Consider the following 56,940-nt stretch of genomic DNA (forward strand, 5'->3'; position numbering starts at 1 on the left):
TGGACTAAAGCTCAAGGGAATAGCTAAAGTCCCAGACGATAAAAGCAAGTTTCAAGAACTGCAAACAGTTCTTGCCCAGATTGATGAATTAGAAAAAACATACATTGCAGCCAAGGTTACAACCCTAGATGAATCTGTAAAAAATACCCTACAAGGTAGGATTCTAGGACTACAAAAACAAAGGGTAGCTGCAACTTATCAACTCAAGCCATTAATTAATCAAAACGTAGCAACTAGGCGACAAAAAACATCTGTAAATCAAGATGTAATTGATGCTGAAATCTCCACTCAAAGAAAAAATTTAGAATTACCACCACCACCGCCCCCGCCTTGGGAATTAATCAAATCCTTGGTTCCTATCACTCCAAAAGCTAAGGGGCGATCGCAATTTCCACTACCTCCATCACCCGCCCAAGTTGATCCAAAATTTGGATTGCCTATTAAACTGCGAGAACTTTTTGACAAAGTTGTTGATGCAGGTGAACTGCAAAAAATTGTTGCAGACATCCAAAAAGACCAAACAAAATCTATTGAACAGAAGCTTAAAGAATACGACCAAATCATTCAAATTTATGATGATTTAAGGGCAGAGCAAGAAAAGCAGCAAGCTCAACTAGAAGAAAAATTCTCGCCTGAAAAAGTTGATTCTCAGCGCGAGACTGTGAGGGGAAGGGCTAAACTCTCGGCTAACTTAGAGCGCAAGTATGGGCTAGAGGGACTTGCACCAGAATTGATGCCCGATCGCATTAAAAAGCTAGAAGAAGTTGCAGACTCTCCTTCCCTGTTCAATGGCATCAAATCTATCTTCAAATCCATTGATGACAGCATCGCCAAACGCGTGAAAAAACGCGCGGCTCGATTAGCACTGGAAACTGAAACGGCGATCGCACCTTCACTGGAAACTGCGGCGATCAATGCCAAAGCCACAGGTAATACAGCCGATGCCAAGCAATTTAACAAGTTAGCTCGACAGTCACGCGCTGCAACTAGGGGGATAGCAAGGATTCTGGAGTCTCCAGATGATTTGACTTCTAAGCAAGTCAAGCAACTCGACAGATTAACTTCTCAACTTGAAAAAGTCTACGACGCGATTGGTAGGCCCTTACCTAGCCAAGGATTTTTAGAATCATTTGGGCTTGGCTTGTCTAGGCTTATGAAAAATTTTTCAGGATTCATCAAAGGGGCATTAGCCTTTACTGCTACTTCCTTCCTGCAAAATTTCTTCCAGAGCATAGCCAAAGAATCCTTTGCGGCTTATGTCGAGCTTGATAAACTTAAAACCGCGCTCAATTTCGCTTCTGGCGGCGCATCGGCAGGGACTCAAAATCTAGCGTTTGTTAGAAAAACCGTTGAGGATCTTAAAATCCCCCTCAAAGCCTCAACCGAGGGCTTTACACAGTTGGCATCAGCTTCTCGTGGTTCAGCGTTGGCAGGTAAAGAAACCCGTGAATTATTCTTGGGGATGTCGCAGGCCAGTACTGTGCTGAGTTTGAGTGCCGACGATACCAAGGGCGCAATTTTGGCACTATCCCAGATGATCAGCAAGGGTAAAGTTTCAGCCGAAGAACTCCGGCAACAGCTTGGTGAGCGCATTCCAGGCGCACTCGGTATTGCAGCGCGGGCGATGGGAGTGACCGAGGCAGAATTCACTCGCTTGCTTGACTCTGGACAAATCCTTTCTGAAGATTTCCTTCCTAAATTCGCCAAGCAACTGCAAACTGAATTCGGGGATGCAGCTAAAGATGCGGCGGATAATGCACAGTCAGCAATCTTTGACTTGCAAAACTCTTTCACCAGTTTGCAACAGGGCATAGGTGAAGGGATTGCACCAGCAGCAACGGCTGGGCTAGGGGCTTTCGCTGCTATTCTTAAAGGTGTGGCTGCTGTATCTAAAGAATTGGGCTTTATCTTGCTGGGTGTGACTGTAGCCTTAAGCGTGAAGATGGTTTCAGCTTTGCAAGCTGTTATCGCTCAATTAATTGCTACCAAGTTGGCAACCGGCACATTAAGCGGTGGGATGGCGGCTCTTGGTCAAACTATCAATAATTCTTTCTCGGTTAAGCTAACTGCTGGCATCTTTGCAGTTTTAGAAATCATCAACCTGCTTAATCAAGCTGTTAACACCGAGTTGGTAGGGAGTTTTGACAAAGCAGCCAACGCCGCCAAACGAGCCGCCGAAGAATCAGCCAAGGCTTTTGAGAAGGCAGGTGGCAAAGGGCAGAACTCAGAAGGGACACCCGAATCATCTAGCGGTGTAGGCAAAGCAATCGATAATTCGCTTATTCGCTATGCCAATTTTTACGCAAATACCAGCACTTTCGGATTAGTTAAAAACCCATTAAAAACTTACGGGGAAGCAGAACGCGATCGCATTACGCAAAATACAGGCGATATCACAAACGCCAATACCAGCTTTTTAAGCAGTGGATATTTGCGATTGGCGCAACTAAGATCACGTACTGGCGATACTGGACAACTGCCTGCGATTGATGCAACCTTGCGCGATGCCGAACAGCAACGGCAGATTCTTCAAGCCCAAGCTAAACGCAACTTTACCGATAAAGGACTAGCAATTCCGGCTGAGGACAAGCGTAGATTGGAGGCACAAAACCTCAGAATCACTGACCTCAACAATCAACGCGCAGATATCGCCAAACCTTTCACACTTGACTTGTCCCGCGCCGATCAGCAAATCAACGCTATCAAAGCCCAAATTGAATCCCTCAAATCGCCTGAAGGGATGGCGGCGGTAGGTGGTGGTGAAGCTGCATTAAAGTTGACTGAGCAACTCAAAGGCTCGATGGGGCGATTGAAGCAATTCAAGGCTGAAGCTGAAAATGCTTTGGCATCACTGCGAGTTGATCCGGTGCTGGCATTTACTCAATCATTGCGCCAACTGAATCTCACACTGGCTGAGAACCAGGAGAAGAATGAACAGGCTTTCAATAACAGAAAAAGCGTGATCGCTTCCTCTCAGCTAGCAGGATTTTCAACCAACAAACTCGCCACCCGTAACGCTGCCTTGCAAAGTGCAGTTGCTGAACGCGATAAGAATCAAATCAACGTTTCTGATTTGGAATCAGCAATTAGTAAAACCGATAAAGCGATCGCCTCTCCTGAATTTCAAACTACTTTGCAAAGGCTTGGGGTATCACCAAATTCATCAGTAGCTAGAATTGACGACTTACTCAAGAACACCACAGATGAAGGCGATAAGGGGATATTAGAACGGCTCAAATCCGCCAGAGAACAGAAAAACAAACTCTCTGAAGCGCGAACAACTCTTAGTGAATCGCAGCTTAAAGTCAAGCAAACGACTCAAGATAATTCGTTATTTAGCTTAGAAGAATCGGCGGCCAGTTCCCGTGCTGCTACCCAAAAAGCAGAAAATCAGAAAATTGCCCTCATCAAGCAAGCTCAAGCAGATAGAAACATTGTTGAGGAAGTCGCTGCTGAAAAACTTTCCAGAATTCAACTTGCTAGCACTCAGTCACAGCGCAAAAATCTTGATAATCAACTGCTTGCACTCCGCCATTACTACACCGAAGGGCAAATTTCCGCAGAAGAATTCGCTAAACGCGAACGTGACCTAACTACAGAACAAACCAACCTTGAACGAACTGAAGCAGAGAATAGACTTGCTGTGCAGCAAACAACACTGCAACGCAAGCTCAAAGAAATTGAGTTTGCCAACAAGAAGGCGGAAAGTGCGATCGCTCTCAACCAAACCACTGGAACTACTCAAGCCAAACAACGACTCTTGGCTTCTGGCTTAACCCAAACCGGACAAGACCAGTTCGCACTCTTACAAAACACCATCGATCAAAAAGCAACCACAGATAAAATCACCCTTCTCAAATCCGAAATCGCCCAAACCAAGAAAATGCGGCAAGATGGGCTGCTGACTGGTAGAGAAGCGGCTGAAAAGGAAATGGCACTCAATCAGGAGTTGGCCCAGAACAATTTACAGTTGGTTGACCAGAAGATTGCGGGTGAGGAGAAATATCGAGAGACGGTTGAGCGCAACATCCAGCGCATCATGCAAGCTGAGGAGAATCGTTACAAGTCGCTCACATCTCAACTGGAAGCTCAAAAAGCTGGGCTTGAACTGTACAGTGCAAGTTTAGAGCGAGTCAAAACCCTTGAGGAAAGTCGCTACAACTTATCTAAGGCACTCAGCGACGCAGCGATTTCCCCCCTTGAAACCAAACGAGATAACGCTAACCGAGCTTTAGAACTCAGTCGCCGCCTCAAAGATGACAATCTTGACCCCACCGTTAAGAGTGCAATTACTTCTCAGTTGGGGGCTTTGGGGTTTGGGACAAACGAATTAGAGATACTTGCCAAACGCTCCCAAATCGAAGATGAGATTGCAGCTAAGAAGCTTGAAGCCCTGAAACTTGAGCAAGACTTTCAGAAAAAATCCCTTCAACTTGACTTGCAACGCCAAAGGATATCGGCGCAAACTGCTGTATACGATGCCCAATCAGCACAGCTATCAGCTGCTAAATCAAAACTAGAAGCGGATGCTGCTTTACGCATTGCCCAAGTCAAAAAAGACCCCGCCGCTATTGAATCAGCCAAGATTGGGATTGAGATTGCCAACCGTGAGGCTGATTTAAGTAATCAGAAATTGGATAATGCTATAGCCAACTTAGGCATTCAAGACGAATTATCCCGCAATGCAATCCTGGCTCAGGAAGTGACGCAACGTTCTGCAATTAGTCAACAGCTTGCAGCAGATGGCGCGAGGAAACAAGCATCAGCACTGGAGAGAGTTGAGGCGAGTGTCAAGAAAACCTCCGAAACTCAGCACTCAGCACTCAGCACTCAGCACTCCAATGTCGAAGGCTGGGAGAATCCCTATATTCAGAAAAAAGGCGAGGGATTATTCGCCTATGAAAGCCGCCTTAATTGGGCGCGGATGACTGGGCAATTGATAGAAACCAATAACCGCACCTGGACTAAGAGCGATGAGGTTATCGGCGGCGGACTACCACCCATCGACAAAACCGCAACTATGGTTGACGCGGCTAAAGTTGTGCCGGCTGCCAGCAATATTGTAGACTCGCTAAAAATGGCGAACCAAGGGATTGAGCAGAGGCTGGATACTTTGAGCGATCGCATCTTGCAACTCGCCAACACACCTAGAAGCTTGAGTGTGACGACTCCAAACCCTGTAGATGATGCGGCTAAGATTATGAACGATGTTTCAAGGGCTGCGGTGAAGGGGGCGGGGTTATGAGCCTTGATTTAGAAAAAATGTTTGACCAGTGCAAAAAACTGGCTGCACAGCCTCAAATATGCGGACTAGTTTTCCGAATAGAACTGAAAAACGCTTTTCTTGGTAAACCGCCACAGGGATTTATTCAAAGTGAAGCCGCAGTTTCTTGGCACTCAGTACCTGTATTTTTTGACGAGCAACAGACAGAAGACTTACTGGTATTTGAAAACCAGGAATTAATGTACGCCTACCTAAACAGGAAAGAAAATCCATATGGATGGATTTATGCAAGAGCTAAAGCCATGTCAAAGGATGATGGTGATCTTAGATTGTTCAAGCCTCTAGAGCCTCGTGTTCCAAAGCATCCAAGATATACAAATCCCTGGTTGGGGCTATTTTAGAAGGCGATCGCCGTTACAGGAATAATCACTATATCCCGCTCCTGACATCCTGAAAAATTTTTCATGAGGCAACTAACCCTCTCAATTGACTCCCTAACCGTCACCCTGAAAAAATTCACCCAGTACGATCGCACCATCCCCGACACTGGGCAAACAGAATACTCAATTGTGGGAACTCCCTTAGATTCTGGCCCTGTGTATGAGCCGAAATTCATCTGGTCTATTGGAGCGATGGTGAGTTGGGAAGAGTGGTTTGCTATTAACGCCATATTCAATCGCAGCGACAAACTACGCCGCAGCCAAGGCAACTACCGCATCTTGATTGAAGATTCAATTGAAAACTTTACAGAAAGTGGGACGCGGACAAGGGGGTTGGCATCTGGGGGGAGTGAGACAGTTTTTGATGGTGGGGTGAGTTATCCGGCTTGCTTTTACGCCAGGATGTTCGAGCCGAAATCACAATGGCAACGCAACGGGCAATATCCTTACATCGCCTCATTCACCCTGCGAGAACTCGACAAAATCGCAGTTGGGGAAGAACCGGGTGGTGGTGGCGAAATTATTACTACTGGATACACAGCTGCAACTTCTTTGGCTGCTTACAGAATGATGACACTCAACACCAGTGGCGAGGCTATCTACGCCGACAATACCAACTCTGACCACATAGCGAGTGTGTGGGCGATTAATAAAAAAGCCGTCTCAACAGGGCAAACGGTTACTGGACAAACGTTTGGGGAGATTGAAAACCTAGCTTGGGCTTGGACACCTCAAGATCCGATTTTCTTGGGGGCGAATGGAACCCTAACCCAAGTTCCACCGACAACGGGCTTTGTCTTAACTGTGGGTTGGGCAATGACACCAAGCAAGATGTTTATTGATATCAAGCAGGCGATCGCTTTATGAAAGTTTTAGTTTTGAATGCCGGAATAATATCTGAATCTGAATTATCAGCTAATTCCAATTATCAATTACTAGAATTTTCTGGAAGTAATAATTTTTCACTTCTTCAAACGCCGACAGAACCCCAAAAAGTTCAGCTTTTTATTAATGGGAATAAAGCAGCCTTTGGAACTGATTTTGTTATTGATGGCTCAACGCTTATTTGGCTTGGAACTTTTAATTTAGAAAATTCCGATATTATTGAGGCTTATTATTAATGCTTAAAAGCAAACAAATTACTAAACTCATTGATGCTGCGATCGGCATTAATGGGCTAACAGCATCAGGAAATAGCACCACTGTGACTTCACAAATTACCAGTGCTTTAAGTAGTGCTGGTGATGGGGGCGTTTCTGTCCCCTTGCAGGTTGCCACCTCGACCACCATTGGCGTTGTTATTAGCAGTAGCTTGATTCTGCAAATATTAGATGCAACTACAAAGCAAGTTTTGGTTGATGGTAGTGGTAATGAAATATATGGAAAGTTAACTCAATCAGGCGGGGTTTATACACTAAGCTATTACAGCTTGGTAAGCGGAACTGAAACCGCTTACAGCTTTAGTTCAACTTCTATTTATTTCGAGTTCGCCTACAGGTTTGATTTTTACAGATTGCCCGTATCCTTTGCATTAAATAAGAATGTCTACGACGACTATCTATCTCCCACTGCGGCAAAAGTTTACACAGAAGTTTTGACAGTTACCGGGACAAATACGCTGTCCAATTTAACCAAAACTCCTAGCACTACCAGCAATGTTTTGTTGTTTGTCAATAATGCGGTTTATAGTGCGATCGCTTCTGATTTCAGTGTTAGTAGTAAAACCATAACTTGGTCAGCCGCAGCAGCAGGTTTTAGTCTTGATACTGGCGATTCAGTAGTTGCTCATTACACTACAAATGAGTAATTATCATGCTGAAAATCAAGCAAATATATCAGTTTGTAGCTAGTCAACTGGGCTTTACTCCTACAGGAAATATAGCGGCAACTAATGTACAAGCAGCCATAGAAGAATTGGACACAGAAGCCGTTCATCTGGCTGGGACTGAAACTATATCAGGCAGCAAAAGTTTCAGCAATCCAGTCAACATTTCCAATACAACGCCTTCAACTTCTACAACGACGGGGGCTTTGCAGGTAGCTGGTGGTGTCGGTATAGGCGGTACTAGTTACACATCAACGGTTATTTTGACTGGTTCGCTTTCTGTTGGCTCTAGCAGTGCCAAGGCTCAGTTTGGTTCTTCTGATGCTTCTAACTTAACTTCACTAAGTATTAATAGAAATAGCGGCAACGGAAATTTGAGGCTATCTATAAGCCCAGTATCACCTATAGGAACTAACGAGAACGAGCTAAGATTACATCAAAATCTATCTAATTATTTATCTTTAATAGGTGCAAGAGGCGGTAGCATATCTCAAGCTCTAAACAATGAATTTCTAATACAATCTTCTGTTTCAGGTGCTAAATATCCGATTAGATTTAGATTGTTGAATTTAACAGATTCAACAAAAATAGATTCATTGATATTGAACAGCACTGGAAATATTTTAATAGGAGAGCCGACAGAAGATAACACAAACAAATTACAAGTAAATGGAACTGTTAAAGCATCTCAATTTCGCCTTGCGGCTTTAAATAGCACACCAGCATCTTCTACTGATACTGGAACACTGGGCGAGATTAGGATTGATTCAAATTACATTTATGTGTGCGTTGCCCCCAATAGTTGGAAAAGAACACAATTAAGTAATATGCTTTGGTAAAAAAGATGTCTGAAAAGATTAATGTCCAATTAACAAAATCAATTCGGTTCTGGCGTTACCAGGGGGATATTTTAAATGGTGATATTAGTCAAACAACCTTAACAGTTTTTCTTCAAAATGTTTGGACTGATGATAACGGAGAAGTGTATAAAGTTGAAGACCTGCCATCAATCACGGGAACGCCAGAAGAACTGGGACTTCTCCCAGAATTCCAAGCTATTCAAGCTAAGTTAAATAGTTTTATATCTTAGATGACTGTAAATCAATCAGCCAGAAATATCAGATTAACCATTGGCGGCAAGGATTACACACCTTGCCTAATTTCGTTTCAAGGCAGTGATAACCATCTTGATTCTTCTGGGCTGATTTCGTTTAGCGGACAAATTCTTCTGGGCAAAGCATTAGACTTTGATGAATCTTTAGACGATCGCAAAAACCCCACTCGTTTTTGTAGGGGTGTCAGCGTAATTCTAGAAATCGCAGATTCCACAGGTACACGGCAACGCCACCCCAGAGGCGCACTCAGGATACTAACTCCTAAATATGATGTCGAGAAGCAGCAGTTAACTTTGGAAGTTGGCGACCTCATATCACTGCTTTCTTTCAAAGAACCGACAGACCCAGACAAAGCCGACAATAAAAGCTATGAAGGGAAAACCGCAGCACAAATTATCACTACACTGCTAAGACTGGCTGGAATTGGGGCAATTGGCGGATCGCTTCCTAGCGCAATTTACAATTATCCTCTTAACCTTTCTGGTTCATACCTGCAATCAGTTGGTAAGTTGCTTTACGCCAACAACTGTTTTGCCTGGATTGATAATCAGGAAATTTTTCAGGTGCGAGTAGCTAGTATTAGCCCCGACGTTGGCATCAATATGATTGTGGGGATTGATGATATTTGGTACAAACGCCTTGATGGGGCGGAAGCACCATGTGAAATTCTCAAAGCATCAGGCACTGAGATGATTGTAAGGCCAACGCCTGAAAAACTGGAAGATACTACAGAGCAGTATGGTGCGGCTTCCACTGTTAGCAAGGATTACGGCAACTTCACCATAGTTATCAAAAAAGTTGAGCGCGCTCAGGAATGGAGCGAAGATTTACACAGACTCAGGGTGAAAACTGCAACTTATCAACCCTACGGTTTGTGCATTCCTGAAACTTTTTGGAACAAAGCTTCTAGTGGTTTTGTGCTATCCCCACTACTGCAATTAATTCAGTCAGAAATTGTAGTGGAAGATAGTTATTTTGAAAGCGATAAAGAATGTAAGCTTAAATATAAAGAAACTAAAACTTATCGTCCTAGAGCGACATATCTCAGCGAATTCAAAGACGCAAAACCTAATTACTATTTGGGCAATATTCTAGAGCTTAATATTAATAAATGGACTAAAGAAACCTACGAATACGACAAAAAAGACCGACTCAAAAAAATCGTTACCGATACCGCAGAACTAGAAATAATTATTCTCAACGGCACGAATGAAGATTGGAGTGCTTGGTTTTTCCCGCCTGAAGATGCGCTTTCTAATCTGCCAAGGTCTGAATTAAACAATCAGACTTGGCGAGAAATTAATAAGGACACTTGGGAGTATTACTCTTATAGCCTTAAATCTTTGGTGCGAGTAAATCAAGATTTAGTTAAATATCAAGCCGACTCAAAAATTATTTCAAATAAACTCGATTTAATAGATGCAGGGGATGGAGAACGCCGCATTTCTAATTCTGGACAAGAAGTACCACAAGCAGCAGAAAGATGCCCCAGCAAGTGTACTTTTGAAGAAAATAACATTGAAGAAAAAGTAATTTTTGGGGATATCTGCAACAGTAATTTAAAGCAAAGAGAGCGCACGTTTACGATTGATATGTTGGCTGGAAGACTTGAGCCAAGTTTGCAGCCTGGGGAAGTCGCTACTTATTCAACTACTGGGAGCAATAGTGCGGCGGCGAGTCAGTTAATTGCGATCGCATCCCGTGAAGGGCGATTACTGCGAGGACGGTACAAGGGACAAGAACTAGCGATGCGGTTAGTGGATGAAATCTTCAACTACCATCCCCTCTACCCAGTTCGGGCCACTGAGCTAGACGGCACAATTCAGAATTACTTGGCCGATGGCTGCTCTTGGGTAGTATCGCAGCAAAAAGCCCTGTGGAGTTGCGATGGCATTTGGGTTAGCACGAGCATCGGCGGGGTAGATGTGCCACCATATACGGAAACTCACATAAAGTATTTGGGTTTAGGGTTAGGGATAGAGGTTTACTCTTATCCCTATTTACTTGGGACAACCACTGCTCAGATGCAGCTTGGCGAGGGGTTGGGGATTAATGTTTCTCGCCTCACATGGGAGACGATTGAGTGGGATGAGGTGAGTGATGATGTATGGAACAACGTTGATAGTTTGTTTTAGTTGTTGAAAAATTTTTCAGGATGCCAGGAACTTTTACCAACGATTGGATAACCAGAACCGCAGAAGTTTTGTTCCGTGGTGCTACTCCCCCAAATAGCACCAAGTTTCGATTAGCATTGGCGAACACTGCGACATTGACCCGCAGTAGTTCCGCAGCTGATTTCCTAAGCAGTGAATTGCTGCCTAATAACGGCTATGCTAGGCAATCAGCCAATTTCTCCGGCGATGGCAGCTACGACACGACCGACCAACGCCACGAGATGCCGACGCTTGCCGCAAGTTTCACGGCTTCAGGTGGTTCGCTGCAATTCCAAACAGCATTTATCATTGCTGACAGCGTTGCAACGGCCTCAAAATCTTTCACCAATAGCAATGTGAATGCTGTCACTAATAAAATTGCGATCGCATCCCACGGATTTAGCAACGGCGACAAACTCCTTTTTACTGCCGATGCGCTTGCTACTCTTCCCGGCGGCATCGTTGCTGGCACAGTTTACACAGTTGCCAACGCCACGACCAATGATTTCGAGATTGGCATTGATATCACAGATACAGGCTCAGGCACGTTTCGCGCTCGATGTGCGAATGGGTCGATTGTCGCTTTATTTGTAGAAGATAACCCCATCACTGTGGCTGACGGACAGAGTTACAGCTATCAAATCCCAGTTGTCGCGCTCAATTCAGGCTACGTGAATGGAAGCTGAGAAATTATTGCAACAGACATCCACCGCCAACCGCCATCTCTACCACAAGCGGCTTGTAGATGCGGTTGAGGCACAACAGGAAATGCAGCAATCGACCAGCTATCAGGAATATGACGCTGAAACAGGACTGGCGAGGCTGCGCGAGTCCGATGGCTCGATTAGCTATGGTAAAGCGCAAACCAATGGGGCAACAGGAAAAGGCGAATCGGTGAGATTAAGAGGCAACAAATATGACAATATGCCACACCGAAAACCTGAACCCATCGTGCCAACCATCCCGCCCAAATTCACTGGAGGAATGATTTGCTTTCTTGATACCAACTGGTTAAACATCAATCCTCTTAGCAATGCGCCAGTATTTGCGGCAATTGTAGATTATTGCGTCAAAAATCAAAAAATTTACACCATGAATCCAGACAGTAGAATATCCACGGCCTCCTTTGGATATGCGGGATTGCTGCCCACACCTGGAGAAACAGGCGTATTAATTCCTAATCTAGTTTTGGATCAAAAAAATATTGAAATAATTGGAATAGATTTATCTCAATTTAGTGAAGTAAATCAAGTTAATAGTGCTTTTTTTGTCCCACTGATTTGGACAGATCAGCGCATAACCAATCAAGAATTTAAAGGCTTAAAAAAAATAGCTAAAAACAATTTTCTAATTGTTTGCGGGGAATTAAGAAGCGTGAATACCCGAATTGAAACTGAAGAATTTTTAATTGAAGCTTTATTAAAAAGTAGCAGAATAAAAATTGAAGAAGAAGTCGAAATTGATTTTAATAATGAGAGCTATTACACCGCTACACAAAATAATAAGCTTGCTAAATCAATGCCTTCCACCCCCGCCTACGCTCCAGGAACTGCTAATTTCTCAGGACTTTATCAAAGGGAAATAGTAATGACAAACACTAGTGGATTACCAGGAATGGCCTTGATAGAAGGCAGTTTTTTACAAACATGAACGAACTATCAATACTCCAGTCTTTATCTTTAATGAATCGCGCCTCTTACCAACAAAAGCAGGTGCAGATTCAAAAGCGTATCGATCGCACCCAAGAAGCCACTGTAAAAATCATAGGATACGATAGCGAAACTGGACATTACAGAGTCAGCAACGCCGCAGGACAAATATTTTCAGCAAGGGCAATTTCTAATGGAGTTTTAGCCAAAGGCGATCAAGTAAGCTTAGTTACCCCTATTGGGGGGATACCTATTATTGATGCAATGCCGAGGTAAAAATGGTTCTGGTAAAGTACGCTATTGCTGATATCGATGCCCTCAAAGCCCTGACATCATCGCAACGCACTGACGGCTATGCAAGGCTAGTCAAAAGCAATCCCGCTTGGTATGTTTTTATAGCCGCCTCTACTGCCGTAGCAGATGATGACCTTGTACTTGAACCTGACGATGGCATCGGCAGATGGCTCAAAGCCAGTGGTGCTGGCGGCGGCGGTGAATCCTTTGGGGGGATTATTGCTTGTACCAGTGGCTGTGCAGTCGGCGGCAAAGCTTTCACTTTCTACGCGCCACACTCCTCAATTGAATTAAAAATTGAAGTTGGCTTTGATATTTCAATTACTTCTGGCGCAAACTCTATTCAGTTGCACAGATGGAGTGAAGAGCCAAATACTGCCTTAACAGGAAGGGAATTTGTAGCTGAACTTCCCCACACCGGGGGCAATACTTCTGTAACCATTGATGGTACTCATCGCTGGATTTCAGTATTCGCCAAAAATCCTAGTAACAGCAATTATTTCGATGGCGCGTGCTTTACCATCTCAGGAAACACAATTACTTTGCTTGGCTTTAGCTAGTAGGTCAATTGCTGCGCCAAAAGCACCAAGTATCACTCTAATTTGCCATTTAAAGGTTAAAAATCTTGGCTGGGGATGCAGTGAAGATAATGATTTTTTCAAGCAATCAACTTGCTTGATTTCATCGTGGAGAATTTTGAGGGCGATCGCATTCACAGCGATGTCATTAGTTGTGGATAGTGCTTTGTAAAAGACAACAACAATTTCCTCAATTACCGTCATAAAGCCAAGAATATCTGCCCAAGCAAATTCATCAGCCGTTTTAAAGCCAAAAAATAATCTTGCTGACCAATATCTTTGGCTAATCCCATCAAAAGGCGTGTATATCCGTGCTTTGGCATCCCAGTTACCATTGTTGCCATTGCGTTTGAGGCGTTCTTTACCGTCAATTAAAGCCCCTAGCATCTTAGCGTGAGAGTTTTCTTCCTCGTATTGCTCTTTGAGATATTTCGCTAAATTCAACAACCCTTCATTTTCTGCCCTAATTGATAATTTAAAGCAAAATATAGCCGCCCCATATTCTAATTTTGAGGCAGTTCTGAGTGTTCCTGAAAAATTTAACAGGAGCGCGATTTTAAATAATAACTTCAGCATGGATTTAGTTTACTCATATCGCTGATTTCCCGATCGCTAAATTATGCTTGAAATCTGTATTTTTTATAAAAAATTAGCATTGGGAAACCTGAGCGTGATGTTAGCGTGATGCTGATTTATGACAACTGAATTTGACAATCCACAACCTAAACAATATTCAGACGAAGAAATTACAAAAATTCTTAATACTGCCAAAGCCACTCGTGACGAGAGAGACAAAGCAGCTTCTAGAGCCAAAGAACTAGAAACTCAAATTGGCGATTTATCAAAGCAATTAGAACAAATTAAAGGCATTGACCCTAAAAAATACCAAGAATTAGAAACACTTGCTCAAACCTACGAAGAACAGAAGCTTGAAGATCAGCGCAAGTTTGGCGAACTCAAAGAGCGCTGGCAAGGGGAAAGAACTACGCTTCAGCAGCAAATTCAGCAACTGCAAGGCGACCTCAAATCAACTCGCGTTACCAATGCCCTAGAAAAAGCCTTCTACGCGGTTGGGGGTAAAGCGGGCAAGGATGATGACGGTTTGACCTATTTTGATTTGCTACGCGATCGGGCTATGCAATATATCGAAGTCGATGAATCTGGGAAGTTGGTTGTCATTGACCCACGCGATCGCACCAAGATGGTCACAGATAAAGGAACTCCCTACGCCATTGAAGACTTGATGACTAGATTCAGAAGTGCTGGCCCTACCACATCACTTTTTGAACCTGTGGGTAATGGTGCAGGCGGCGGAATGCAACGCAGCAATGGCAATGGCGGGACTGCGATGCAGCGAGAGCAGCTGATGAAACTCCCCAGAGCCGAACGATTAACTGAGTCCAGGAAACGGGGAATTTAATAGACAGCAGCAGCATGAACGATGAAGGCTGAAGTGATTTTGGCTTTATCCAAATGCAAGGCGTGAGGCCCTACGATTCACACTTCATACTTCACACTTCATACTTTCTTTTATGGCAATGACGCTACTAGAGGCGGCGAAACTCGCCCCCTCTATTGAAACTGGAACGATTATTGAAGAATTTGCAGCCCAATCTGAAATCTTACGAGTTCTGCCCTTTGAAGATGTGCCAGGCACAGGCAAGCACTACAACAGGGAAGATACACTTCCTGGTGTTGGCTTTCGTGGGATTAACGAGGCTTACGATGAATCTGTTGGCGTTCTCAACCCCCAATCAGAAGCCCACAAAATCGCAGGCGGCGACCTCGATGTTGACAAATTTATCATTGACACGCAAGGGGAATCCGTTCGCTCTGTCCATGAACTGATGAAGGTCAAAGCATTGTCCCTGATGTGGACACGCAACTTTATCAAGGGCGATTCGCGTACTAACTCTAGAGTTTTTGATGGTTTGCAGGTTCGCCTCACAGGTTCGCAATTAGTGAGCAACGCATCTGCTGGTGGGGCTTTAAGCTTATCAAAATTAGACGAAACGATTGACTTGGTAGATCAACCAACTCACGTCCTTATGTCTAAGGCAATGCGGAGAAAATTATCTAAAGCTGCTCGCGCTGGCATTGCTGGGGATATCAGATACACCTTGGATGAGTTTGGCCGCCAAGTGCAGATGTACAACGACTTGCCCATCCTCATTCTTGATTACGATAACAACGGCGATCAGATATTGTCATTCACCGAAACTTCGCCAGACGGCTCAAGCTCTACAGCTTGCAGCAGCATCTATGTGGTGAGTCTCCAACCCATGATGTTGGTTGGTATCCAGGGTGCTATCGATGGCGTATTCGGCATTTCAACCCGTGATTTGGGCGAATTGGAAACCAAGCCTGTGTATCGCACGCGGGTTGACTGGTACTCTGCGGTTGCTTGTTACCACGGCAGAGCAGCTGCTCGTCTTGCAGGTATCACCGATGTTGATGCGGTTGCGTGATGAATCAGGGTGTAGGGGGCAGGGTGTAGGGTGTAGTGAAAAATAATCCCCACACCCCACACCCTACACCCCACACCCATTTCTTTATGAAAAATTTTTCAACAAGTAACTAACTATGCCAAGATCAACCATTGCCAACCGTCGCGCCATCCCTTTTGACAAGGCCCTAGAATTGCGCGATTATTCCGCCTCTGCTATCTCTGCAACTACTGCGGGAACTGCAATCTCTCTTGCTGCCACTAAACTAGAAAGCTTCAAGTGCGTGGTCAATGTAGCGGCCCACACTGGTTTTTCTGCTGGCACTGCTCAGTGGGACATCACGGTTGAGGCTTCTACCGATAACTCCACTTTCAAAACCGTGGGAATAGTGACCCCACAAGGCACAGCCAACCAATTTGATTTACCACTTTCTGGTGAGTGGATTGAGGATATCGTCTCAGGTGCAATTTATATTCGCTCCAAAGCCTCGAAAACTGGTTCGCCTGGAAACCTCACATACGGAGCTTTCCTCACGCCATCATGTTAAAACCTCAAGACCCTTTAACTTTGTATGGCCCACTAGGGCAAATCAAGCGCATCCCTGCTGTTGATGCGGCAGGATGGTTGGCGAATGGGTGGTCAACCCAGTCAATCCCAGAAAGCTCAGAAACCATAGGAGTAGAAGGCGAACCAGAAAGCTCTGAGCTTCCTAGTTCGCCAACCAAACGCCGTAAAGCTGCTGTTGAAACCGTAGAAGAGGTGACTTCCTGAAAAATTTTTCAGGAACCAAGCATACCAAGTGCCTGAGAATGACTCATGCCTTTCTGCCGTAGCTGGCGATAGGCGAAGCGGAGTTTTTCAGGCACTTCGCTTTCTAATTTGCGTTCTAAAATAGGCTTAATCGCAAACAAAATATCAGTTACCTCTGCTGGGATGATTCCGTTACCCAGCATTTTTATTCTCTGGGTTTGAGAGATCGCAATTTCATCCCCTTCCCTATTAATGCCAGTTGCGGTTGAGTGAACTTCCCAGCCCATCAACTGTTCGGCTTCAGTGGCATTGATCGGTCTTTCAAGATACTGCTCACCGTTGTACTCGCGGATTTTGTAGGCTCCGGTTCCCGCATCCTTTTGACTTCTCAGGCATGGGGCAAGCTCTGTGTAAAGGCGATCGCCGTCAGCAGCCCTGTACAACACAGCAAAAGATGAGCCAGACTTGGTTCTATTTTGTGGTGGTCTGCCCTGCCATCCAGCAGGGCAGATAGTAGGAGCTTCATCAGTTGGCTCAACGCCATCTTGATAAACCCTGACCGGGACTTTGACAAAAGTATTGGAATGTGACTCATTGCCCACACCAGCTATAAAGCTGTTGGCGCGAATTGTGTAAGCTTCATCAATCTCATCGCCGATGAACTCGTTCACCGGCGAAGCGTCAAATATTTCGGCTAACGACTTCTTCCCTAGTTTGGGCTGTATTGCTCTCACATCTGCCGTGATAGCCCACGATGAAAATCCTTTCTCGGTTTTGGGGGACGTGGCGGTTTCCATTCCTAAGTTGCCAGGTGCAGCAATACCCCAAACTTGTAAACGCTTGGATGACTTGCGGGAAGGCAGATCCTTTATCTGCGCTAAGGAGTCCGTCAACATTTTCAAACAAGAATGCGGGTGGACGTTGGAGGCGAATACATCTGAGTCCTTCAAAAAACAGTTGTCCGCGAATTCCAGCAAGTCCATCTCGCTTACCAGCCACGGAAAAATCTGGACAAGGTGAGCCGAAAATTGTGATATCTGGTACTGGGAGGCTGAGAATAAATTCGTCTGTGATGGTTCTGATATCTTGCTCGATGAGTCTTGTTGTAGGGAATCGCTTTCTGTACACAGCTGCGGCGTAGGGGTCTTCTTCAATTCCCCAGATTGGTCGATATCCTGCGGCAATGCTTCCTTCTGTATCGCCACCTCCACCACAGAAGATGTGTCCTGATGTGAGCATAATTTTATATTTTCCTTATTAACAAGCTTAAACTTCCTAAAAAACTCAATATCAACTTGCTGTTCTTCATCGGGGCCAAGCGTCCACTTAATGTGGTATGGGGTTTTCCCTTTGCCAATTTTCACCACCTCGAAGTGCTGGGTTACGCCTGGCGTGATGGCGAATCTATCGCCAACTTCAATCACGGGAATCAACTGATCATCTTGACAGGCATGGTCTATACCTTCATCCCAAATCACCCACCATCCACCAGTATGGGGATGCCAGCGATCAATTACGCCTTGTTTGTCTTTGGTTAAATGCCTGACTTTCAAGCCTTCCCATCTATTAGCTGACCATAGGCTATTAGGGTTTGCTGTGAAATGTTTGTGTTCGTCGTCTATGAGTTCAGCAAAACTGTCTGGTGCTTTATTGACGAATTTGCCAAAGCGATTAGATTTAGAGTCCCAATACCTGCAACCACTCTTGAGTCTTTTGAGAGAATCCAGGCGTTGCTCTAGTGCCTTATCAACCTTTGATTGCTGTGTACATTCGATTGGAGTGTACCAACTATGCTTGAGAGTGAGGTATTTTTTCTGTTCTCCCTCGCCAGTCAACACGCCAATGGTTTTGTCATCAATGCTTGTTACTTCGGCTTCGTATCCTATCCAGTGGCTGAGATTTTGGTTTCTAACTTGAGTGATGCGAACACGTTCTCCAATCCCGATAGGCTTGGAGTTGCCGGAGGCATCGCCCAAGCTCAATCCCGATCCTGACGATTCTGATTCTGAATATTTGGAATAGCCAGCTTCTTTTAGCTCTTTGTAGCTAAAAGAGTCCATACAGCCATTGTGTTCGCGGCGAAAGGTAATTTCGCCTTTTGCTACTGCAATTACAGTAGCTAAGTGAATATGGATTCCTTTGTTATTGGTGGAGTGGTGAATGAGGCGATCGCCTACTTTTAGCTTTCCGAAATCTGTGGATATCTCGGTTTGCTTTAAATTGCGCTGTTCTAACTTCCTGAAAAATTTTTCATAAGCTTGATTTTCCAAAACTTCAACAACCATCAACAACTGACGCGGAATTAAAAATTCTTTCCCCTGCCACACACCAACTGCCATATCACCATCCCACTTTTTGAAGTGATAGCACCAGGGATTTTCTCTCTCTCTTATCCAGTCCCCAGGGGCGAGAATGGCGATGTCTTCATCTGTAGCAGTCCTGGCTGTGCCGTTGAATACTCTGCCGAGGTTGGGTGCTGTTGTGGTCATACGATCACCTCCACAACTGCATCAAAAATAGACTGCGCGGTTTGCTTCCACTTAACCACATTGGGGTCATCGGGCGACAATTCTAATTCTTGTCCTAACGTGTAACCGTCATAGTGCGCCAAGATTGTCACAATGTCTTTGATGATTTCTTCGCGTTGCGTAGTGGTGAGTTTATCAGGGTGAATCATTGCCTTCCTCCTGTGCCTTCCACTGCTCAATACTTATCCCATAAAGCTCTTTAAATCGCTTCTCCACTACAAGCTGCCACTTCCTGAAAAGTTTTTCATCAGGTGGGTTAAGCTTGCGGCTAGGTTCATCCTCGAAGGGCTGATTTTCGAGTCTCATCAGCAGTTCGCCAGCTTGGGCGGTGAAAATGAAGGCTTGGTTGATGTTGCGATTTTGATATTCTGGTTTCTCTAGAAGAACCCACAGCCGCCCGAAGGCCCATTGCTTTTCCATATCGCTGTTACGCAGGCGAGGAACGTATAGCTCCAAAACCTCAATCAGCTCTTCATTGCTCCCATCGTCGCCGGGTGGTCGATGTTTGAGTTCGCAATAAAAACTGCGAAGTGGTATTTTGACTTTCTTGGTGAACATTTAGATATTCACTCCTTCAGGCATAGACAACCTTTCAAAAACATCTGGATAACTGCGTCCTTCTCTCCGTAACAGGGAATCCAACTCCAGCCACCGGATAATATCTTCTGACCTAACTCGCTCCCAGAATAATTGAGCAGCAATGCCAGCACGTTCTTGTTCTAATGCTGCGGCTTTTTCCCAATCGCCGCCGCTCAAGGCTTCGTTGATTTGCTTTTGAATGGGTTCACAAGATTCCATCATCTTGCGGCTAAATTCAAAAAAGGCGCACATCCGCAAATATTGATATTCACCGATATCTAACTCCATTTTTTTATTCCTATGGCTTTCATATTTTGCTTGTAAAAAATCCGTACTCGGCAATGCAGGCGTACAAGTAGTAGTAGCCAAAACTATCTCCGTTTTGCAGTCTGAATCTTGAGCCAATCATTGATTGTGTTTGTCGGTTTATCTTGATGAGTCTGCCACTTACAACTCGCAGGTAATTGTCAGTATTGAGATGGAGAACAATGGCTGTCTCTGAACTCCAAGGGATGGGTTTAAGTTGATGAAGGATTAAATTTTTCATATTTATTCAGACTCCGTCCTTACAACTTGGTTATCAACGATTATGTAGCCAGCGTTCGTTGCTTGGCGTTCCGCTTCTGCCATAACAGATGGCATTCCAGTTGCTAGCAAATTGTTCCAATACTCAACCCTGGTTTGCGCCCTTTTTTGCTCTTTCTCCTTTTGCCTGTCCCAAGTAGGCATTGATTTAGCGGCTACCAATTCCGTTATTGATGTGGATGTAATTACGGGCTGAACACTGTCGGATTTAGGTTTGTGCAGATTAGCCCAGAAATCTCTGTCTTCTGTCCTCACGTTATTCTTGTAGGCTTCACCATTCTCTGTGAAACCTGATTCATCAACAGGAATATCAATCTGTGTTTTTTCCCATTCTTCTGTCTGTTGCTCAAGAGCATCCCAATCAATTTCTTTCTCAGCAGCAATCATTGGGATAGTTGATTGGGAGTTTATGAAAAGTTTTTCAGGATCTACAGAGGGGACATATTGTTTGACTTCTTCATATTGCGATCGCACTACAGATTTATCTGATGGGTGTAACGCTGCTTGATGTTTGAGAATTGCTGTTTTTTCTTGCTCTGGGACATTTATCCCATTGGATTGGCGAAGGGCGATATTTGTGGCCTTATGCAATGTAGCTTCATGATATTCCTGCCAATCATCAGCTAATCGACGCGGATCATTACGATAGTAGGCCCTGACGTTCTTCCTAGCTTCGTGAATATCAATCGCGCCGTATTTCTGCATCCAGCGTCTAGCGTGCCAATCTACAAAATTTGCATCTAGTTTGCCATCAACCTTCCATTCACCTTCAGGAACCCAATCCCATTCAATTTCTTGGGGCTTGGGGCGACGGGCGTAAAACGGGTCATTACGAGTAGGTTTGTTTGTTTGCAAGGAATCCTTTTGATTTAACAACGTAGTCCGTTGACTTTCAGTGGCATCCACATCATCTTGTTTTTGACTTTCGCCATCTGAGAAAGTCTGAATTAAATCTGGAGTAGTCTTATAAGTCTGTGTTTCGTCCTTTTTGAAAGCCTTGTCAGTTAAAGTTTCTGGCGGTTGGTCATTCCCAACTTTGGGATTATTTTCCCAACTTTGGGAATCTTGTCCCAATTCTGGGACTTCATTCCCAAAGTTGGGATTTTCGTCCCAGAATTGGGAATCTGTCCCAGAATTGGGATCTGACCACAGCAAAAAAAACTTACCCTTGCTTGTGATGATAATGTTGTCAGTTTCAAGCCTGGAAATTGCTCCATAAAATCGGCTACGCGATACATCCCACTCTTTACAAAAGCGATCTGCATCAATTTCTATTTCGCCATCACACCAAGGGTTTTCGTAGCGTAATGCCAGATGCACGTATGCAGTGCTGGAAATATATCGGCTTTTTCTTAGTGCTAGTAATTCAGCCTTCTGTAGCGGGTAAAATTCGCCAACAATTTTACCTTTTTCGTTTCTAGTGGGGCGCGGTATGTTTATTTGTGTCATAATTATTAGAAGTATTCAATCAGATATTTATCAAAGGCATCTTGTCGGGAGATGCCTTTTGCATTTCAAGAAATCTTCTGATTCGCAGCATCAATGCAAAGCTTGGTATATTCGAGCCGCTCTTTTATCCAGTTGTCCGCCATTGGGCTGGCTGATTCTCTGGTTGTGATGAAGCTGGCAACTGCACCTACTGTTACCTTCATCTCCAATACCAATGCTAGTAAGTCGTAATATTCAGGCGGTGCGTCAGTCGCTTGTATGGTTGTTAATTGTGTTTTCATGTTGCTTATTTGTGAAAACTACTGTGTCGGGTGTAAATGTGTCGGACTGGATAACTTTGCGGACGCGGCAAATTGCGTCAGTATCACTCAATTTCCTCCATACCCCGTAACCAGTGGTTACGAATTCACCGTTAATCGGTATTTCTCCAAAAGTGGTTTTGAAGGTATTTAGTGATGATTCAATTTCACCAGCAGCAGACAACAAGCCTGCTGAGATTGGCTCAAAAACCTCTCGTTCTTGGTCTTCTAGGGATTCGTCAATATCTTCTGCTGCTAAATAAATTTCGCTTCCCAAGCCCGAGATTCTGCGAATTATTGCGGCTAATGTTTGGTTGCTCATGTCTAAAACATCCCCCCATATTCCTCATCCTCGGCTGACAATGGCTCGCCTTTGAGTTTTTTATTCTCAACTTCCAGTTCTCGAATCCGCTCTATGTAACGCCTGAGTGGGTAATCAGATTTGAATAAATCGGGTTTGTCCCAGTGGTTGAAAATGAACTTTTCTTGCTCATTTCTAATGGTTTGGATTGATGATTCAATCAACTCAATCAACCCGCGCAGTCTTGCTGCTTTTTCTGCATGAGTCGCAGCATTGCCAACTATCGTCGCCATCAATGCGATCGCTCTCAAGTAAGTCAAAACATCCTCTTTGAAGGATTTGAGCTTGGATAAAGCCCTAGTTTCTGAATTTCTGTAACCGTCGATGGCTGTTTGTACAGACCAAGATAAGTTGAGGATATGGGGGCGTTCAAAACTGTAATCAGGTTGGTGTTTGTCAATTAGTTTGAGTAGTGATGGGATTTGGTTAGAATCGCCCAAAACCCTAACGCCGTCTTCTTCAAAGCTGACCAGTTGACCTTTGAATTGTTCAAGAACCGCTTTTTGCACTGATTCTCCGATTTGGCGATCTACTTCCTTGTAATGCTCCTCAAGTTCGTCCCAACTAATAAGCCAGCTTGCTTTGGGATTTTCCTGCTTCTTCGCCCAGCGCACCCAAACGCGGCGAACAATTATTCCTAATTCTTCTCTGTTCATTGCTCTATAAATCAAATAGCTGTAATTGTCCTGGTACTGTGCTGTCACAACCGATCGCTGGCTTTCTATTCGGTGCTGGCATCTGGGCCAATCCGTATCTGTAGAAAGCCTTGCGCCGCTCATCTAGCCACATTTGGTAGGGATGATTTTTTCGCAAGCCGAATGGGTATGAAGCATCTATGCTTGCTCTTAAATCGCGTTTTTGGGCTTCGGATAAATTTTCGAGATTTATTCCTTCAGCCACCGCGTTGGCAATAACTTGAGAAATCGCTTCACTTGCCTTGTCTCTCCAATAGCTCATATCAAGCTGCCTTGTGTGCGAAGTGATTGTGTAGGGCTTGCCAAATTGCCTCTAACTGCTGCGTTGATAAATCATCCTCAATCTTGGCGAATACTTCACCCATCTGCTTTGGCGTGAGGCGGGTGAGGGCGATCGCAACTTCCGCCACCAAGCCATCACCCGCTACCGTGAGATTAACAGCACTCGATTGCATCTGTTCAGTTGGTGCATTGCCAATGTTACGCTTCACCTCTGGCAAAACTTGATTACGATTGCCAAGCCCCAAATCTTTTTGCTGCTGCTTGTTTTCTTGCTTAACGGAAGTGACTGGCTTGACTTCCTCAACTGGCTCAACTAGCTCCATCTCGGTGAAGGAAATTTGATCGCGCTTGGCTTCTGGATTGCCCTCAACATGGCAAAGAGCGCACATCGATAACACGACTGTCACTGTCGCCAGTTTGTCTTGATATTGTCCTTTGAGGATGCGAACCTTGTCACCTTCTTTGGGTATCCATCGCTGTTGTGGCTTCTGAGTAGGTTGGGTTGGCTTGACGAGTTTATAAGCCGCATCCACACCTCGCGGTTTGGAAAGAGCCATTTTTAATTGCGATCGCTTCACAGGGTCTTTGGCTTCATCCATTGCTTTGAGTGCAGTTACCGCGTGTTCTGCATTCACCCCACTTCCTAACCCTACGCGCTTGGCGATGATGTCGCGGGTTGTTCCTTGGCCCTCACCTGGGCGGCCTTGGCGAGATTTGGCTTTTTGCTTTTCAAGTTCTTCCCAAGCTAGGTATTCTCTGGCCTTCTGCTCGATGCTTTTTTCGCGGTATTCGTTGCCTGAGAGTAACGCAGCGATCGCATCTTCACTTGTTGAAAAATTTTTCACTTTCGCTGGCACTTTTGTTAATCCAGCTTTGAGGCAAGCCAGCCGCCTTCTGTGTCCGTGAATGATGGTGAATCTACCATCATTTTTGGGAGTTACTGTAAAAGTTTCTTGTAGTCCGTGGGTGGCAATGGATTCGGCTAAGTCTTGTACGTCCTCATTTTCGCCGTATATTTGAACGTTGATTGGGTGCGGGTCAAGTAGTTCGATTGGTATCCACTGAATATCAATTTTCTCTTCAGTGGTGGCTTTGGACACAGTTGCAACAATTAAGTCTTGTCCTAGCCTTTTGGCTGCTTCTAGGGCATTTATCCCATCAATTAGCAGCCCTTCCTCAGTAACTGTTATGTCGGGAATACTGCCATCAGCGTTGTAGCTGTCTATAACTTTCGCTACTTCGCCCTCGTCAAAGTTTAAATGTGCTGGAATCTCTATCTCGTAGGGGTTTCGAGAAATTAAGTTTTGTGGCATAATCGGGTTCTTGAAAAGAATTAATTTTTATTGCGCGGTCTTGGCGGACTACGCAATTTTTTTACTTATTTTTCGCTTCTCTGGCGCAATGAGAAGCTGTTTATCGCACTTTTCAATGTGGAATTGATAGCGCGGGATCTGAGAGTTGGGACTTCTCACATCGCGCACTTCAATTCCAATCCGCAAAATTCCGCTTCGTACTAAATCGCGCAATTGATCTGGATAATCAAGTCCCAGCAGCGAATATGCCTGGTCTGTGTCGTACCACTGGCGGGTTGGTTGGTTGGTAGATTGCATCCCTAGCATTTCGGCAAGAATTTGCCGAACTAGCGGTTCAATAATCTCTTTAAGCTGACTTTCGCTGATCAATCTTTCCATCTGTCGCTGTTATGTGAATAATTTGTCCGCTAGGCATTTTCATTGAATAGGTTATGTTGTCGTGATTGAGCCAGCTTTGAATAGCAGCAAGAATTATTCCGGTCATGGGGATGCCCGTTCTTTCTGATTCTTCCTGTAACTTTTGGTCAAGCTCGTTTGGCAGTCGTAGACTTCTTGTAGTAGTTTTAGTCATTACTTTAGTAACTGAACTTCATCAGTCTGTTAATAAGTGTATACCACGTATCCGTTGATGACAATAAAGTGCAAAATTTTTACAAGTAGAATTTGCACTTTTCAATGGACAGGAAAAAACTGGCTCAAATAATTCGGGAAGCTAGAGGGGATAGGAGCCAGGGAAGATTTGCTAGAGATTTGGGCGTAAATCCTGGGACTCTAAGAAATTGGGAATTGGCCGATAGTGAGCCTAGCCTTGATAATTTGAAAGCGATCGCGGATGCTACAGGCAAAAATTTACTCCAGTTAATCGCAGAGATTACGGGAGTTGACACAGAAACATTACCAGAACCTAAAAAAGCTGAAGATGTAATGGCGATCGCATCCAGACTAGACAAAGCTGAACAATTCCGGCTCATTCAGTTGTTGGTTGCTCAGATGGCGATTCATGCTGGGGTTGAGATTGCGGAGGATTAGCAGCTTGCTCTAGATAGTAGGCGGAACCTTGCCAATTGGGATTGGATTCTGACCACTCAGCTAGAGCAAGCAAGAAATCATGAAAGGTGAAGCCCTCGGCTTCCAAATCAGATATTAAACCAGAGGTAAATTCTGAGAGGGCTGTAACTTTAATTTGGGCTAAAAGAGATCGGAAGCTGGTGTGCATTTTAGAAAAAAAGCCGTAGTAACTCACTTATTTTAAAAAAGGGTTAATCACGGAAAAACGCGCAATAGATAGACCACAGATGATCTGTGTATATGAAAGTAGTCGCCATTGTATATATAGATAGTCAAAAATAATACATCCCTATTTCCGTATGATTGGAAGGGAATTTATGTTGACTGTTGATGGACGCGGCGGCCAAAGGAAGACTGACAACCTTAATCAGCGATTTGCAAGGGCAACGCAGTTTAAGGAATTTTGCGCGGGATTTGGGAGTGAGCCTCAAAACCGTGCAAAATTGGTTAGAGGGCGATAATTTGCCTTCTACACGGAATTTGCAAAAGATTGCGATCGCCGCAAACATGAACGTAGAGCAACTGTACGCTTATCTCAACGGTCAACAGATTAAGTACGTGCCAAAAGTAGCAGAGGATGTACTGCGATTGGCTTTGCAGTTGAATGATGATGAGCGTCGAAGACTAGCTAAGTTGTTGATAGACAATATTGGTTTGAATTGAGTTCATGAAAAATTTTTCATGATGTTGTGTTCACTCTTCGCTTACTTTTTCTATCGCCATAGTGCTTCTCGTAGGAATTAGAGAAAAATTCACTCAATGGCGGCGATTTTTCATGTCCTCTTCGTCCTCATCTTCGGCATAATCAGGCCTGTCGCCCATAAATTCCTCGTAAGCGATTTCCGCCATGCGATAACACATTAGCTCTTGGGGATGCTGGGAGGCAGAAAAGTCGAATCCTTCACGGGCTACATAGCCCATTTGGGCATAGAACTCTTTGGCGAGTCTGTTTAATCTGTCTCGAATTTTCATGATTTTGATTTATGAAAAATTTTTCATAAAGCTGCGATCTGCTGGTTGGTTTTGGGTTCTCTAGTAATAGAATCGCAGTGGTGTGTCAAATGAGTAATGAACAGCCCCCAGAGCAGAAGAAAAACAATACTCTTCTGTTTGCATTAATTTTGATTCCAGTTGTCATTGGTTTTTGTGTTTACATCAACGAGAATGTCCTCAACACTCCCTTAACAAGACAGTTTGACGATGCAGCAAGGCAAGCCCAAATCGCTGCTTGTGAGTCCGAGAAGGGATACAAAAACACTGAGGACTGTTACAAGTAAAAATATTTAGTTTTCAAGGTTCTGTTTGCGATGCTGCTTTTACGGCATCGCTTTTTAATTTCCATCTCCAAAAAGGTGCGGAAGGATTGAGCTTATAGATTCTGCTTCTTCAATTGCTTGCCGTGCGTGGCCTAATAGTTGAATAATTTGTTTGTCTGCTTCTGGAGTGGCATTCTCGCACTCTGGAGAGGCAAAGTATTGCAATAGTTGTTCAAGTTTGGCGTGGGCTTGAGTGGCTTGTTGATAAATGGCGTAATAGTCCCAAGCGGGATCTGGGTCAGGATAATTTCGCATAAAACAATGTTTCTAGTATGTGGGGACAGCTTGGTATTTGAACGCGATCGCCTCTGAGTTGCCCCAATGCGATCGCTTACAGTTAGTTTACCATGTTTTCCTAGTTTACCAAGCAAGGGAATAAAACAATAAACCCGCCTAACTGGGAGGTTGAGGCGGGTCTTCTTTGGCTATTTGGATAATCTGGCTAAGTTTGTGTCTCAGGAAATTTATCTGCTCCCTGAGACTGTTAACTCCCCCTGCCGCGATTCTTTAAGGCTTGCAAGCTCTCGTCTCAACTCATCTATCTGAGTCTCCAGCCGATAAAAACGATCGCCTCCATTCTTTGGCTCAACTGTAATTTGCCCATTAATAAATTTTTCGGCTAAAGCGACCAGCGCATCTGATTCGTTTAACCCTAGTTCTTTGGCCTTGTCGTTGAATTTATCTTTTAAAGTTTGCGTTACTCTGGCGGCCAGTCTTTTATCTGCCTTTTCTTCTATGTTCATGCTAATTGACCTTTTTGGTTTGACCGACTGAGTTAACCCACAGTGTTAACCCACTTGGTTAACACGAGCATAGCACCACTAACTAGGACTATGGTAGCGTATTGGTTAACATGGTTGACGTGGTAAACAAACAAAGTTAAAGTAGATTCATCCAATCAAAAAGCGATCGCTCCTGAGTCTGGAAAACTAAAGCGATCGCCTCAACCAAAAGGTTTAACTAATTATGCAACAGATTTACACCCGCGACATCCTGAAAAATTTTTCAAGAACTCAGTTACACGAGATTTGCGACAAACTTTGTATTGCACACCGCCGCAGTAACGAAGATTGCATCAACGACATACTCGCCAAGCAACCACATTTAGTGGCTCAAGTTCAACCTCTAGCGCAACAAGAATTAGAGCAATACATCGAAGCTCAAGCCGAAGCCATTGCACCTGAGCAACAGCGCATGAAAAACAACTGCCAAGGTTATCAAGATGCTATTGCTGGTTTAGGGATGCAATCAAGTGACCCTTGCTACCGACTAGGCTGTGAACGTGGACTGCGTGATGTATCGCCGACACCAAAAGAAGATACAGGAAGTCAGGCGATCGTTTTTGAAAAAGTTGGCTCGACAGTTCACGGTGGTTTGTGGGAAGCAAACGTAAATGGGACTGTAGTTCGTATAGCTGCGGTCAATAATGGCTACAAAACTAATTTGACAGGCGATATTCTGCTCGTTGATTTCGGTATTGCTGTGAAAGAGTCGTTGTTAGCAGTTGCGAGGCTGGCCCCTAAAGAAGACCCATCCTTTGAAATTTACGCCACTGACGAGCCAGAAGTTTATGCAGTGTACAGCCACAAACCAGGGCAAGAAACAAAACGGTATGAGGTGAACTTAGCAATCAATTCTTGCACCTGTCCTCACTACGAACATCGACATGAGCAAGAAGGATTTAGAGACAAACATATTGAGGCGGTGAAATTAGCGATCGCAATCCACACCGCACTGCCACAAGAAAGAGAAATGCTGCTTGATAAGCCGTTTGATGAACTGACTGATAGTGATTGGCAAGTTCTCAATCAATTGGTAGCAGCTTAAACCACAAGTTTTAGACTTCCGCACCTTGCGGATGATTACCTTGTTCAAAGCGATCGCCCTGGACTGGACATCTGAAGCGATCGCTATTCACCACTACATGAGATGAATAACATGAAATATATTGCACTTTCCTTAATTCTGCAAACAGCTTTGATTGGTGGGTTAGCCCATTTTGAAATCAATGCCAGAGATAAAGCACACATTTTTATCAACAGCAGCAATAATGACGACTATGTTCCACCCAATAATGGCAACCCAGAAACGGGCAAAGGAACCGGGACACGGATTAAAGATTGTCGAGGCGGCGGCAGGCGTGATGGCTGCTCAGTAAGCTAGTAAACAAAAGGGAGGGTTTTCCCTCCCAATATTCCCTTAAACTCTTTAAGAGCATTAGCTAATAGTAACAAAAGTGAATTATGGACTTAGAAAAATTAATTGATAACGCTTACGGTAAGTACCAAGCCGAATTGAAAGCTGAGGAAGAAGCAAAATTGGCTGAAGAAAAAAAGTTGATAGATAAGTCAATATCCGTTTTTAAGGCAAATTTTGATCAGGTGATTTCATCTGAATTACAGCAAGCACTTGGTATTGAAATTATAGGCAGTAAAACTCAATCGGTTCATGCTCGATTCGGTTACATGGGTTACTACTTCAAAATAACTAAATACGACGAAATTAGATGGAGAGTTGATAAAGGTAAATCAAATTTTGCTGCGGAGTGTCTTTTTGCGGAATGTTCCAATAATTTGATTAATCGCTTGTTGATTGCTTTAGGAGAAATCAAAGCGTCAGTAGAGCCACAGCATTCATCCATTCCAATTGAGGAACAAATCAAAAATATTCAAGACACCCTTGATCGCTGCTATGCAGATATTAAGGCGATTTCAGAATCGCAGTCGTGGAAGCAGTTGTGCGAAAAGTCAGGCGATCCAGAAATGAAAACTCACTTAGGCGATGCACGAAATTATCTGAGTGAGGCGATGGACTGCGTTGACAGACTTTGTATTGAAGATATGGAGAAGCACTCATGATCACTCCAGAAATCAGAGAAGAACTATGCCGCATTCAAGCCGAGCTTAAAAAGCCCCTCTCTGCCAAACTTCATGAAGTTAGAGAGCTACCAGGAACCGATAAAAAATGGGTGTTTTTGCCTTGGCAAGTGATACGCGATCGCCTTGATGAAGTAGCCCCCGAATGGCTAATAGATCACTCTGAGATTCAATACATGAACAACGATGCTATTTGTCGCTGTGGTATCACAATTTTAGGGGTAAGAAAAGAGGCGATCGCATCTGTCCCAATCTCGTTAACAAGTGCCAAGGGCAAAGAAATGACTCGCGGTTCTGCGGCTGACAGATTAGCGGCAGAATCGATCAAGAATGCAGCTGAAGCTTGGGGTGTAGGACGCTATTTAGATGACCAGGAGTTCACTATCAAGTACCTCTGGGACAATAGACACCATCTGTCTGATGACATGAATCGAGAGTTGCAGTTGCTTATCAAGCAATACAAAATCGCCACTGGAATGATGCAGCCGCGTCCACAGATGCCTGCCAAAAAAGAAGCCGGAATATTGCCAACGCTTGCAGGGACACCAGATCGTAAATTACTCAACGCTGAGATTGAATCGGTGATGAACCGCAAGGGTATCTCCCTTGAGCAAGCTAAAAGTGCTTTGTCTGAATTGTTTGGGGTGAAATCCCGTTCTCAGTTAAGCGATAAGCAACTGCAAGAGTTTTTGGAGTATTTAAGGTCTAGTCGTGTGGAGGTGATTAAATGACCACCAATATCCAATGGACGGATGAAACCTGGAATCCAATAGTCGGTTGCTCGCGCATAAGCCCTGGCTGCTCAAAATGTTATGCAGCCACCGCCGCCGCATCCGCGAGACTTCAACAGTTTCCCCAATATCAAAAAGTGAAAGACTGGGATGGAACTGTAGAGTTTGTGAAAAACCAACTGCTCAAGCCATTGAGTTGGAAGAAACCTAAGAAAATTTTCGTCTGCTCAATGAGCGATTTATTCCACGAGAATGTGCCTGACGAGTGGATTGATAAGGTGATGGCTGTAGCTGCTATTTGCCCTCAGCATACTTTTCAAATCCTTACAAAAAGGCCAGAACGTGCGCTGGAATACTTCACCAGCGAAAACCGATTTGCTTGTATTGATTACCAAGCCTATGAAATTTTGAGGGCAGATAGAGCGCCTTACTACAGAGAACATCCCGTAGTTAAATTGCCTCTCAAAAATGTTTGGATTGGCACAACAGTAGAGAATCAGGCGATGGCTAATAAGCGCATCCCTTTACTTCTACAAATCCCCGCAGTTATTCGATGGTTAAGCGTTGAGCCATTACTGGGCGAGATTGACTTACGTGAAGCAGGAATGATTCAGAGGCTAATTAGCGATAATTACGAATGGGAGAATATTTCCGAAGAAATTAGCTGGGTCGTGGTTGGCGGGGAATCTGGCAGTGGTGCGCGTCCTTGCAACCTTGCTTGGATGCGATCGCTTGCCCGTCAATGTCAAGATGCTGAGGTTCCTGCGTTTGTAAAGCAGTTGGGGAGCCGTCCATTTTATCTGAAATGCGGCGAGAAGTATCCTTACAAAATAAGCGATAAGAAGGGTGGGGTAATCACTGATTTTCCAGAGGATTTACAAATCAGGCAATTTCCAAAACTATGAAAACAAAACTATTAATTTTAGATATGGATGGGACTGTGCGCCGCCCCAAATCGGCGCGAAGCAAGTTCATCGACGACCCACTCGACCAAGAAGTTATTCCAGAAGCACAAAGAGCGATCGCGCACTACAAAGCTCAAGACTGGATTATTGTTGGCGCAACTAACCAGGGCGGGGTGGCAGCCGGACACAAGCAGCTTGAAGATGCTATTCAAGAGCAATACCAAACCTTGAAACTTTGCCCCCAAATATGGTGCATATATTTCTGTCCAGATTACGAAGGGCTATTCTGTTGGCTTTCTACTCTCAAATCAGAAGAGGTAAGTTCTCCAATTCATTTAGGGTGGGGTGCGAAATATCGCGGTTCTTTCCGCAAGCCAGGGGCAGGAATGCTTTTAGCCGCAATTGAGAATGGCTTGGGGTATAGAAAACCAGAGCATCAAGTTTTGTATGTGGGCTAGTGATTGGTGGAATTCGTTGCCCCAAGAGGAAGAATTGGGCATTGATGATTTGCCTTATTAAGCTTGGAAACGCAGGCTTCCAGCCACAAATATAATTAGACAACTTTGGAGAAAAACCATGTATAAACTCGAACTCATTCATGACAAAAACTGCCAACGCCTAGAAGTTGGCTTTCTAGAGGGAGTAACCGCCACTAACGAAGAATTGGTCAAGTATGTTGGCGAAAGACTTCCACGATTAATCGAAGACGAGTCAATGGCAGGACGTTTGCTCAAAATCAACGGCTCTCAATCTCTTCCTATCGCCTATCACATCGCTCACAAGGTCGCTCACTTGTACGGGGCAATTGCGGTTTTCGATCCTAAATTAAGCGGCTATGTGGTCAGCATCAGCCATGACCCAGGATATAAATTGGGTCTGGTGTTGAGTGATGAGCCGATAATTATTTAACTTGTTGAAAAATTTTTCAAGAACCCTGAGTAAACCGTTCAAATATCTCCCGATGATCGCCTTGCGTAATGTGTCGTTGATACTCTCGAAGATGAATTAAGGGGGAATGCCCCATCCACTGGGCAGCGACAGCAGTCGGGATTTTATATTTAGTAGCAGCGCGAATCGCCCAGGCGTGGCGTAAATCATAAGTCGGGAAATCCACGCCGTAGCGTTTTAAAGCCTTATAAACTGTATTTCCTAAATCCTTCCAGGTTCTACCCTCCACATTCACCTTGGAGGGCTTTTTATTTTCCCATAACTGCCAATCAGTCGCCCATTCAGGTGGTAGTGGAAATGCAATTCTAACTCCAGTCTTGCCATCGTCAATTGTGCAGGTGCAAGGATACTGAGGACTAACAGTGGCAAAAAATATTTCATGGGGCCGACAGCCAAAGCAAGCAATTACACTAAATGCCCATTGCCATTCAGGATGAGCGATCGCATCCCTTACCGCTACAATTTCCGAATCTGAAGGTAGCTGGCGAATTATCTGCTTGCTGCTGGAATACTCGCCTTGATATTTTTTCAAGTCCACCTTCACTTTAGCGAACTTGGCGAGTTGCTCAAGCTTCTGGCACATCGTCCGCCGCGTCCAGGTATTGGCAGGGGTTGATACAGCTATGGCAATTAAAATTTCAGGCGTTAAATTTTCACTCAATGGCAACTTATTAAAGCAAGCTTCGTAATGTCGCTTCCATGTCTGTTGCTTGGTCATATCATCACCCTTGGAAGCAAAGTACTCTTGCTTGAATTTCTCGATCCAATAAGCGCAATTTTGGGCGGGTTCCTTCTCTTCTCCCAGATACCGCCCCCAGTCAAATTCACCTTGCGCTAGTAGTCCGCCCACAATCTTGGCCTCAGCTTCTGCCCGTTGCAGTCCAGCGGGGTTGGCGTAGATGCCCAAAGGTAAATATTGCTGGTATGGTTTATCTTTGCCACTCCCTGGCTTAGGCGGAAATGTGGCCCGTAATGAGAGGCGATCGCCACGGGCCTCAACCTTCACCCCAATCTTGCCAGCTTTTAGGCGATCGTTAACCGCCTCGATAGTCCATTTCACTGTGCTAATCTTGCGCTAAAACACTTCTGTATTTGAGCATAATTTGAGGTAATTTAGCACAGTGTTATTATGCTAAATCGCAACAGTCGCAATAAGCAAAAAAGCCGGAATTGGCTCCGGCTCTTGAAAGTATTGATTTATTGTAAAAGCCAGCAGCTGGATTTGAACCTGCGACCTTCCGATTACAAGTCGGATGCACTACCACTGTGCTATGCTGGCAAGGTGACCGCGCTCTTTGCACTCACCGATTTATTATTTTAGCATAAGCAAAATATTTGTCTAGAGGTTTGGCAAAAAATTAGTGATGGGAATAGGGAATAGGGAATGGCAAGACCCTTACACCCTGTCTTTAGCGCCAATCTTCCCAGTTTTGATTAAAAATTGAAGTGTCAGGAAAGGCAGTTGGGTTGCCATTTTGTTGTAACAAGCGTTTAAAAGCTTGGAGTTGCGGTTCTGGTTTTGGCAAATCATCTACTAATTGGTAGGGGGCAACATTATTTTTGAGGGCAAAAGCCGCCACAGTTCCCGCAGCTGCACCAGAAGACCATTCAAAGGAGTGTACCCGATAGGCAGCAGCAGCAATATGGCTAGTAGCAATACTTTTACCACCGACTATTAAATTGTCAATTTTTTGGGGAATCATTGCCCGCAGTGCAATTTGGAAAGGATAGGCTTGTCCCGCACCGCGCCGTTCTCCTGGGCGTTCTTTATTACCGGGTGTTTCTGGTGGACTTTGAACCATGCAAGGGTGAAAGTCAATGGCATAGTGACCAATACCCACAGCATCCGGGTAAATTGTCGAACGACTGCGACGTAATGCTTTATCTGGCGCAACTTGCCCAGAAATCACCGAGGCTGCTTCTAACCCAGCCAATGTTGCTTTTAACTGGCGATACATATCTGGTGTCAGTGTTTTGCGATAATACTCATCGTTGTAGTTGCGGCGAGAAATATCAACTTCCCAAATAGTAAAGCCTTGGGGTTGTCCCCAACTGGGACGGCCAATTATCCGCCGGGCTTCTCGCATATAGGGATATTTTGACAAGCCATGTACTGTCCCCATTGGGGATTTTAGCCCAGTTAATAATCTGTTGTTAGTTCTTGGTTGTTTAACACCTTTACCTAACTGAGAATCTGTGGTTCCGGCTACTAACCAGTAATAATATGACAGGGCATTTTCTTCGGCTTTGCGTAGGGTTGCTGTTCGCAGTCCCCCCATCCAGCCACCTGGTTTTAACTGCCCAGTGCTTTGTAATTGTTGGCGAGTATAAACTAGGTTATCGTTGGCCTTTCCAGGGCGGTAGTCGTTCCCCCAAGTCCAGTTTTGCATAGAAATATCTCCTGGGGTGACTGCATTAAATCTCACACCCTGAAATTGTGTTGCTTGCCCTTGTCTGGGACTCCAAATGCGACGATAGGTAAAAACTAAGTCAAAGTTTGCGAGTCGCTTTAATTCATAACTGAAATATGGTGAATATTGTAAATAGAATGGGGGCATTGTTTGGGGTTGTGGTTCTTTGGTTGCCTCCATTGCAAAGGTATAAGTAAAGCCTTGAGTACAATAAGGATCGTTGCTGCTGCTAGATGAAGATGGTTCGAGGAAGGAACGCCCATCAATACCAAGGCGATAGGGAACGTCAGCTAGGGCAACAATTTCGCCTGTTTCACTAGCATCGATAACATACCAGTGGGGAGAGTTGCTGGTAGTTGATTTTTTAGCAGTTTTGGGAACAAAGCGAATAATATTTTTGGTGAAGCGTGATGAGTTTTGATAGCGATAGCTATCTTCAATGGTTGCAGATAGGGGAAAGGTATTGAGGGGAGGTGCGCCTTTAGCTGGTTGATGTTGAATAGCGATCGCCCTATCGATGATTTTCCCATTAGAATTAATATTCAGTTCTTTAATAACTGTGTTGGGAAACCAAGCCAACTTGCCTTTGCCTTTTTTCTCGGCATCTTTTAACATTTGGAACAAAACAGTGTGAGCATCGTGGGGTAGAAAACAAGAGTCACTTACCCAGCAGTCACCAGGATTTAGCTTACCGTAATGGCGTTGAATTCGGTTACGTAATTCTAGATAACCACGAGAATAGAACTGGCGATCGCGTTGAGTTGGTCTTTCATCTAACGCAGATGTCCCTTGCGCAGAAATTTGTCCTCCTACCCAGTCGGTAATTTCTGTCAGACACACTGTTCTCCCAGCTAGTAACCCCTCGTAAGCTGTCGCTGCTCCTGATAATCCACCACCAACTACTAAAATCTCACAATTAACCGTTTTATCCGGCGTTCTTGGTGGTGCAGCAATCATAGTAGAGTCAGGAATGAGATAAGTTGAAATTAAGCTAAGACTGAAGAGTGTTGCTTGAAAACTAGCTACTTTGTGTCCGCGCTCCATGATTTGAAACTCTTTCTACTCTTGTGCCAACTTGTAGACGGTAGCATTGGGCAAATGTTCACCACAAGACACTCAAGATAGTTAACCCAAACTTTCACCCCGATTATAAGGTGAAGCGATCGCCCACATAAACAACCGATAACTAATTTCTGTTATAGATTGGAAAAAGGCACACCGCCTCTATAACTGACCAACAAGTTGAGATGGTTGAGATGATCAGCAAGAATCAATTTATCTTAGCCCTAGTTTTGAAAAGTGCGATCGCTTTTTCGCCCTTGCTGCTGTCTGCTAGTGCAGTTAGTGGACAAACTACACCATCAATCACTAGAGAACAAGCTATTGCTCAAGCACTCTCAAATCAAGAGCGGGAAGAATTAACCCAACTGCGCGCTGAACAGAAAATTAGACAACAAGTCCCAGCTAATTTTGACAGTACTTTTAATCGCACAACTGTCTTAATGAATGTTTGGTTAGTGATATTAAGTCTATTTCCGGTAGCGGTTATTGCTTTATTTTGGCTGTTACGCCGGGTAGCAATTAAAGAAATTGTTGACCGAGCTATGTCTCAGTTACAAGGTTTAGAAAAATTACAAACTGAGATAACCATTGTTAAACAAGAAGCGGAAACTATTATTCAAGAAGTTAAAAAAATTAGTCGTGACTTAGAATACGAATCTACTGCTCTCCAACAAAAGATAAAACAAGAACAAGAAAATTTATCTATTTTTGAATCTGATATATTGCAATCTAAAAATAATATTCTCTCAGGTTTAGAAATTGAAATCAATAGTCTCAAACAAAATATCGAGAATTTAGAATCAGAATTTGCTAACCAATTACACCAATTGCAACTAACTGCTCAACAGCGGCGAGATAAAACTGTAGAAAATCTAAGTAGTTTAGAATCAGAAATTGCATTAAATATATCGGAATTTCAGCTAGTAAATGAGCAACAAAAAAATCTAATTTGGGAAGAGTTAGCACAATCTAAAAATGAATTTATCGTTAAGATATCCACTTTAGAATCTGAAATTAATTTGCAAAAGGATAGTTTAATTGAAAATTTATTCAAATCACAAAATGAATTTATAACCCAGTTAGCTGGCATCAGAGTAGATGCTGAACAACAAAAGGATAAAACTAGAAATAATATTGAAGAATTAGAACAAAGTTTTAATTCTTATATATCATGTTTGCAATCGCAAAGTCAGCAGCAAAAAGATAATCTGCTGAGTGATTTAATAAAATTACAGTCAGAATTTACAACTCAACTAGCACAACTCCAAGCAGAAACTGAACACCAAAAAGATAAAACTCACGGTAATATCATAGAGATAGGGCAGAGATGGGAAATTCAAGTAAATAAATTAGCAAATGAAAGTCAACAGCAAAAAGATAATTTATTAGAAAATTTAATTAACTTACAATCAGACTTTGCTAATCAATTATCTGAAGTACAAACAGAATTAAAAAAGCGGAAAGATTTAATTATTGAGAATTTAGAAAAATCAGGTTCAGAATTACAATCACAGGCGCAAAAACAAAACTTATTTATTTTAGAAAGATTAGAAAAATTAGAAACAGAATTTGTTGCCCAATTATCTGATTTGCAGGTAGATACAGAAGAACGCAAGAATTTAATTTTGCAAGAAATTAGCACAAGCCAAACTCAAGTTAATTCAGAAGCAGTACCTCAGCCAACCACAACATCAGCAGAAATTGACCTCCAACAAGGTGATGATTTGTTTGCCCAAAAGCAATATGAAGCAGCACTCACCTACTACAATCAAGCAGTTAAAATCCAGCCAGACAATGCTGCTGCTTGGTTAAAGCATGGTATAACCCTTAGCAGATTAAAACGTTACAAAGAAGCGATCGCATCTTACGATCAAGCTATCAAAATACAACCAGATTATCATCAAGCGTGGTGCGATCGCGGTGTAGCTTTTGGTAATCTCCGCCAGCACAAAAAAGCTTTTGCTTCTTTTAATAAAGCTACCCAAATTAAACCAGATGACACAACCGCTTGGTTAAATCGTGGTCTTTCCCTGATAGAGTTGGAAGAATATGAAGAAGCCTTAGCATCGTTTGATCAAGCATTGCAACTCCAGCCTAACTCTCCTAAACTCTGGGACAAACGCGGTTATACCTTGGTAAGATTGGGGCTAGATGATGATGCGATCGCTGCATTTAATAAAGCACTCTTAATTAAGCCAGACTATGCCATTGCTTACTATAATAAAGCAACCTGTTACGCACTTCAAAAACAAGCCGAATTAGCCGTTGAATGTCTGCAACAAGCAATTGAAATCAATCCTCGATACAAAGAAGATGCAGCATCTGACATAGATTTTGATGAGATTGCTGATAATCAACGTTTCAAACAATTAATTGCTAGTTAAAACAAGACTTAGGCAAGTGTTTTTACCGCTTCTCCTGCCTACTCATAACCTTTGTAGAGACGTTGCATGGCAACATCTCTACAAATTCGGCAACATCACGAATAACCTTAACCCAAGCGTATTACCTTATGGATTTCGGGTAAATACAACATCAACCCAATAGTTACTAGACTGATAACTATTAGTTGGAAAGATGCTACTAGTAGCATAACTGTAGACACCATTATTTCCACTTTCCCCATCACGTAAAGCGTGTAAAGGTGGACTATCTACTCCCGCACTAGCAAAGAAACCATCATTAACAGCGTAGTTACCGCTACTAGTAAAATAAGACGCTACGTAGATAGTGTTAGGAGTAATCGCTACTGGAGTAGTAAAGTTAACTTGTTGCCAACCAGAAGCAGTTTCATTGCTAAAAGTTGCCGTTGCTAATTTTTGGCCATTGATATCCCATAAATTGCCGATGTGAGTACCCGTATTATTAATTAACTTGTAAAAACGGATACTACTAATTAAGCCACCAACATCAGAACGGAACTTAACTCCCAACTCAGCAGCATTTAAGTCAGGTGTTGATGGTTCTGCTGGAGTTACTGAACTATCCCAAATACTTTGCGGAGGTAGTGTCGATGCAGTGGTAAAAGTCCAATTTAAGGTAGTTAAGAGGGCGTTACCCGCTGTATCTTTCACCCGTGGATCGAAAATGCCACCTTTAAGTGTAGCTTTATAAGTAGTGGAAATTGCTAATGTGCTATTGGGTGTCAGCTTGGCAGTACGGGTTGCTGCATTATAAGTAACCGTGCTACTGATCAATACATTGGCTGAGTTGCGTAACTGGAAGGTGTCAGTATTAACCGTTGTGGGATCTAGTGCCTCGCTAAAAGTCGCAGTCACACTAGTAAAAGGATTAACCTTTGTGGCTTGGTTAGTTGGAGAAGTAGAAGTTACTGTTGGGGGTGTTATATCTAGGACATATTCAGCAATGTAAGTACCTGAATTAGCAGCAAAGAACGCATACTCAATCCCTTTAATTGCCTGTGTTGTCCGCGTCACCGGGCTACCATTAAGTTTAATACTGTTCAGAACCAAGTTGCTAAAGCGAGTTGGCAACATTGCTTGTAAACCATTGGTATTCGCACCTTTAGTAATATTGAAACTTAACTTATTGCCGCTCCATACCAAAGAGCCAAAAGATGAGCTATTGCGCCCGTCAAGCCACTTTAACAATTGAGCAGCAGAGATAATCGGTACGCTTCGGTTTGTGGCAGAAGTGACTACCGCATCAGCTACAGGTGAAACATCTGTATCGGTATGAGCGTTGACGTTAAAAACACCGTAATAACCTTCTTCTCCAATTGCGCGATCGAGTAAAGAATTAATAGAAGCAGGATAAGACTGTCCCGACTCATCAGTTAATTGCGTAGCTGCATGATAAACATCAATCATTGTGCCGTTCTGGTTGGCGAAACGCATTGGCATACCAGAACCTGTAAAGAATCCCGGTCTGTCATTTATCCAAGTAGGCGGCCAATAGTAATAAGTTGTGTCCAGTCTGATACCGTTATTAAGTTCAACTTGTGGAGTACTAAACCAATCACTCCAAACTAAGCAATGGTGTCTTTCGGTGACAGGGGTAGGAATGCTTGCATACTTAGTAGTAAAGTCGCTCAGTTGAGTAGTATAGAAACTCGCTAATGAAGCAGGGGTAAAATCTGCACAGTTAGTATTAACGTGTAACGACACTTCAAAACCATCATTTGTATAAGCTGCTGCTTGCAGGCTAGTTAATGGCGAGTTCGTGTAAATATAAGAAGTTCCACGAATACATTCCCAATCATCGACAGAACAACCAGGGTTACTTTTAGCTTTAAACTGGTCAAACCTGGCAGCAGTTCCACCGTTAGCATGATCATCACCAGTCATGAGGACAACGGCTTTTTTCCCGTGTGGAAAATACCAAAAGCGCGGCAAAGGTTTTTTATTCTGATTCATTTTGAGAATCAAGTTGGCGAGTAAGCGTTGTTGCTCATCAGCCTGGGGAATCGCCACTTTATTTAAGTTGACCCAATCGGGTTTGGGATCGCCACTAGCAGCACCAAAAAATAAATCATCAGAGCGAATTGGCGGCAAATTATCGCGTTCTTGTGTTGCCCAGAGGGGATTACCTTGACGTGTGTAAACAATTGAACGTGCTAGATCGTAGCTAAAAGCCGCCGCTTTACCGCCATAAATCCCAACGTTGCGTAGAGTGACAGCGGGATTGGTCGTTGCGGTGGTGGGGTTGGTATAAAGTGTTGCAATGCTCGCAGCACCGTTAAGGTTGTAAAGGTCAGCAGTTCCGTGGAACTGAATAGTTTGGTTGACAATGCCATAGCCGACATCTGATGCAGTATTCACCAGCAAATAAGCATCAGGCAGGGTAGAGGTCGTAGTTGTCAGCCCCAATAGACTAGCTAGCTTTTTGTCAGGGTGCATGGCAATCAAATTACCACCACCATTCACCCAAGTAGTTAAGGTTGTCACCTGATTAGAAGTTAAAGTTGTCTCAGCCAGGATAGCAACATCATATTTAGCTAGTGTGGTTGCCGAGATTGAGGAGATATCGCTGACATTGAAGCTATTAAAGCCTTCCGTTCGCAAAATTTCAGCGTAGTAGTTAGTAAAGGGATTAGAGCTATTAGTGATTAATAAGATTGGCCCGCCTGGTGGAGATGGGATGGCGGCAATTAGTTGTTCATCTCTAGAATTAATGTTGCTGTTGCTGGAGTTAATGGTTGTTTGGTTTTTGAGGCTCTTTTGGGTATCTAGGTCTGTATTTAACTGGTTGAACAATTGAAGATTTTGCTCTAGCAAGTTATTAGATGCGTTCCACTTTTTCAATGCACCTGTTTTGTCTGCACTAACAAAGCTAGTTCCATCGGGATTAGCCGCCACCACATCAACAACACTATTATGTCCAGCTAGTTTTGCTAACAAATTACCGCTTGCCACATCCCAACGATAAACATTTCCATCATCACCCGCAGCAATCACGGATTTTCCATTTTTGGCAAAGGCAACTGTGATCAGTTTTTTATCAGCTTGGCCTAAAACTTTGATTTGCTTACCTTCTTGGACATTCCAGAGTCTAACTGTGGCATCATCGCTCGCACTAGCTAGGATAGTTCCCTCTGAGTTAAAGTCTACTGCGTTGACTTTAGCCCCATGACCCAGCAAGGTGCGCAACTGTTTACCTGTTTTGGGACTCCATAATATTATCCATCCTTCATTTCCTGCACTAGCTAAAGTTTCGCCATCTTCGCTGATGGCGACTTGATTAACAAAGCCTTTATGTCCTTCCAGGATTTTATCTAGTTTGTTGGTTCGAGTATCCCACAAGAAAATTTTAGTATCTTCACCTCCAGTAGCTAATATATTGATTTTCTGGTTGACAGTCAGGGTTTTGATTGGGTGTTCATGACCTTGCAATATTGTGGTTTCTTGATCATTTGCTAGATTCCATCGACGGATGACGGAATCTCTACCACTGCTATTGATCTGACCATCTGAAGTGTATGCTAACCCTGTGATAGGAGTTTTTTGTTTTCCCGATAGAGTCTTTTTCGGCTTACCTGTCTTTGCGTCGTAGAGTTTAATTTCACCATCGGCAGTACCACCGACTAATGTCTTTCCATCTGGACTGAATGTAATTGCAGTTACGCCTGTCAGTTTTTTAGTCAGAGGCTTTTGTGCGATCGCATAGTCATCTATCTGACTCAAAAAAACTAATGTTAACAGCGCGCAACAAAACAATACAAAATACTTAAGCGTTCTTCTCATCGCTTTACCATTCCCATCTTTCATTCAAGCTTTGTGTTCAGTTCGTGCCGCAGATTTATGCTGACGGCAGAAGTTAAATTGTGCGAAATTCTGATGATGATTTTGGCTGTGACCAGCTGATGTAAGCAGTAGTTTGGTTGCTGATTCAAGTCTTGACAAGACTCTCATACCATTTCACGAAAAATATGATACAGATAAAACCCTGAAAGCTTTGCTGTATCTAAGTTTTTTAATTGCGTTAGCGCAGCGTTAGCGAGCCTGCGATAGCGAAGCGTTAGCGAGGAACGAGCGTCGCGTCATTGCGTTAGCGCAGCGTTAGCGAGCCTGCGATAGCGAAGCGTTAGCGAGGAACGAGCGTCGCGTCATTGCGAATTGTGAATTGGTATCAGCCGCTATAGCTGTTGTACAAACAAACGAAATCAAGCAATCAATTTTTTGTTTGTGGATTTAAGCAGCCATTTTGGTAAGAAAAAACTACTATTACCTCGCTGATGTCTTTGATGTCACACGAATGCTCTTGTATGAGCTATCACCGATTTTTTGCTGAGATTTTTTACCTAAGCCTAGTAGTATACCGAGTTATGTAGGAAACGCTAAATTAGAATATGCTGTGAGCAATAATTTACTCAGCTAGTTTGGTCAATAATCAGTTTTGGCTTGTGTTAGTTTTGAATATCCCTGTTGATCAATAAGTTCGCCTGTTTTATCAAGCTTCATCAAGATGCTACCCCTATAGTTACTATAGGATTGTTTCTATATTAAATCTAACTATCTTAATGCCGTAAATATACCTTAAGAGTGATGATTTTAAAAGAAAATATGCACTTATTATCTCTATTGTTTTGTTTAAACTGGCTTAAGTCCACTTGCGAGAACACTTTAGTCATCGTTTCACCATCAGGTCAAAAATGATGAATTCATACACAACCTGGAAAAATGAGGTTCATAATTCGACATATTGACCACGTAATCATTAGGGGTTGAGTCACTCTGTCAAAAACCTACACCTGTGAGACACCCCAAACCCGCCCCAACGGGGCTTGGTCAATCGCAAATCTCAACTCCAAAATCTAAAATTGTTTGACCACTATAGATACTGGTGTTAAAAATGATTAATTATTTTGGTGCATTTTGCCGTTATGACTAAGGTTCAAAGATTAGCGCACAAGATGTTGCAGTGCCAGGAAGAGTCTGTGAGGTTTGCCGTTACACTCCTTCCCAGCGACAACTTACGCCTGGAAAAACTAGCGCAACTGATGGGATATACAAAAAGTGCCTTTTGCAGTGAACTCATCGCTGCGGCATTAGATGATATGGAAGAGGTAATTGATACTCCTGACGCTCATATTGATCAATTTCTGCCATCAGCAGAGGAGTATGCAGATGCTTTAATTGCTTTGGAAGCCAATCTCACCGCCGGACATCGAGCGATGTTAGTGGCTCATTATCAGTTACCTAATCGGACTGCAACTACTCCTGAACTAGCTAAAGCAGCTGGTTATGAACATTACGGTGCGGTGAATTTGCAATATGCCAGACTAGGGTATTTGTTAGCAAAAAATTTCAATCGTTCTTTGCCAACTCATACTGATGGTTCTCCATTTCCGACTGCTTTGTTAGTTGAGTGGAGTTTTGATGATGTTTGGTATTGTACGTTGCACCCACAGGTAGCTGAAGCATTAGAAATTGTGGGTTTAGTAGGTTGGCAAAAATCGGCTTAATGTGGTGTGGTTAAAGATTGGTTGTCAAGATAGTACAAAGTAGGGGAGAGCTTTTAAGATTTTGCGTGGTTTGGAGTTGCTCGTCAATCAAAACTACGATCGCATGACACAACAGATAAAAGCTACTCCTCTTCTTTCGCAAATAGTTCGATTAAGCCAACAGTGCCAACAAAAAAGGTATAAGCTGCATATTTGATTGGCATTTTATTTTTTGCAGAGGCATAAAAAGCTGCGATCGCCGCCTCAATCAGATGAGCTATCATAGCAAAACGTTCAAACCAAATAATCAAATTCAGGCTGCTGGGGATTTGATTGTGATTTAATACTGCATAAATATTCCACAATTCCAAACCAATTGCACTAGTTATAAGAATCGTTGAGATAATTTTGATCATCTTGGCAAGGGTTTTTTTGATGTTGGAATTCATGCTTATAGATAGGTTACAGGTTAAATTTGAGAGAGTTAAAAGTATTTTGGTGTCTAAATTTTATCATCTATGAACCTCAGCAAAACTGTATTATCTCTATAGCTAAGATAAATGAGCGATTGTTTGATAATTATTTTTTGCTGCAAAACTGGTATATGCAGAATCCAATTGAGCAACTTTTAATCAAGCCAATTATCCGCTTGGTGATTGGCGAGCAAAAACTCCGGTTTTATGAAAGTATTAATTGGGAGGAGGAGAGCGATCGCTTGCGACAACCACACTTGATTTATCCTAGTTATTACACCAATACAGTTTAGTTAAGGCAACAACTTAGACTGGTGTAGGTTGGGTGGAGGAACGGAACCCAACATTCACGCATACTTTGTTGGGTTACGCTATCGCTACACCCAACCTACTATTCTCTTAAAGGAAAAAAAGCAACTAAACCAGCAGATATAAATAAGTAAATGGCTTGAAAGCGTCTTTTAAAAGCAAGTTTACGAATGTTTTGACCTGCGGGATGGTGCAATTTTGGCATTCAATAATGGAAGGTAGAGGAAGTTAACTAGCTGTTTTAGCAAGTTTTACTTTTATCTACTTGAAAGTACATTAAAATTAGCATAAAAAATTATAGCGATCGCCTAGTTTACCAAAAGCGATCGCCAGTCTCACTCAACCCAACCACTCAGGATTGTGGGCTGTACTATCAAATTGGCTAGTAGTTTTAAATAGTTCGTATTGTCCTTTAAGTGCTGCTTGGCGAGTGCGATTGAGTAGTGCTTGCACTTGCTCTTGACTCATCGGCTTAAATGTGCGTGCAGCTTCAAAAGCTTGGTCTAAGATTTCCATTCTTTCAATGCCTGTAATTACGGTTGAAGTTGGCAGATTCATCGCATAATGCAGACATTCGATAGGTTTAACAACATTACTTTTGAGAATATTTTGGTCGCCCATTGATTTCATCCCCAAGACCCCAATTCTATCGTTGACTAATCTGGGTAAAACTTGGCGTTCAAAACTGCGGAAGTGAGCATCCATAACGTTTAACGGCATTTGCACTGTATCAAAACGAAAGTTGTTTTGCGCCGCAACATCTAACATTCTCAGGTGAACTAATGGGTCTTTGTGGCCAGTAAAACCGATATAGCGGATTTTGCCTGCTTTTTGGGCTTCTAATACTGCCTCCATCGCACCCCCAGGGGCAAAGATGCGGTCTGGGTCTTCCATCCGAATTACTTCATGATGCTGCAATAAATCAATGCGATCAGTTTGCAAGCGTTTGAGCGATTCATCAATCTGCTTGGCTGCTTCTTTTTTGGTGCGTCCGTCGATTTTGGTCATCAAAAAGACTTTTTGACGATAGCCATCTCGCAGAGCTTTACCCATCCGCATTTCGCTACCACCATTATGATAGTCCCAGCTATTATCCATGAAATTAATACCGCGATCAATCGCAGCACGGATAAGCTTAATACCTTCTGCCTCATCTTTGGGTCTACCAATATGATGACCACCCAGACCAATCACAGATACCTGTTCTCCTGTCTTTCCCAGAGTGCGATAAATCATTTCACCTTTTTTGGTCTGATTTGGAGGGGTTTGATTTTGAGCTAAAGCTGATTTGGATAATCCAGATGCAGCAGCCATTCCCACTGCACCCAAACCTGAAGCTGAAGCCGCTTTGAGTAAATCTCGTCTGCTGATATCCACGAAATGAATCCTTGAAACTGTTACGCCCTCTTAGCTTTGCACTCTCAATACTTAGCTGCATCTAACTGGTGAAGGAGAACAGTAGTGCGAAAGAAAGAGGTTATCTCGTGTTCGGTTAAAGACTTATCATTAAGGCCGCAGGGGTGCAGGGGAGATGGTTTTGTCGTTTCTGCACAAATTTGTCGAATCACCGTTGATGATCATTTCGTTTGAAAGATATTTTGCACCATGACTTTATCTGAACTCGCAGCAGCTTGATCTAATTCGGCAATCTCTTGTGAGTCGAGATACCAACCCAACGCACCAATATTATCTTGTGCTTGTGTTACTGACTTTGCCCCAGGGATAGGGATAGTTCCTTTACAGATGCACCAGTTAAGAGCTACTTGGGACATGGTTTTGTGTCTAGTTTGGGCAATTTCTCGCAAACATGATAAAAGCGATCGCGCCCCCGGCAATAATTGTCTAAATAATAAACCGCGTATACCTTTGGGAAATGGCCCCTTTTGGGAGTATTTACCTGTTAATATTCCCAGTGCCAGTGGACTGTAAGCAATTAGTTTAATGCCTAATTCATCGCACACATCTTTTAGATGTAGTTGGGTCAAAGGATATGTAGACAGTAATGAATATTGCACTTGCAAAGTCGAAATCGGGACACCTCGTTCTGCAAATCTTTGATGCACAAGTTTCAACCTTTTCGGGCCGAAGTTAGATAGACCAACTCCCTTAACTAATCCTTGTTCATACAAGTCAGCTAAACCATCTAACAGTCTTGTTTCTTGCCAAGGTGCATAGTTACCTGTAGACCAGTGCATTTGGACTAAATCAACATTTCTGCCTAAGCGTTTAGCAGAAGCACGACAAGCTTGAATCATAGATTGGCGTGTCCATCTCCAAGGATAAGCCGCCAGTTTTGTAGCAAGACAAATATTTTCTTGATTTAATCCCTGATATTCTTGGGAGAATCGCCCCAAAAGTAACTCACTGCGTCCATTTAATCTACCTGTGCCGTAAGAATCACCTGTGTCAAACAATGTGACACCGTTGCTCACGCACAGATTAAACACAGCTTGCAACTGTTCATCCATGCTTTCGTTGTATCCCCAAAGCAGTTGGTTTCCCCAAGCCCAAGTTCCACAACCCATTGTAGACAGGGATATTTCTCGACTCTTATGCATTTTTTTATAGATTTCCCTAATATCAATGTTCATTATCTAACGGCATTTGATATGCGATCGCGCTGTGAAACTTCCATCAAAAAACCTGATTTCCTGTCATCTACCTTAAATAATTAACCACGCCACTAAACCCCAAAAAGGCACAAATCTCAACCAACGTTTGCGGCTTTGTAGTGGTTCAATGTCTCCCATCAACACAGCTTGAAACACGCTAAAAAACACTAAATCCACACAAAAGGCAATTGTAATGCGATCGCGACTCAAACTCTGCACAAAATATTGCCCTCTAGCACTTAATTCGCCAAATTCTGGTCTGCCGATAACGCTCCAAATTCCGGCAATTATGCCGATTATTAACCCTATCCAGCCAAATATGCGCCCTAGCAAACTTTTATTTTTTGGTGGGACTGCTATTGGTGGTTTGGTGGCTCTAATCGCCATATAGGGACAAAGAAAAGTATTAGTGAGAAACATTCCTAAACCCCAAATCAGTAATTTCGGCAATCCATACCCGCGTGGGTCTGCTAGCAATAACGGTAAAAACATCAACATCCAAGCTAAAGCAAAGTTAAACAGAGATTCTATTACCGGATGGGCGATGGCATCTGGGATAGCTTTGATGCCAATCACATTGAGCATCGGCAAGATGAAAAAGAAATTAACTGATTCATGCCAAAGTTCTTGTAAAGTCTGGGGTTGAATTGCCCAAATTGGTTCTCCTGGTAGTATCTGTTGTGGTGGAGATAACAGCAGAACATAAATGTAAGCGGCGGAAATTAACCAGAGCAGTCCACTCATGAGACGCTGATATTGAGGTTGTTGCTGTGGCTGGTTTGATATTGTCATGATAGAGCTTGACTTTTGGCTATCTTTATGTTCTTAAACATACAATACTTTATAGGTATTATTATGGTTATAAATAAAAAAAACCTATGAATATTAAAGTCTTGATAAATCACCCGCAAAGCAAAATATTTATTGGGTACTAATAAATACTAGTTACATCAAAAATGTTTAACAGTGTTTAGTTTGCTCGATAATTTCCGGTGCAAAAATTCGATGTGCTGCATTGAATGAACAACTACCAATTAACCATTTATCTCATAAACAACACAACTTAAATCTGATATGGCTAAGAGATTCCATCACAAAAGTATGCGATGGCGTGTGTGGGTAGCTGAAAAATCATTCAACTCGATGACTCTAGTTACTCTTGTGCAAAGTTGGCGGCGCAGGCTCAAGGGTTTTTTGCCGTTACTCGCGTTAATATCTTTGTTAACAGTCGTCTTGGCAGACAGTCTAACACCTGCGATCGCCCAAATACCACGCCAAGAAATTCGTGGGGTTTGGATGACCAACAATGATTTCAATACTCTCAGAGAACGCGCTAAAGTCCAAGAGGCTGTAAATCACCTCAGGCGGCTCAACTTCAATACGGTCTATCCTGTCGTATGGAATTCTGGCTATGTTATGTATCCTAGTGCTACGGCGCAACGTGCAGGGATTCAACCCTTTGTCATGCGTGGTACTGATGGGCAAGATATTCTAGCAGACTTAATTAATCAATCTCATCGCAAAGGTCTGTTGGTAATTCCTTGGTTTGAGTTTGGGTTTATGGCTCCCCCAACATCAGAACTCGCCTTAAATCATCCAGAATGGTTAACGCGCAAGCGCAATGGTCAAGAAACATCTATTAGTGCAGCTGGTGAGGTTGTCTGGTTAAATCCTTTCCACCCGGAAGTACAGCAGTTAATTCGTAATCTCGTGCTGGAAATTGTCACTCAATACGATGTTGATGGTATTCAGTTTGATGACCACATGAGTTTGCCCCATGAATTTGGCTACGATCAATACACAGTAGCTCTGTATACTAAAGAAACCAAAAATTCTCCTCCAGCCAATCCTCAAGATCCTGTATGGGTAAAATGGCGCGCCGATAAAATTACTGCTTTTATGGTGCAACTCAACCAAGCAGTCAAAGCTAAAAAACCCGATGCAATTTTCTCCGTTTCTCCTAACTATTACGATTTTGCTTACAAGTTTCACTTGCAAGATTGGCTAACTTGGTTGCGGCAAGGTATTGTAGATGAGTTAATCGTGCAAGTTTATCGCCCCGATTTGCCAAGTTTTGTCGCTAATATTGGCCGTTCAGAAATTCAAGAAGCCCAACGCACAATTCCTACAGGAATTGGCATTATGACAGGCCTACGCAATAACCCAGTACCCCTACGACAAATTAAATCTCAAGTTAGGGCAGCCCAAGAACGCGGCTTAGGTGTAGCATTCTTCTATTACGAAAGTCTCTGGGACTCGGCCCCAGAACCTATAGCTGAACGTCAAGAAGGATTTAAAACGCTGTTTCCATATCCGATGTTTCGTGCAAAAGTAGAGTAGAAGTTTTTCGCTCTCATCAAATTGGCACACAATGATTATGAAAAGGGTGTAGGGTGTAGGGTGTGGGGTGTAATAGTTTGGCATAACTACACCCCCATCACCCGAATCAACAAAGAAAATTTTGTCAATTGCTTTAAATAAAAATTACGAAAATTGCCCATCAATACTTCAGTATTACTGAGCCGCTTCATCAAAAAACCTTGATAAATATTACATTCTATGTGTTCAGCACTATTGGCTAAATTCGCCAATCAAACCAAATTCCTAGATTAAGTTAACTTCTTGAACGGAATTAAGGGAGACTTGAGAATCTACCAGAGAAAGTGTTGAACTTTAGTTAAGCATATCAATATTTTTATCTTCCGTGGGAATCATATAGGCAATTACGCTAATAACAGCTAGAGGTGATCCAGTCTCATGAATTTATATGAATTTCCCGTAATATTACTTAACTAAACATTACATTTTGTTTGGTTGGGACAAAGCTGACTTTTTTTAAGTGAAAGTACTGAGAAAAAATCTGTTAAATTTTGTTAGTTTAGCAGTATTCTTCCAGAGTCCACGAACAAATACCATTTTGAATTGAGATTTCAGATTTTGGATGGGAAATCGCTTTCTAAGTCTGGCTTGTGGTCAATCCATCTATCGCCATCATTTTTCCAAGTGGTATTTCAATTGCTTTGCCGCAAGTAGGTTTTTTGATCTTGACCTGGGTGGACTTAAATTTTTTAAACACTTAATTATTGCACTATTGTCATAAATTTAACTTTTCAATAGTACAAATACAGAGGTGAATATCTTCCAAATTACTCACATAACATTGCCTTTACCTAAATTTTAGGTAGAGAAAAATGTAGCTTAAATAACAATATTTCATAAATCAGATTTTGATGGGAATGGTGATTAAACTGCTGTACTTATTGCGCTAACTTGCTTTGAATCTAACTGAAGTATATGCAAAATCAAACTTCTATGAGTAGCTATCGGTTAATCCAAAAATTACATCCATTGTCTTTATTAGCACAGCTTACTAGTCGCCGTGCTACTGGTTGTTTACGGGTATATACTGGCTCGATTTCGTGGTCAATTCATTTAGAAGAAGGTAAGCTCACTTACGCTTCTTGTTCCGATAAGATGTTTGAGCGATTAGATAATCAGTTGCGACTATTAAGTTTAAATATTCCGGCTCTGAACAGTGCGACTCGCGTGCAGATGCGGCTGATGTTTGAACCAGCCAGTGAAAGTTTGTCAATACCATATCCAGATTACCAGGCTATTTGTTGGCTAGTTGAGCAACGATATATCAGTTCGATGCAAGCAGCCACCTTAGTAGATGTCTTAGCAAAAGAGGTACTGGAGTCTTTTTTAGTTGTCAAAGAAGGTAATTACGAATTTTATCCCGATAATTCCTGGAATGAACTACCTAAATTCTGTCAGTTAGATTTGCGTTTATTAGTGGAATATTGTCAAAGACAATTACGCCACCGACATCAACCACAGCCAGGAGTTCAGGTTGCTAAAGGTACGCAAGTTTTACCCAAAATTAGACCATTATCCAAAGAAACACAATTAACCCAACAAAAAAATATTGAATCAGTTGATGCTAAAAATTACAAACCTATCTCGCAATTAGAAAAGAAGAGTTTATATACTATCGCCTGTATTGATGATAGTCAAACTGTGTTAAATTCCATCAAATTATTTTTAGATGAGAACACATTTACTGTAGTGACTATTAATGATCCAGTTAAAGCATTAATGCAAATTCTCCGCAGTAAACCTGACTTGATTCTTCTCGATGTAGAGATGCCTAATTTAGATGGCTATGAGCTTTGTTCTTTATTAAGACGGCATTCCGCCTTTAAAAATACTCCCATTATTATGGTGACGGGTAGAACAGGATTGATTGACCGGGCTAAAGCGAAGATGGTCAGGTCATCGGGCTATTTAACTAAGCCTTTTACGCAATCAGAGTTACTAAAAATTGTTTTTAAACATATTGATTAAATGATTCATATTTTAGCATCAAAGGAGATTGAGCAGTGAGTTTAACTTTGGTTGGCACAATTTTAATTGTTGAAGATTCTCCCAGTGAATTAGAACTGATGAGCCACTATTTAAGGGAAAGTGGTTATAACGTCATCAAAGCTAGTGGTGCTAAAGAAGCTTTAGAACAGGCAATTTTACAACAGCCTGATGCTATTGTCACTGATGTTGTGATGCCGGGTATGAGTGGATTTGAGTTATGTCGTTCTCTCAAAAAAAATCCAACCACCCAGAAAGTTCCCATAGTTATTTGTAGCTCAAAAAATCTAGAAATTGATAGATTATGGGCGATGAAACAAGGGGCTGATGTTTATCTAACAAAACCATACACAAGAGAACAATTATTAAGAGCTATTAAATCAGTGGTGATTAAAAATAATGAATACTTCTAAAGTTTTAATTGCGGAAAAAACCAGCCAAAATAACCTAGGAGAAGGTTATCTTAAATTTCAGATAAATCAACAAACATCTGCTATTTTAGCAATGAATCATACGCAAGAGGCGGTGATTTTGCCTGTTGAATTTGTCACTCCCATGCCGAATATTCCTGGATGTATTTTGGGTTTAATGAATTGGCGGAGTCGCATAATTTGGGCAGTTGATTTACCCAGAATGCTGAATTTAGAGGCTATCGATACAAGAAGGCAGCAATATAATGCCATTGTTATTAAAGTTGAATCACTGCTTTTAGGTTTAGTTGTCCAAGAAATTAAAGGTACAACTAAGATTATGCTTGACGATATTCATTCCCCAATTGGACAAGTCGCATCCAGTTTAGTTCCCTATTTACGTGGGTGTGTTGTGCAACAAGAAGAAATATTGCTGGTATTAGATGCACAAGCAATTGTGCAATCTTCTATTCTCCGCAGTGATTAAGTTGTTTGGTAATAGACAACTTGCAAAATTGTGAATTGACCTATGCAGGAGAATTTTCAGGATGTTCAATAAAACTGACATGGCTAAGAGTGGTGATGAGAAAAAACGTAATGCGTTGATGACATCAACCAAAATTTTCGATCGCAAAATCAAACCATTAGCGGGTGCTAACACGGCCACAAATCAGGATAGACAGCATATCTTGGGATATTTTAAACGGCTGAGTTTAGAAACAAAAGCAACAATTTTAGCGATCGCCATCAGTACCATACCAGCTTTAGCGATCGGTGCGATCGCCTATAATTTGGCGAATAAATCTCTCACGAAACAAATTACTCAAGGGCAAACGGCTGAAGCTATCGGTTTAGCAGATAAAGTTAACCGCTTTATGGCGGAAAGATATAGAGATATTCAAATACTCTCTAACTTGCCTTTGTTGACTAATAACAACTTTACAAGAAGTGGCAATATCCCAGAAAAGCAAGCTTTACTAGATAAAATCCTCTCGGCTTATCAAAGTTACGATAGTATTGCTATCTTTGATAATGATGGCGATTTGATTATCCAATCTTCAGGGGTTCCGCTAGATAATCAAAAAGCCAGTACTTATTTTCAAGAAACCCTCAACAAAAATACTGCGGTTATTAGTCAGCCCGATCAAAATTCTAGTATTTATCTAGCAGCACCGATTAAAGATCCAGTTACAGGTAGAACGCTTGCGGTAGTCAGAACTAGCCTCCCAACTAAAGCTTTAGCAAACATCATCAAAAACTCTGGTGTTAATGGTTATCAATATGCTTTGTTAGATAACTCCGGCAAAGTTTTCTTAACTTCCCAAAACCAATTATTAGGAAAAACGGCGAAAACTGAGTATCCTGTTTTAGCTAGAATTGCCGGCACAACTACCAATACTGTAACGACAGGCACACAAAGTCATCAACAACAATTAATTACTTACGTCACACCACAAAAAACTGCCGATTTACCAAACTTAAACTGGGCAGTCTTACTAGCTACCGATACGGCAATTTTATATGGTACTCAACGACAATTGTTGTGGATTGTGAGTATTGGTACAGTTGTCATCGGAATTATTGTAGCAGCGATCGCCGCTTGGATTGCCAAACGCACTACACAGCCAATTTTGAAGGCGACAGCTGCTCTGGCCAAACTCGGACAAGGCGAACTCAACACCCGCCTCGCCTCGGAACGAGAAGACGAATTAGGCGTATTGAGTGCCAATATTGATCAGATGGCAGCGCAATTACAGGTGTTAGTCAACGAAAAAGCCGAAATTGCCCAGAGCAAAGCTATCATTCAACTAACTTCCACAGACGAACAGCCAACACACGCAGCCTTACAATTGCAACTTCTCGAACTGCTAAATGATATAGAAGGTGCAGCCAGAGGAGATTTAACTGTTCGTGCTGACGTAACAGATGGGGAAATTGGCACTGTTGCTGACTTTTTCAACTCTATTGTTGAGAACTTACGCGATATCGTCACCCAAGTTAAACAAGCAGCCACCCAAGTAAATACTGCCATTGGTTCTAACGAAACTGCTATTCGTCAACTGGCAGAAGAAGCACTGGTGCAAGCTGAAGAAATTAACCGCGCCTTAGATGCTGTTGATAACATGACGCGTTCGATGCAGGCGGTTGCTAATAATGCCGAACAAGCGGCAACTGTCGCTAATAATGCTGCCCAAAACGCTTCCAAGAGTGAAGAGGCGATGTATTTAACAGTCCAAAACATCCTCTCTTTGCGGGAAACCGTTGGCGAAACTGCCCAGAAAGTCAAACGTTTAGGAGAATCTTCGCAACAAATTTCTCGTGTAGTGTCCTTAATTAATCAAATTGCCATGCAAACCAACTTACTCGCCATCAACGCTGGTATAGAAGCCGCGCGGGCTGGTGAACAAGGGCAAGGTTTTGCTGTGGTAGCCGAAGAAGTAGGTGAGTTAGCAGTCCGTAGTGCTGCAGCCACCCAAGAAATTGAACAAATTGTCGAGAACATTCAACGAGAAACCAGTGCCGTTGTCCAAGCGATGGAAGTTGGTACTACCCAAGTCGGCGAAGGTGCGCGGGTAGTAGAAGCAGCCAAACAAAATCTCGGGCAAATTTTTGATGTTTCCCGGCAAATTGATTCTCTAGTACAGTCTATTTCTTCTGCAACCGCATCCCAAGTGCAAACATCGCAAACTGTTAGTTTATTGATGAAAGATATCGCTGCTATTTCTCAGCGCACCAGCGATTCTTCCAGCGTAATTTGCCAATCTCTCAAAGAAACTGTAGAGATTTCTCATAAGTTGCAAGAGACTGTTGAGACTTTTAAAGTTAGTTGAATAATTATCCCAATTCAAAAGTCAATAGTAATGAGAATATTGACTTTTAAAAATTAACTATTGATTAAATAATAAAAACAATGTCACCAGATAAAGAATTAGAAATCCAGATGCAATTTCTGGAAGAAGCAACAGATTACCTCAATACTTTAGAGGGAGTCTTGCTGGAAATCGACACCAGCCATCACATAGATTTAGAAAAAATTAATGGCGCACTCCGCGCTGCCCACTCAATTAAAGGTGGCGCGGCGATGATGGGATTTCGGGTGTTAAGTGATTTAGCACACCGTTTAGAAGATGCTTTTAAGGTTCTCAAAACTAGAAAAAGCTCTCTAGAAATTGACCAACAATTGCAAAGTTTACTGCTTTCGGCAATTGATTGGATGCGCCAAATTGTGGATTTGTTATCGACAGAAAGTGTCATTGAAGAACAGTGGTTAACTAGTTTTTGTTATCCAGTTTTTGACGAATTACATCAACGTTTAGGTGATCCTACACCGGAAGATGCGACCACAATGTTATCCCCAGAAGATGGGCAAAGTATTATTCCTTTATTATTTGAAACTGAAGTCGAAGGTTGTTTGCAACGTTTAGAATCTGTTTTAGCAGATAGTCAACAGCCTTGTTTGCAAGAAGAAGTTGCTATTATGGCGGCGGAATTAGGCGGTTTAGGAGAAATGTTGCAATTGTCAGCGTTTACCCAACTGTGTGATTCTATCAAACGCTGCATCGAATTTGCTGCGCCAGAACGCGTTCCAGCAATTGCCCAGATAGCATTGCAAACATGGCGGCGATCGCAAGCTTTAGTATTAACCAATCAACTCGATAATTTACCAAGAGCAATTGAACTCAGTTCAGTTAATACTTCAACAAGTTATAACCAAATTGAGCCATTGTCAACTGCCGAAGCTATTGCTCAATTCCTCGCTACAGATAACGGTGTTAACCAAGAAATAGAATTAGCAGCAATACCTGTTGTTCAGCAAGAAGAAGAAATATATGTTAGTAATTTTCTCCCTTTAGAAGCGGAGATTAATCATAACATTAATTCGGTTAGTTTGCCGGAAATTAACACAATCATTGCCGAACACAAAAACGAACCAATTAGTAACGGCAAAGACCGCGAACCTTCAGAAAATACAGTCCGAGTTCCTAGCAAACATCTAGAACAAATTAATGATTTGTTTAGCGAACTGATTGTTCAAAGAAATGGTCTACATTCACAACTGGAAAAATTACGCAAACTCTCCCGCCATCTTAGCCAGAAGGTGCAAAATCTTGATAGAGAAAATCAAGAACTACGCATGGCATATAACAGAGTTATATCCGCAAATGCGCGCCAAAATAATGGCATATACCAAGACGAAAATCTAGCAGGAAATAATTCATTTTCAACTCAGCACTCTATAAACACTCAGCACTCTCTCGAAGAAATTAATTTGCGATCGCAAGATATAGTTGAAACAATTGTCCAGGTGCAAGAAGTCTCCACCGATATTCAATTAAGTGTAGACGATGCCGATTTAATTGCTCGCAAATTAAACAAAACATCCAAACAATTGCAAACAAAGCTCAATCAAGTGCGGATGCGGCCAATTTCCGAATTAGTGGAGCGTTTTCCTCGAGCTATCCGCGACTTAAATGTAGAATACGGTAAAAATGTCCAGTTAAAAATTGAAGGTGGGAATACTTTAATAGAACGTAGCATTTTAGAAGCATTAAATGACCCTTTAATGCACCTATTAAGAAATGCTTTTGATCATGGCATTGAAGAATCAGCCACACGCCGCAGCTTAGGTAAACCAGAACAAGGATTAATCGAAATTCACGCCACTCACCGCAGCAATCGGACAATTATTACCATGCGCGATGATGGACGCGGTATTTCTTTAGAAAAAATTCGCTCTCGCGCGATCGCAATGGGTATAGATAGTTCATTATTAGAAAGTGCCAGTGACGATGAACTACTTTCGCTAATTTTTGAACCAGGGTTTAGCACCTCCGAAAAAGTCACCGCCTTATCTGGCCGTGGTGTGGGAATGGATGTGGTACGCAACAACCTCAAACTCGTGCGCGGTGATATCACAGTCGATACCGAACCTGGGGTTGGCACAACTTTTACCTTATCAGTACCGTTTACTCTTTCTGTGGCGA

61 protein-coding genes and 1 tRNA gene (2 of these 62 cut by a window edge) are annotated in these 56,940 nt (G+C 42.7%); 37 read left to right on the forward strand and 25 right to left on the reverse strand.

The features are described 5' to 3' along the window. The 12 genes from H6G69_RS11205 to H6G69_RS11260 all read left to right on the forward strand — a co-directional run. On the forward strand, positions 1-5,245 hold the 3' portion of the coding sequence (locus H6G69_RS11205) for a tape measure protein (RefSeq protein ID WP_190686008.1). The gene continues 3,068 nt to the left of window position 1, outside the view; 5,245 of the gene's 8,313 nt are visible here — the last part of the coding sequence; its start codon lies beyond the left edge, outside the window; the stop codon is at positions 5,243-5,245. Further along, complete coding sequence (locus H6G69_RS11210) at positions 5,242-5,625, forward strand: hypothetical protein (protein WP_190686011.1); 384 nt, start codon at positions 5,242-5,244, stop codon at positions 5,623-5,625. Before H6G69_RS11205 ends, H6G69_RS11210 begins: the two co-directional genes overlap by 4 nt. Before the next feature lie 63 nt (positions 5,626-5,688). After that, positions 5,689-6,531: a hypothetical protein gene (locus tag H6G69_RS11215; protein WP_190686014.1), complete on the forward strand. Its 843-nt coding sequence runs from the start codon at positions 5,689-5,691 to the stop codon at positions 6,529-6,531. After that, on the forward strand, positions 6,528-6,785 hold the full coding sequence (locus tag H6G69_RS11220) for a hypothetical protein (protein WP_190686017.1): 258 nt from the start codon (positions 6,528-6,530) through the stop codon (positions 6,783-6,785). The genes H6G69_RS11215 and H6G69_RS11220 overlap by 4 nt, the downstream gene beginning before the upstream one ends. Continuing rightward, a complete protein-coding gene (locus H6G69_RS11225) occupies positions 6,785-7,471 on the forward strand; it encodes a hypothetical protein (protein WP_190686020.1) in 687 nt (228 codons plus the stop codon). Before H6G69_RS11220 ends, H6G69_RS11225 begins: the two co-directional genes overlap by 1 nt. A gap of 5 nt (positions 7,472-7,476) precedes the next feature. Continuing rightward, a complete protein-coding gene (locus H6G69_RS11230; protein WP_190686023.1) occupies positions 7,477-8,328 on the forward strand; it encodes a hypothetical protein in 852 nt (283 codons plus the stop codon). 5 nt (positions 8,329-8,333) lie between these two features. Next, complete coding sequence (locus H6G69_RS11235) at positions 8,334-8,579, forward strand: hypothetical protein (protein WP_190686026.1); 246 nt, start codon at positions 8,334-8,336, stop codon at positions 8,577-8,579. Beyond that, the gene (locus H6G69_RS11240) at positions 8,580-10,739 is read left to right on the forward strand and encodes a hypothetical protein (protein WP_190686029.1); all 2,160 of its coding nucleotides are present in this window, start codon (positions 8,580-8,582) and stop codon (positions 10,737-10,739) included. 260 nt (positions 10,740-10,999) lie between these two features. Then, positions 11,000-11,443: a hypothetical protein gene (locus H6G69_RS11245; RefSeq protein ID WP_190686032.1), complete on the forward strand. Its 444-nt coding sequence runs from the start codon at positions 11,000-11,002 to the stop codon at positions 11,441-11,443. Continuing rightward, positions 11,433-12,407, forward strand: a complete 975-nt coding sequence (locus H6G69_RS11250; protein WP_190686035.1) for a hypothetical protein — start codon at positions 11,433-11,435, stop codon at positions 12,405-12,407. Before H6G69_RS11245 ends, H6G69_RS11250 begins: the two co-directional genes overlap by 11 nt. Beyond that, positions 12,404-12,682 carry a hypothetical protein gene (locus tag H6G69_RS11255; RefSeq protein ID WP_190686039.1) on the forward strand — a complete coding sequence of 93 codons (279 nt, stop codon included), beginning with the start codon at positions 12,404-12,406 and terminating at the stop codon, positions 12,680-12,682. Before H6G69_RS11250 ends, H6G69_RS11255 begins: the two co-directional genes overlap by 4 nt. A gap of 2 nt (positions 12,683-12,684) precedes the next feature. Then, complete coding sequence (locus H6G69_RS11260) at positions 12,685-13,260, forward strand: hypothetical protein (protein WP_190686042.1); 576 nt, start codon at positions 12,685-12,687, stop codon at positions 13,258-13,260. On the opposite strand, the gene H6G69_RS11265 is transcribed toward H6G69_RS11260, so the two are convergent. Then, positions 13,225-13,854 (reverse strand): ferritin-like domain-containing protein, encoded by a 630-nt coding sequence (locus H6G69_RS11265; RefSeq protein ID WP_190686045.1) that lies wholly within the window; start codon positions 13,852-13,854, stop codon positions 13,225-13,227. The genes H6G69_RS11260 and H6G69_RS11265 overlap by 36 nt on opposite strands. Before the next feature lie 118 nt (positions 13,855-13,972). On the opposite strand from H6G69_RS11265, the gene H6G69_RS11270 reads away from it, so the two are divergent. The 4 genes from H6G69_RS11270 (at position 13,973) to H6G69_RS11285 (ending at position 16,496) form a co-directional block, all read left to right on the forward strand. Then, on the forward strand, positions 13,973-14,698 hold the full coding sequence (locus H6G69_RS11270) for a hypothetical protein (RefSeq protein WP_190686048.1): 726 nt from the start codon (positions 13,973-13,975) through the stop codon (positions 14,696-14,698). A gap of 118 nt (positions 14,699-14,816) precedes the next feature. Beyond that, positions 14,817-15,746, forward strand: coding sequence for a major capsid protein (locus tag H6G69_RS11275; RefSeq protein ID WP_206757642.1), 930 nt, complete (start codon positions 14,817-14,819; stop codon positions 15,744-15,746). Between the two features lie 115 nt (positions 15,747-15,861). Then, the gene (locus tag H6G69_RS11280) at positions 15,862-16,272 is read left to right on the forward strand and encodes a hypothetical protein (protein WP_190686053.1); all 411 of its coding nucleotides are present in this window, start codon (positions 15,862-15,864) and stop codon (positions 16,270-16,272) included. After that, on the forward strand, positions 16,266-16,496 hold the full coding sequence (locus tag H6G69_RS11285) for a hypothetical protein (protein ID WP_190686056.1): 231 nt from the start codon (positions 16,266-16,268) through the stop codon (positions 16,494-16,496). The genes H6G69_RS11280 and H6G69_RS11285 overlap by 7 nt, the downstream gene beginning before the upstream one ends. A gap of 8 nt (positions 16,497-16,504) precedes the next feature. Here H6G69_RS11285 and H6G69_RS34780 read toward each other — a convergent pair whose 3' ends face one another. Both H6G69_RS34780 and H6G69_RS34785 read right to left on the reverse strand, forming a co-directional pair. Further along, positions 16,505-17,146, reverse strand: coding sequence for a hypothetical protein (locus H6G69_RS34780; protein WP_190686058.1), 642 nt, complete (start codon positions 17,144-17,146; stop codon positions 16,505-16,507). Positions 17,147-17,156: 10 nt separating this feature from the next. Continuing rightward, positions 17,157-17,714, reverse strand: coding sequence for a DNA (cytosine-5-)-methyltransferase (locus H6G69_RS34785; protein ID WP_190686062.1), 558 nt, complete (start codon positions 17,712-17,714; stop codon positions 17,157-17,159). A gap of 56 nt (positions 17,715-17,770) precedes the next feature. Between H6G69_RS34785 and H6G69_RS34790 the strand changes: the two genes are divergently transcribed. Then, positions 17,771-18,013 (forward strand): hypothetical protein, encoded by a 243-nt coding sequence (locus H6G69_RS34790; RefSeq protein ID WP_190686064.1) that lies wholly within the window; start codon positions 17,771-17,773, stop codon positions 18,011-18,013. Between the two features lie 252 nt (positions 18,014-18,265). Next, positions 18,266-18,469: a hypothetical protein gene (locus tag H6G69_RS34795; RefSeq protein WP_190686068.1), complete on the forward strand. Its 204-nt coding sequence runs from the start codon at positions 18,266-18,268 to the stop codon at positions 18,467-18,469. 491 nt (positions 18,470-18,960) lie between these two features. On the opposite strand, the gene H6G69_RS11310 is transcribed toward H6G69_RS34795, so the two are convergent. The 11 genes from H6G69_RS11310 to H6G69_RS11360 form a co-directional block, all read right to left on the reverse strand. Next, positions 18,961-19,152, reverse strand: a complete 192-nt coding sequence (locus tag H6G69_RS11310) for a hypothetical protein (RefSeq protein ID WP_190686071.1) — start codon at positions 19,150-19,152, stop codon at positions 18,961-18,963. Further along, entirely contained in the window at positions 19,139-19,561 is a 423-nt protein-coding gene (locus H6G69_RS11315; RefSeq protein WP_190686073.1) for a hypothetical protein, read from the reverse strand. The genes H6G69_RS11310 and H6G69_RS11315 overlap by 14 nt, the downstream gene beginning before the upstream one ends. Beyond that, positions 19,562-19,951 carry a hypothetical protein gene (locus H6G69_RS11320; protein ID WP_190686076.1) on the reverse strand — a complete coding sequence of 130 codons (390 nt, stop codon included), beginning with the start codon at positions 19,949-19,951 and terminating at the stop codon, positions 19,562-19,564. Between the two features lie 180 nt (positions 19,952-20,131). Beyond that, positions 20,132-21,616, reverse strand: coding sequence for a hypothetical protein (locus H6G69_RS11325; protein WP_190686079.1), 1,485 nt, complete (start codon positions 21,614-21,616; stop codon positions 20,132-20,134). 65 nt (positions 21,617-21,681) lie between these two features. Next, a complete protein-coding gene (locus H6G69_RS11330; RefSeq protein ID WP_190686083.1) occupies positions 21,682-21,897 on the reverse strand; it encodes a hypothetical protein in 216 nt (71 codons plus the stop codon). Further along, entirely contained in the window at positions 21,863-22,237 is a 375-nt protein-coding gene (locus H6G69_RS11335) for a hypothetical protein (RefSeq protein ID WP_190686085.1), read from the reverse strand. The genes H6G69_RS11330 and H6G69_RS11335 overlap by 35 nt, the downstream gene beginning before the upstream one ends. Before the next feature lie 2 nt (positions 22,238-22,239). Beyond that, on the reverse strand, positions 22,240-22,932 hold the full coding sequence (locus tag H6G69_RS11340; RefSeq protein WP_190686088.1) for a hypothetical protein: 693 nt from the start codon (positions 22,930-22,932) through the stop codon (positions 22,240-22,242). A gap of 4 nt (positions 22,933-22,936) precedes the next feature. Then, positions 22,937-23,233, reverse strand: a complete 297-nt coding sequence (locus H6G69_RS11345; protein WP_190686092.1) for a hypothetical protein — start codon at positions 23,231-23,233, stop codon at positions 22,937-22,939. A gap of 1 nt (position 23,234) precedes the next feature. Then, a complete protein-coding gene (locus H6G69_RS11350; protein WP_190686095.1) occupies positions 23,235-24,566 on the reverse strand; it encodes a ParB/RepB/Spo0J family partition protein in 1,332 nt (443 codons plus the stop codon). Positions 24,567-24,614: 48 nt separating this feature from the next. Continuing rightward, positions 24,615-24,944, reverse strand: coding sequence for a hypothetical protein (locus H6G69_RS11355; RefSeq protein WP_190686097.1), 330 nt, complete (start codon positions 24,942-24,944; stop codon positions 24,615-24,617). Further along, complete coding sequence (locus H6G69_RS11360) at positions 24,913-25,137, reverse strand: hypothetical protein (RefSeq protein WP_190686100.1); 225 nt, start codon at positions 25,135-25,137, stop codon at positions 24,913-24,915. Before H6G69_RS11360 ends, H6G69_RS11355 begins: the two co-directional genes overlap by 32 nt. A 104-nt stretch (positions 25,138-25,241) precedes the next feature. Here H6G69_RS11360 and H6G69_RS11365 point away from each other — a divergent pair, with 104 nt between their 5' ends. Then, positions 25,242-25,595 (forward strand): helix-turn-helix domain-containing protein, encoded by a 354-nt coding sequence (locus tag H6G69_RS11365; RefSeq protein ID WP_190686103.1) that lies wholly within the window; start codon positions 25,242-25,244, stop codon positions 25,593-25,595. A 369-nt stretch (positions 25,596-25,964) separates the two neighbouring features. Then, positions 25,965-26,297 (forward strand): helix-turn-helix transcriptional regulator, encoded by a 333-nt coding sequence (locus H6G69_RS11370; RefSeq protein WP_190686106.1) that lies wholly within the window; start codon positions 25,965-25,967, stop codon positions 26,295-26,297. A 93-nt stretch (positions 26,298-26,390) separates the two neighbouring features. On the opposite strand, the gene H6G69_RS11375 is transcribed toward H6G69_RS11370, so the two are convergent. Next, entirely contained in the window at positions 26,391-26,606 is a 216-nt protein-coding gene (locus H6G69_RS11375; RefSeq protein ID WP_190686109.1) for a hypothetical protein, read from the reverse strand. An 89-nt stretch (positions 26,607-26,695) separates the two neighbouring features. On the opposite strand from H6G69_RS11375, the gene H6G69_RS11380 reads away from it, so the two are divergent. Beyond that, on the forward strand, positions 26,696-26,911 hold the full coding sequence (locus H6G69_RS11380) for a hypothetical protein (protein ID WP_190686113.1): 216 nt from the start codon (positions 26,696-26,698) through the stop codon (positions 26,909-26,911). Between the two features lie 54 nt (positions 26,912-26,965). Here H6G69_RS11380 and H6G69_RS11385 read toward each other — a convergent pair whose 3' ends face one another. Both H6G69_RS11385 and H6G69_RS11390 read right to left on the reverse strand, forming a co-directional pair. Beyond that, complete coding sequence (locus H6G69_RS11385; protein WP_190686116.1) at positions 26,966-27,205, reverse strand: hypothetical protein; 240 nt, start codon at positions 27,203-27,205, stop codon at positions 26,966-26,968. Positions 27,206-27,414: 209 nt separating this feature from the next. Further along, the gene (locus H6G69_RS11390; protein ID WP_190686119.1) at positions 27,415-27,693 is read right to left on the reverse strand and encodes a hypothetical protein; all 279 of its coding nucleotides are present in this window, start codon (positions 27,691-27,693) and stop codon (positions 27,415-27,417) included. A 223-nt stretch (positions 27,694-27,916) separates the two neighbouring features. Between H6G69_RS11390 and H6G69_RS11395 the strand changes: the two genes are divergently transcribed. From H6G69_RS11395 to H6G69_RS11425, 7 genes are all read left to right on the forward strand, one after another. Further along, the gene (locus tag H6G69_RS11395) at positions 27,917-28,777 is read left to right on the forward strand and encodes a hypothetical protein (RefSeq protein ID WP_190686122.1); all 861 of its coding nucleotides are present in this window, start codon (positions 27,917-27,919) and stop codon (positions 28,775-28,777) included. 111 nt (positions 28,778-28,888) lie between these two features. Further along, a complete protein-coding gene (locus H6G69_RS11400) occupies positions 28,889-29,113 on the forward strand; it encodes a hypothetical protein (protein ID WP_190686127.1) in 225 nt (74 codons plus the stop codon). 80 nt (positions 29,114-29,193) lie between these two features. Next, positions 29,194-29,808 carry a hypothetical protein gene (locus H6G69_RS11405; protein ID WP_190686130.1) on the forward strand — a complete coding sequence of 205 codons (615 nt, stop codon included), beginning with the start codon at positions 29,194-29,196 and terminating at the stop codon, positions 29,806-29,808. Beyond that, a complete protein-coding gene (locus H6G69_RS11410) occupies positions 29,805-30,557 on the forward strand; it encodes a Rad52/Rad22 family DNA repair protein (RefSeq protein WP_190686132.1) in 753 nt (250 codons plus the stop codon). Before H6G69_RS11405 ends, H6G69_RS11410 begins: the two co-directional genes overlap by 4 nt. Beyond that, complete coding sequence (locus H6G69_RS11415) at positions 30,554-31,462, forward strand: phage Gp37/Gp68 family protein (RefSeq protein ID WP_190686134.1); 909 nt, start codon at positions 30,554-30,556, stop codon at positions 31,460-31,462. The genes H6G69_RS11410 and H6G69_RS11415 overlap by 4 nt, the downstream gene beginning before the upstream one ends. Then, positions 31,459-31,920, forward strand: a complete 462-nt coding sequence (locus tag H6G69_RS11420; RefSeq protein ID WP_190686136.1) for a polynucleotide kinase — start codon at positions 31,459-31,461, stop codon at positions 31,918-31,920. Before H6G69_RS11415 ends, H6G69_RS11420 begins: the two co-directional genes overlap by 4 nt. Positions 31,921-32,038: 118 nt before the next feature. Then, positions 32,039-32,371, forward strand: coding sequence for a CRISPR-associated protein Csx3 (locus tag H6G69_RS11425; RefSeq protein WP_190686138.1), 333 nt, complete (start codon positions 32,039-32,041; stop codon positions 32,369-32,371). 16 nt (positions 32,372-32,387) lie between these two features. Here the strand turns inward: H6G69_RS11425 and H6G69_RS11430 are convergent, their stop codons facing one another. From H6G69_RS11430 to H6G69_RS11440, 3 genes are all read right to left on the reverse strand, one after another. Then, positions 32,388-33,470 (reverse strand): integrase, encoded by a 1,083-nt coding sequence (locus tag H6G69_RS11430; protein WP_190686140.1) that lies wholly within the window; start codon positions 33,468-33,470, stop codon positions 32,388-32,390. Between the two features lie 147 nt (positions 33,471-33,617). Next, positions 33,618-33,689: transfer RNA gene (locus tag H6G69_RS11435), tRNA-Thr, on the reverse strand. Between the two features lie 130 nt (positions 33,690-33,819). Then, positions 33,820-35,865, reverse strand: a complete 2,046-nt coding sequence (locus H6G69_RS11440) for an FAD-dependent oxidoreductase (protein ID WP_190686143.1) — start codon at positions 35,863-35,865, stop codon at positions 33,820-33,822. Positions 35,866-36,077: 212 nt separating this feature from the next. Between H6G69_RS11440 and H6G69_RS11445 the strand changes: the two genes are divergently transcribed. Next, positions 36,078-38,267 carry a tetratricopeptide repeat protein gene (locus tag H6G69_RS11445; RefSeq protein ID WP_190686146.1) on the forward strand — a complete coding sequence of 730 codons (2,190 nt, stop codon included), beginning with the start codon at positions 36,078-36,080 and terminating at the stop codon, positions 38,265-38,267. Between the two features lie 126 nt (positions 38,268-38,393). On the opposite strand, the gene H6G69_RS11450 is transcribed toward H6G69_RS11445, so the two are convergent. Beyond that, positions 38,394-42,086, reverse strand: coding sequence for a DUF4082 domain-containing protein (locus tag H6G69_RS11450; RefSeq protein WP_190686149.1), 3,693 nt, complete (start codon positions 42,084-42,086; stop codon positions 38,394-38,396). Between the two features lie 1,169 nt (positions 42,087-43,255). Between H6G69_RS11450 and H6G69_RS11455 the strand changes: the two genes are divergently transcribed. After that, positions 43,256-43,807, forward strand: a complete 552-nt coding sequence (locus H6G69_RS11455; RefSeq protein ID WP_242072039.1) for a hypothetical protein — start codon at positions 43,256-43,258, stop codon at positions 43,805-43,807. Between the two features lie 122 nt (positions 43,808-43,929). Here H6G69_RS11455 and H6G69_RS11460 read toward each other — a convergent pair whose 3' ends face one another. Next, positions 43,930-44,235 carry a hypothetical protein gene (locus tag H6G69_RS11460; RefSeq protein ID WP_190686154.1) on the reverse strand — a complete coding sequence of 102 codons (306 nt, stop codon included), beginning with the start codon at positions 44,233-44,235 and terminating at the stop codon, positions 43,930-43,932. Positions 44,236-44,390: 155 nt separating this feature from the next. Here H6G69_RS11460 and H6G69_RS11465 point away from each other — a divergent pair, with 155 nt between their 5' ends. Continuing rightward, entirely contained in the window at positions 44,391-44,552 is a 162-nt protein-coding gene (locus H6G69_RS11465; protein WP_190686157.1) for a hypothetical protein, read from the forward strand. Positions 44,553-44,907: 355 nt separating this feature from the next. On the opposite strand, the gene H6G69_RS11470 is transcribed toward H6G69_RS11465, so the two are convergent. The 3 genes from H6G69_RS11470 to H6G69_RS11480 all read right to left on the reverse strand — a co-directional run bounded on the left by H6G69_RS11470 (position 44,908) and on the right by H6G69_RS11480 (position 47,972). Next, positions 44,908-45,945, reverse strand: a complete 1,038-nt coding sequence (locus H6G69_RS11470; RefSeq protein WP_190686159.1) for an aldo/keto reductase — start codon at positions 45,943-45,945, stop codon at positions 44,908-44,910. Between the two features lie 200 nt (positions 45,946-46,145). Further along, positions 46,146-47,126 carry an aldo/keto reductase gene (locus H6G69_RS11475; RefSeq protein WP_190686162.1) on the reverse strand — a complete coding sequence of 327 codons (981 nt, stop codon included), beginning with the start codon at positions 47,124-47,126 and terminating at the stop codon, positions 46,146-46,148. Positions 47,127-47,231: 105 nt separating this feature from the next. After that, positions 47,232-47,972: a hypothetical protein gene (locus tag H6G69_RS11480; protein ID WP_190686165.1), complete on the reverse strand. Its 741-nt coding sequence runs from the start codon at positions 47,970-47,972 to the stop codon at positions 47,232-47,234. Between the two features lie 282 nt (positions 47,973-48,254). On the opposite strand from H6G69_RS11480, the gene H6G69_RS11485 reads away from it, so the two are divergent. The 6 genes from H6G69_RS11485 to H6G69_RS11510 form a co-directional block, all read left to right on the forward strand. Beyond that, a complete protein-coding gene (locus H6G69_RS11485; RefSeq protein WP_190686166.1) occupies positions 48,255-49,520 on the forward strand; it encodes a glycoside hydrolase family 10 protein in 1,266 nt (421 codons plus the stop codon). A gap of 954 nt (positions 49,521-50,474) precedes the next feature. Beyond that, positions 50,475-51,527: a response regulator gene (locus tag H6G69_RS11490; protein ID WP_190686169.1), complete on the forward strand. Its 1,053-nt coding sequence runs from the start codon at positions 50,475-50,477 to the stop codon at positions 51,525-51,527. A 35-nt stretch (positions 51,528-51,562) separates the two neighbouring features. Next, positions 51,563-51,958, forward strand: coding sequence for a PleD family two-component system response regulator (locus H6G69_RS11495; RefSeq protein ID WP_190686172.1), 396 nt, complete (start codon positions 51,563-51,565; stop codon positions 51,956-51,958). Next, positions 51,945-52,442 (forward strand): chemotaxis protein CheW, encoded by a 498-nt coding sequence (locus H6G69_RS11500; RefSeq protein WP_190686175.1) that lies wholly within the window; start codon positions 51,945-51,947, stop codon positions 52,440-52,442. The genes H6G69_RS11495 and H6G69_RS11500 overlap by 14 nt, the downstream gene beginning before the upstream one ends. Before the next feature lie 61 nt (positions 52,443-52,503). Then, entirely contained in the window at positions 52,504-54,786 is a 2,283-nt protein-coding gene (locus H6G69_RS11505; protein ID WP_190686178.1) for a methyl-accepting chemotaxis protein, read from the forward strand. 80 nt (positions 54,787-54,866) lie between these two features. Further along, positions 54,867-56,940, forward strand: partial view of a hybrid sensor histidine kinase/response regulator gene (locus H6G69_RS11510; RefSeq protein WP_190686181.1) — the 5' portion only. The gene runs 920 nt beyond the window's last position; the window shows 2,074 of its 2,994 coding nt (coding positions 1-2,074); its start codon is at positions 54,867-54,869; its stop codon lies off the right edge, out of view.

It is taken from the genome of Nostoc sp. FACHB-110 (genome assembly GCF_014697425.1).
Classification (GTDB): Bacteria; Cyanobacteriota; Cyanobacteriia; order Cyanobacteriales; family Nostocaceae; genus Nostoc_B.

Bases quoted from the DNA above. Each gene is read 5' to 3' on its own strand.
- H6G69_RS11210 (WP_190686011.1), top strand. From the start codon at position 5,242: ATGAGCCTTGATTTAGAAAAAATGTTTGACCAGTGCAAAAAACTGGCT.
- H6G69_RS11215 (WP_190686014.1), top strand. From the start codon at position 5,689: ATGAGGCAACTAACCCTCTCAATTGACTCCCTAACCGTCACCCTGAAA.
- H6G69_RS11220 (WP_190686017.1), top strand. From the start codon at position 6,528: ATGAAAGTTTTAGTTTTGAATGCCGGAATAATATCTGAATCTGAATTA.
- H6G69_RS11225 (WP_190686020.1), top strand. From the start codon at position 6,785: ATGCTTAAAAGCAAACAAATTACTAAACTCATTGATGCTGCGATCGGC.
- H6G69_RS11230 (WP_190686023.1), top strand. From the start codon at position 7,477: ATGCTGAAAATCAAGCAAATATATCAGTTTGTAGCTAGTCAACTGGGC.
- H6G69_RS11235 (WP_190686026.1), top strand. From the start codon at position 8,334: ATGTCTGAAAAGATTAATGTCCAATTAACAAAATCAATTCGGTTCTGG.
- H6G69_RS11240 (WP_190686029.1), top strand. From the start codon at position 8,580: ATGACTGTAAATCAATCAGCCAGAAATATCAGATTAACCATTGGCGGC.
- H6G69_RS11245 (WP_190686032.1), top strand. From the start codon at position 11,000: ATGCCGACGCTTGCCGCAAGTTTCACGGCTTCAGGTGGTTCGCTGCAA.
- H6G69_RS11250 (WP_190686035.1), top strand. From the start codon at position 11,433: ATGGAAGCTGAGAAATTATTGCAACAGACATCCACCGCCAACCGCCAT.
- H6G69_RS11255 (WP_190686039.1), top strand. From the start codon at position 12,404: ATGAACGAACTATCAATACTCCAGTCTTTATCTTTAATGAATCGCGCC.
- H6G69_RS11260 (WP_190686042.1), top strand. From the start codon at position 12,685: ATGGTTCTGGTAAAGTACGCTATTGCTGATATCGATGCCCTCAAAGCC.
- H6G69_RS11265 (WP_190686045.1), bottom strand. From the start codon at position 13,854: ATGCTGAAGTTATTATTTAAAATCGCGCTCCTGTTAAATTTTTCAGGA.
- H6G69_RS11270 (WP_190686048.1), top strand. From the start codon at position 13,973: ATGACAACTGAATTTGACAATCCACAACCTAAACAATATTCAGACGAA.
- H6G69_RS11275 (WP_206757642.1), top strand. From the start codon at position 14,817: ATGACGCTACTAGAGGCGGCGAAACTCGCCCCCTCTATTGAAACTGGA.
- H6G69_RS11280 (WP_190686053.1), top strand. From the start codon at position 15,862: ATGCCAAGATCAACCATTGCCAACCGTCGCGCCATCCCTTTTGACAAG.
- H6G69_RS11285 (WP_190686056.1), top strand. From the start codon at position 16,266: ATGTTAAAACCTCAAGACCCTTTAACTTTGTATGGCCCACTAGGGCAA.
- H6G69_RS34785 (WP_190686062.1), bottom strand. From the start codon at position 17,714: ATGCTCACATCAGGACACATCTTCTGTGGTGGAGGTGGCGATACAGAA.
- H6G69_RS34795 (WP_190686068.1), top strand. From the start codon at position 18,266: ATGCTTGAGAGTGAGGTATTTTTTCTGTTCTCCCTCGCCAGTCAACAC.
- H6G69_RS11310 (WP_190686071.1), bottom strand. From the start codon at position 19,152: ATGATTCACCCTGATAAACTCACCACTACGCAACGCGAAGAAATCATC.
- H6G69_RS11315 (WP_190686073.1), bottom strand. From the start codon at position 19,561: ATGTTCACCAAGAAAGTCAAAATACCACTTCGCAGTTTTTATTGCGAA.
- H6G69_RS11325 (WP_190686079.1), bottom strand. From the start codon at position 21,616: ATGACACAAATAAACATACCGCGCCCCACTAGAAACGAAAAAGGTAAA.
- H6G69_RS11330 (WP_190686083.1), bottom strand. From the start codon at position 21,897: ATGAAAACACAATTAACAACCATACAAGCGACTGACGCACCGCCTGAA.
- H6G69_RS11335 (WP_190686085.1), bottom strand. From the start codon at position 22,237: ATGAGCAACCAAACATTAGCCGCAATAATTCGCAGAATCTCGGGCTTG.
- H6G69_RS11340 (WP_190686088.1), bottom strand. From the start codon at position 22,932: ATGAACAGAGAAGAATTAGGAATAATTGTTCGCCGCGTTTGGGTGCGC.
- H6G69_RS11345 (WP_190686092.1), bottom strand. From the start codon at position 23,233: ATGAGCTATTGGAGAGACAAGGCAAGTGAAGCGATTTCTCAAGTTATT.
- H6G69_RS11350 (WP_190686095.1), bottom strand. From the start codon at position 24,566: ATGCCACAAAACTTAATTTCTCGAAACCCCTACGAGATAGAGATTCCA.
- H6G69_RS11355 (WP_190686097.1), bottom strand. From the start codon at position 24,944: ATGGAAAGATTGATCAGCGAAAGTCAGCTTAAAGAGATTATTGAACCG.
- H6G69_RS11360 (WP_190686100.1), bottom strand. From the start codon at position 25,137: ATGACTAAAACTACTACAAGAAGTCTACGACTGCCAAACGAGCTTGAC.
- H6G69_RS11365 (WP_190686103.1), top strand. From the start codon at position 25,242: ATGGACAGGAAAAAACTGGCTCAAATAATTCGGGAAGCTAGAGGGGAT.
- H6G69_RS11370 (WP_190686106.1), top strand. From the start codon at position 25,965: ATGGACGCGGCGGCCAAAGGAAGACTGACAACCTTAATCAGCGATTTG.
- H6G69_RS11375 (WP_190686109.1), bottom strand. From the start codon at position 26,606: ATGAAAATTCGAGACAGATTAAACAGACTCGCCAAAGAGTTCTATGCC.
- H6G69_RS11380 (WP_190686113.1), top strand. From the start codon at position 26,696: ATGAGTAATGAACAGCCCCCAGAGCAGAAGAAAAACAATACTCTTCTG.
- H6G69_RS11385 (WP_190686116.1), bottom strand. From the start codon at position 27,205: ATGCGAAATTATCCTGACCCAGATCCCGCTTGGGACTATTACGCCATT.
- H6G69_RS11390 (WP_190686119.1), bottom strand. From the start codon at position 27,693: ATGAACATAGAAGAAAAGGCAGATAAAAGACTGGCCGCCAGAGTAACG.
- H6G69_RS11395 (WP_190686122.1), top strand. From the start codon at position 27,917: ATGCAACAGATTTACACCCGCGACATCCTGAAAAATTTTTCAAGAACT.
- H6G69_RS11400 (WP_190686127.1), top strand. From the start codon at position 28,889: ATGAAATATATTGCACTTTCCTTAATTCTGCAAACAGCTTTGATTGGT.
- H6G69_RS11405 (WP_190686130.1), top strand. From the start codon at position 29,194: ATGGACTTAGAAAAATTAATTGATAACGCTTACGGTAAGTACCAAGCC.
- H6G69_RS11410 (WP_190686132.1), top strand. From the start codon at position 29,805: ATGATCACTCCAGAAATCAGAGAAGAACTATGCCGCATTCAAGCCGAG.
- H6G69_RS11415 (WP_190686134.1), top strand. From the start codon at position 30,554: ATGACCACCAATATCCAATGGACGGATGAAACCTGGAATCCAATAGTC.
- H6G69_RS11420 (WP_190686136.1), top strand. From the start codon at position 31,459: ATGAAAACAAAACTATTAATTTTAGATATGGATGGGACTGTGCGCCGC.
- H6G69_RS11425 (WP_190686138.1), top strand. From the start codon at position 32,039: ATGTATAAACTCGAACTCATTCATGACAAAAACTGCCAACGCCTAGAA.
- H6G69_RS11440 (WP_190686143.1), bottom strand. From the start codon at position 35,865: ATGGAGCGCGGACACAAAGTAGCTAGTTTTCAAGCAACACTCTTCAGT.
- H6G69_RS11445 (WP_190686146.1), top strand. From the start codon at position 36,078: ATGATCAGCAAGAATCAATTTATCTTAGCCCTAGTTTTGAAAAGTGCG.
- H6G69_RS11450 (WP_190686149.1), bottom strand. From the start codon at position 42,086: ATGAGAAGAACGCTTAAGTATTTTGTATTGTTTTGTTGCGCGCTGTTA.
- H6G69_RS11455 (WP_242072039.1), top strand. From the start codon at position 43,256: ATGTTGCAGTGCCAGGAAGAGTCTGTGAGGTTTGCCGTTACACTCCTT.
- H6G69_RS11460 (WP_190686154.1), bottom strand. From the start codon at position 44,235: ATGAATTCCAACATCAAAAAAACCCTTGCCAAGATGATCAAAATTATC.
- H6G69_RS11465 (WP_190686157.1), top strand. From the start codon at position 44,391: ATGCAGAATCCAATTGAGCAACTTTTAATCAAGCCAATTATCCGCTTG.
- H6G69_RS11475 (WP_190686162.1), bottom strand. From the start codon at position 47,126: ATGCATAAGAGTCGAGAAATATCCCTGTCTACAATGGGTTGTGGAACT.
- H6G69_RS11480 (WP_190686165.1), bottom strand. From the start codon at position 47,972: ATGACAATATCAAACCAGCCACAGCAACAACCTCAATATCAGCGTCTC.
- H6G69_RS11485 (WP_190686166.1), top strand. From the start codon at position 48,255: ATGGCTAAGAGATTCCATCACAAAAGTATGCGATGGCGTGTGTGGGTA.
- H6G69_RS11490 (WP_190686169.1), top strand. From the start codon at position 50,475: ATGCAAAATCAAACTTCTATGAGTAGCTATCGGTTAATCCAAAAATTA.
- H6G69_RS11500 (WP_190686175.1), top strand. From the start codon at position 51,945: ATGAATACTTCTAAAGTTTTAATTGCGGAAAAAACCAGCCAAAATAAC.
- H6G69_RS11505 (WP_190686178.1), top strand. From the start codon at position 52,504: ATGTTCAATAAAACTGACATGGCTAAGAGTGGTGATGAGAAAAAACGT.